Annotated in this window: 40 protein-coding genes and 2 other RNA genes; 29 read left to right on the top strand and 13 right to left on the bottom strand. The window is 67.9% G+C overall.

Going from position 1 to position 42,144, the window contains the following annotated elements:
• Positions 1-87: 87 nt before the first annotated feature.
• The 12 genes from BSZ14_RS13385 to BSZ14_RS13330 all read left to right on the top strand — a co-directional run bounded on the left by BSZ14_RS13385 (position 88) and on the right by BSZ14_RS13330 (position 15,664).
• Positions 88-1,578, top strand: coding sequence for an acyl-CoA ligase (AMP-forming), exosortase A system-associated (locus tag BSZ14_RS13385; protein WP_076711297.1), 1,491 nt, complete (start codon positions 88-90; stop codon positions 1,576-1,578).
• The gene (locus tag BSZ14_RS13380) at positions 1,575-2,795 is read left to right on the top strand and encodes a pyridoxal-dependent decarboxylase, exosortase A system-associated (protein ID WP_076711290.1); all 1,221 of its coding nucleotides are present in this window, start codon (positions 1,575-1,577) and stop codon (positions 2,793-2,795) included. The genes BSZ14_RS13385 and BSZ14_RS13380 overlap by 4 nt, the downstream gene beginning before the upstream one ends.
• 95 nt (positions 2,796-2,890) lie before the next feature.
• Positions 2,891-3,529, top strand: coding sequence for an XrtA/PEP-CTERM system exopolysaccharide export protein (locus tag BSZ14_RS13375; protein WP_089413650.1), 639 nt, complete (start codon positions 2,891-2,893; stop codon positions 3,527-3,529).
• Positions 3,530-3,541: 12 nt separating this feature from the next.
• On the top strand, positions 3,542-5,053 hold the full coding sequence (locus tag BSZ14_RS13370; RefSeq protein ID WP_076711289.1) for an XrtA system polysaccharide chain length determinant: 1,512 nt from the start codon (positions 3,542-3,544) through the stop codon (positions 5,051-5,053).
• Entirely contained in the window at positions 5,050-6,132 is a 1,083-nt protein-coding gene (locus tag BSZ14_RS13365; RefSeq protein WP_241823759.1) for an AAA family ATPase, read from the top strand. Before BSZ14_RS13370 ends, BSZ14_RS13365 begins: the two co-directional genes overlap by 4 nt.
• Positions 6,129-7,859: a hypothetical protein gene (locus tag BSZ14_RS13360; protein ID WP_198930518.1), complete on the top strand. Its 1,731-nt coding sequence runs from the start codon at positions 6,129-6,131 to the stop codon at positions 7,857-7,859. The genes BSZ14_RS13365 and BSZ14_RS13360 overlap by 4 nt, the downstream gene beginning before the upstream one ends.
• A 19-nt stretch (positions 7,860-7,878) precedes the next feature.
• Positions 7,879-9,201: an ExeA family protein gene (locus tag BSZ14_RS13355; protein ID WP_083748255.1), complete on the top strand. Its 1,323-nt coding sequence runs from the start codon at positions 7,879-7,881 to the stop codon at positions 9,199-9,201.
• The gene (locus tag BSZ14_RS13350) at positions 9,191-10,060 is read left to right on the top strand and encodes an XrtA system polysaccharide deacetylase (RefSeq protein WP_076711287.1); all 870 of its coding nucleotides are present in this window, start codon (positions 9,191-9,193) and stop codon (positions 10,058-10,060) included. The genes BSZ14_RS13355 and BSZ14_RS13350 overlap by 11 nt, the downstream gene beginning before the upstream one ends.
• The gene (locus BSZ14_RS13345; RefSeq protein ID WP_076711286.1) at positions 10,057-11,094 is read left to right on the top strand and encodes a FemAB family XrtA/PEP-CTERM system-associated protein; all 1,038 of its coding nucleotides are present in this window, start codon (positions 10,057-10,059) and stop codon (positions 11,092-11,094) included. Before BSZ14_RS13350 ends, BSZ14_RS13345 begins: the two co-directional genes overlap by 4 nt.
• On the top strand, positions 11,091-12,251 hold the full coding sequence (locus tag BSZ14_RS13340) for a TIGR03087 family PEP-CTERM/XrtA system glycosyltransferase (RefSeq protein ID WP_076711285.1): 1,161 nt from the start codon (positions 11,091-11,093) through the stop codon (positions 12,249-12,251). The genes BSZ14_RS13345 and BSZ14_RS13340 overlap by 4 nt, the downstream gene beginning before the upstream one ends.
• Positions 12,248-13,771 (top strand): exosortase A, encoded by a 1,524-nt coding sequence (gene xrtA / locus BSZ14_RS13335; protein ID WP_241823758.1) that lies wholly within the window; start codon positions 12,248-12,250, stop codon positions 13,769-13,771. The genes BSZ14_RS13340 and xrtA overlap by 4 nt, the downstream gene beginning before the upstream one ends.
• Positions 13,772-13,777: 6 nt before the next feature.
• Complete coding sequence (locus BSZ14_RS13330) at positions 13,778-15,664, top strand: XrtA/PEP-CTERM system amidotransferase (protein WP_076711284.1); 1,887 nt, start codon at positions 13,778-13,780, stop codon at positions 15,662-15,664.
• A gap of 128 nt (positions 15,665-15,792) precedes the next feature.
• Here BSZ14_RS13330 and BSZ14_RS19885 read toward each other — a convergent pair whose 3' ends face one another.
• Positions 15,793-15,957: a hypothetical protein gene (locus tag BSZ14_RS19885; protein ID WP_198930517.1), complete on the bottom strand. Its 165-nt coding sequence runs from the start codon at positions 15,955-15,957 to the stop codon at positions 15,793-15,795.
• Complete coding sequence (locus BSZ14_RS13325; protein WP_338012090.1) at positions 15,957-16,865, bottom strand: threonine ammonia-lyase; 909 nt, start codon at positions 16,863-16,865, stop codon at positions 15,957-15,959. Before BSZ14_RS13325 ends, BSZ14_RS19885 begins: the two co-directional genes overlap by 1 nt.
• Before the next feature lie 195 nt (positions 16,866-17,060).
• Between BSZ14_RS13325 and BSZ14_RS13320 the strand changes: the two genes are divergently transcribed.
• From BSZ14_RS13320 to BSZ14_RS13300, 6 genes are all read left to right on the top strand, one after another.
• Positions 17,061-18,296 (top strand): decarboxylase, encoded by a 1,236-nt coding sequence (locus tag BSZ14_RS13320; RefSeq protein WP_076711282.1) that lies wholly within the window; start codon positions 17,061-17,063, stop codon positions 18,294-18,296.
• A gap of 184 nt (positions 18,297-18,480) precedes the next feature.
• On the top strand, positions 18,481-19,530 hold the full coding sequence (locus tag BSZ14_RS13315) for a 1,9-bis(guanidino)-5-aza-nonane synthase (protein ID WP_042483586.1): 1,050 nt from the start codon (positions 18,481-18,483) through the stop codon (positions 19,528-19,530).
• The gene (locus BSZ14_RS19880) at positions 19,530-19,676 is read left to right on the top strand and encodes a hypothetical protein (protein WP_167334668.1); all 147 of its coding nucleotides are present in this window, start codon (positions 19,530-19,532) and stop codon (positions 19,674-19,676) included. Before BSZ14_RS13315 ends, BSZ14_RS19880 begins: the two co-directional genes overlap by 1 nt.
• Before the next feature lie 131 nt (positions 19,677-19,807).
• Positions 19,808-20,785, top strand: a complete 978-nt coding sequence (locus BSZ14_RS13310; RefSeq protein WP_076711281.1) for an alpha/beta hydrolase — start codon at positions 19,808-19,810, stop codon at positions 20,783-20,785.
• Positions 20,786-20,844: 59 nt separating this feature from the next.
• A complete protein-coding gene (gene mtgA, locus BSZ14_RS13305; RefSeq protein ID WP_076711280.1) occupies positions 20,845-21,519 on the top strand; it encodes a monofunctional biosynthetic peptidoglycan transglycosylase in 675 nt (224 codons plus the stop codon).
• Positions 21,520-21,768: 249 nt separating this feature from the next.
• Positions 21,769-22,179: a hypothetical protein gene (locus BSZ14_RS13300; RefSeq protein ID WP_076711279.1), complete on the top strand. Its 411-nt coding sequence runs from the start codon at positions 21,769-21,771 to the stop codon at positions 22,177-22,179.
• A 9-nt stretch (positions 22,180-22,188) separates the two neighbouring features.
• On the opposite strand, the gene BSZ14_RS13295 is transcribed toward BSZ14_RS13300, so the two are convergent.
• The 8 genes from BSZ14_RS13295 to BSZ14_RS13260 all read right to left on the bottom strand — a co-directional run bounded on the left by BSZ14_RS13295 (position 22,189) and on the right by BSZ14_RS13260 (position 28,155).
• A complete protein-coding gene (locus BSZ14_RS13295) occupies positions 22,189-22,437 on the bottom strand; it encodes a hypothetical protein (protein WP_076711278.1) in 249 nt (82 codons plus the stop codon).
• A gap of 70 nt (positions 22,438-22,507) precedes the next feature.
• The gene (locus BSZ14_RS13290) at positions 22,508-22,831 is read right to left on the bottom strand and encodes a YbaB/EbfC family nucleoid-associated protein (protein ID WP_042483574.1); all 324 of its coding nucleotides are present in this window, start codon (positions 22,829-22,831) and stop codon (positions 22,508-22,510) included.
• Position 22,832: 1 nt separating this feature from the next.
• On the bottom strand, positions 22,833-24,524 hold the full coding sequence (locus BSZ14_RS13285) for a DNA polymerase III subunit gamma/tau (protein ID WP_076711277.1): 1,692 nt from the start codon (positions 24,522-24,524) through the stop codon (positions 22,833-22,835).
• A gap of 246 nt (positions 24,525-24,770) precedes the next feature.
• Positions 24,771-24,868, bottom strand: an RNA gene (gene ffs / locus BSZ14_RS13280) — signal recognition particle sRNA small type.
• A gap of 264 nt (positions 24,869-25,132) precedes the next feature.
• Complete coding sequence (locus BSZ14_RS19355) at positions 25,133-25,453, bottom strand: hypothetical protein (protein WP_139330447.1); 321 nt, start codon at positions 25,451-25,453, stop codon at positions 25,133-25,135.
• Between the two features lie 97 nt (positions 25,454-25,550).
• Entirely contained in the window at positions 25,551-25,856 is a 306-nt protein-coding gene (locus BSZ14_RS13275; protein ID WP_076711276.1) for a 2Fe-2S iron-sulfur cluster-binding protein, read from the bottom strand.
• Positions 25,853-27,103 carry a cysteine desulfurase family protein gene (locus BSZ14_RS20075; protein WP_241823757.1) on the bottom strand — a complete coding sequence of 417 codons (1,251 nt, stop codon included), beginning with the start codon at positions 27,101-27,103 and terminating at the stop codon, positions 25,853-25,855. The genes BSZ14_RS13275 and BSZ14_RS20075 overlap by 4 nt, the downstream gene beginning before the upstream one ends.
• On the bottom strand, positions 27,100-28,155 hold the full coding sequence (locus tag BSZ14_RS13260; protein ID WP_076711293.1) for a cysteine desulfurase family protein: 1,056 nt from the start codon (positions 28,153-28,155) through the stop codon (positions 27,100-27,102). The genes BSZ14_RS20075 and BSZ14_RS13260 overlap by 4 nt, the downstream gene beginning before the upstream one ends.
• Before the next feature lie 106 nt (positions 28,156-28,261).
• Here BSZ14_RS13260 and BSZ14_RS13255 point away from each other — a divergent pair, with 106 nt between their 5' ends.
• A complete protein-coding gene (locus BSZ14_RS13255; protein WP_042483786.1) occupies positions 28,262-28,918 on the top strand; it encodes an alpha/beta hydrolase in 657 nt (218 codons plus the stop codon).
• A gap of 195 nt (positions 28,919-29,113) precedes the next feature.
• Here the strand turns inward: BSZ14_RS13255 and BSZ14_RS13250 are convergent, their stop codons facing one another.
• The 3 genes from BSZ14_RS13250 to BSZ14_RS13240 all read right to left on the bottom strand — a co-directional run bounded on the left by BSZ14_RS13250 (position 29,114) and on the right by BSZ14_RS13240 (position 32,258).
• Positions 29,114-30,334 (bottom strand): flavin monoamine oxidase family protein, encoded by a 1,221-nt coding sequence (locus BSZ14_RS13250; protein ID WP_076711275.1) that lies wholly within the window; start codon positions 30,332-30,334, stop codon positions 29,114-29,116.
• Positions 30,335-30,336: 2 nt separating this feature from the next.
• The gene (gene rpoH, locus BSZ14_RS13245; RefSeq protein ID WP_007404166.1) at positions 30,337-31,242 is read right to left on the bottom strand and encodes an RNA polymerase sigma factor RpoH; all 906 of its coding nucleotides are present in this window, start codon (positions 31,240-31,242) and stop codon (positions 30,337-30,339) included.
• Positions 31,243-31,310: 68 nt separating this feature from the next.
• Positions 31,311-32,258, bottom strand: a complete 948-nt coding sequence (locus tag BSZ14_RS13240) for an RluA family pseudouridine synthase (protein ID WP_076711274.1) — start codon at positions 32,256-32,258, stop codon at positions 31,311-31,313.
• Positions 32,259-32,275: 17 nt separating this feature from the next.
• Here BSZ14_RS13240 and BSZ14_RS13235 point away from each other — a divergent pair, with 17 nt between their 5' ends.
• The 10 genes from BSZ14_RS13235 to BSZ14_RS13190 all read left to right on the top strand — a co-directional run bounded on the left by BSZ14_RS13235 (position 32,276) and on the right by BSZ14_RS13190 (position 41,996).
• Positions 32,276-32,728 (top strand): M67 family metallopeptidase, encoded by a 453-nt coding sequence (locus BSZ14_RS13235; protein ID WP_076711292.1) that lies wholly within the window; start codon positions 32,276-32,278, stop codon positions 32,726-32,728.
• Positions 32,725-33,369 carry a histidine phosphotransferase family protein gene (locus BSZ14_RS13230; protein ID WP_042483773.1) on the top strand — a complete coding sequence of 215 codons (645 nt, stop codon included), beginning with the start codon at positions 32,725-32,727 and terminating at the stop codon, positions 33,367-33,369. The genes BSZ14_RS13235 and BSZ14_RS13230 overlap by 4 nt, the downstream gene beginning before the upstream one ends.
• A gap of 59 nt (positions 33,370-33,428) precedes the next feature.
• Positions 33,429-35,753, top strand: coding sequence for a chemotaxis protein CheA (locus BSZ14_RS13225; RefSeq protein ID WP_076711273.1), 2,325 nt, complete (start codon positions 33,429-33,431; stop codon positions 35,751-35,753).
• Complete coding sequence (locus BSZ14_RS13220; protein WP_042483767.1) at positions 35,753-36,181, top strand: chemotaxis protein CheW; 429 nt, start codon at positions 35,753-35,755, stop codon at positions 36,179-36,181. Before BSZ14_RS13225 ends, BSZ14_RS13220 begins: the two co-directional genes overlap by 1 nt.
• An 83-nt stretch (positions 36,182-36,264) precedes the next feature.
• Positions 36,265-36,630, top strand: a complete 366-nt coding sequence (locus BSZ14_RS13215; RefSeq protein WP_042483765.1) for a response regulator — start codon at positions 36,265-36,267, stop codon at positions 36,628-36,630.
• A gap of 33 nt (positions 36,631-36,663) precedes the next feature.
• Positions 36,664-37,767 carry a chemotaxis-specific protein-glutamate methyltransferase CheB gene (gene cheB / locus BSZ14_RS13210; RefSeq protein WP_083748254.1) on the top strand — a complete coding sequence of 368 codons (1,104 nt, stop codon included), beginning with the start codon at positions 36,664-36,666 and terminating at the stop codon, positions 37,765-37,767.
• Positions 37,768-37,817: 50 nt separating this feature from the next.
• Entirely contained in the window at positions 37,818-38,666 is an 849-nt protein-coding gene (locus BSZ14_RS13205) for a CheR family methyltransferase (RefSeq protein WP_076711291.1), read from the top strand.
• A gap of 67 nt (positions 38,667-38,733) precedes the next feature.
• Positions 38,734-39,423, top strand: coding sequence for an N-acetylmuramoyl-L-alanine amidase (locus BSZ14_RS13200; RefSeq protein WP_042483762.1), 690 nt, complete (start codon positions 38,734-38,736; stop codon positions 39,421-39,423).
• Between the two features lie 160 nt (positions 39,424-39,583).
• Positions 39,584-39,964: RNase P RNA component class A (gene rnpB / locus BSZ14_RS13195), an RNA gene on the top strand.
• Positions 39,965-40,019: 55 nt separating this feature from the next.
• Positions 40,020-41,996, top strand: a complete 1,977-nt coding sequence (locus BSZ14_RS13190) for an energy transducer TonB (RefSeq protein WP_139330445.1) — start codon at positions 40,020-40,022, stop codon at positions 41,994-41,996.
• Positions 41,997-42,144: the final 148 nt, after the last annotated feature.

The following is a 42,144-nucleotide window of genomic DNA, read 5'->3' as shown; positions in this document are numbered from 1 at the left end:
GCTCGGTCTCCATTCTCGGCGGCGGTCGCTTCTTTGGCCGCGGGGCGCATGCTCGACTTTGCCGCGTCCGCACTGGTAGATGGCGGGATGACCATCGATCCGCCCGCGTATCCGATCGACCATGCCTTGCGCGGGGCGGGCGATGCTTCTGCGCTGCTCGACCGCGAGGGAGGGCTGAGCTTTGCCGAGGCGGAGGAGGCGGTCGCGCGGCTGGCCGGATGGCTGGCGGCGCATGGTTTCGCGCCGGGTACGCGGGTGGCGACATGGTTGCCCAAGACGCGGCAATCCGCGTTGATGCCGCTGGCCGCACCGCGCGCGGGGCTGGTGCATGTGCCGATCAACCCGCTGCTCAAGCGCGCGCAGGTTGCCCATATCCTGGCCGATAGCGGCGCGGCGATGCTGCTGACCCATGGTCCGCGCGCCGCGACGCTGGAGGAGGGCGACGTGCCCGGGGGCGTGCGGGTGACGACCGAGGTCGGGCAGGGCGATGCGCTGCCCCGATCGATGGCGGATACCGATGCACTGGCGGCGATCCTCTATACTTCCGGTTCGACCGGGCGGCCCAAGGGGGTGATGCTGAGCCATGCCAATCTCTGGTACGGCGCGGTGTCGGTCGCGCAATATCTGAAGCTGACACCCGACGACCGGGTCTTGGGCGTGCTGCCGTTCAGCTTCGACTATGGCCAGAACCAGCTTTTCTCGACCTGGGTCGCGGGAGGCGCCGTTGCGCCGCTCGACTATCTGACCCCGCGCGACGTGGTGAAGGCGGTCGTGCGCCACGGCGCGACGACGCTGGCGGGGGTGCCGCCGCTCTGGACGCAGTTGCTGGGCATCGACTGGCCGGAAGAGGCGGTCGCCTCGATCCGGCGGCTGACCAATTCGGGTGGGGCACTGACCCCGCGACTGGTGCGGGGGCTGCGGGCGCTGTTTCCGGCGGCGGACCTTTATGCGATGTACGGCCTGACCGAGGCGTTTCGCTCGACCTATCTCGACCCCGCCCTGATCGATGCGCATCCCGATGCGATCGGCCGCGCCATTCCCTTTGCTGAGGTGATGGTGCTTCGCCCCGACGGCAGTCGCGCGGCACCGGGCGAGCCGGGCGAGCTGGTCCATGCCGGGCCGCTGGTCGCGCAGGGCTATTGGCGGGATGCCGAGCGGACGGCGCAGCGTTTCCGCCCGACACCGGACCATGCCCGCGCGGTGTGGTCGGGCGATACGGTGGTCGAGGGCGCGGACGGGCTGCTCCGCTTCGTCGGGCGCGATGACGAGATGATCAAGGTTGCTGGCAACCGGATCAGCCCGCAGGAGGTCGAGGAAGCCGCGCTGTCCGGTGGCGAGGCGCGCGAGGCCGTCGCCTTCGGCATCGCCGACGAAGCGCAGGGGCAGGCGATCGTGCTGGTCCTGGGCGGCGATCCGGCGCAGGAGGCGGCCCTGCGCGCGCGGTTGAAGCGCGACCTTCCCAATTTCATGCAGCCGTCGCACATCGCCTGGGCGCGCGCGCTGCCCCGCAACGCCAATGGCAAGCTCGACCGCGCCGCGCTGCGCCGGGAATGGGCCGAAAAGGATATGACGTCATGAAGCCGATGGGGCCGATCCCCCCCGAATTCGCCGCGCAGGCCGGGGCGCTGACCATCGCCGGGCGGAGCGCCGAGACATGGATGGCGGGACGCGACGGGCCGGTCTTCGTCTATGACCCGGCCATCGTCGCTGCTCGTGTCGCACGGTTTCGCGCTGCCTTTCCGTCGATCGATCTCCATTATGCGATCAAGGCCAATCCTTTCGGGCCGTTGCTGGAGGCGATGGCGGCGATGGTCGACGGGTTCGACGTCGCTTCGGCGGGTGAGCTGGCCAAGGTCGCGCCGCTGGGCAGGCCGGTCAGTTTTGCAGGTCCCGGCAAGCGCGATGCCGAGCTGACCGCTGCGATCCGTGCGGGCGTGACGATCAATCTGGAGTCGGAGGGTGAAGCACGGCGCGCGCTGGCGATCGCGGACGGGCTGGGCGTGTGTCCGCATCTGGCGGTCCGGGTAAACCCGGATGTCGAATTGCGGGGCTCGGGCATGAAGATGGGCGGGCGCCCTTCGCCCTTCGGCATCGATGCCGAGCGGGTGGCTGCGCTCGTCCGCGAACTGATCGCGGCGGGGGCCGACTGGCGCGGTTTCCATATCTATGCGGGCAGCCAGGCGCTCGATCCGCAGGCGATCATCGACACGCAAGGGGCGACCATCGCGCTGGCGGCGCGGTTGGCGGACGCAGCCGGGGCGACGCCGCCGCTGGTCAATCTGGGCGGCGGGTTCGGCGTGCCCTATTTCGCGGGGGACAAGCCGTTGCCGGTGGAGAGGGTCGGCGCGGCGCTGGAGCAGGCGCTGGCCGATCGGCCCGCCATCCTGGGCGACAGCCATTTTGCGATCGAACTCGGCCGCTGGCTGGTCGCCGAGGCGGGGGTCTATCTGGCGCGGGTCGTCGATCGCAAGGAAAGCGGGGGCGAGACTTTCCTGATCCTCGACGGCGGCCTGCATCACCAGCTGGCGGCCAGCGGCAATTTCGGCACCGTCGTCCGGCGCAACTATCCGCTGGCGCTGGCCCATGCGATGGGGGCCGAGGCCATGGAGACGGTGTCGGTCGTGGGGCCGCTCTGCACCCCGCTCGACCGGCTGGGCGACCGGGTCGCGCTGCCCGTGGCGCAGGTCGGCGATATCGTCGCGGTGTTTCTGGCCGGGGCTTACGGAGCCACCGCCAGCCCTTCGGCGTTTCTGGGCCATCCCCCCGCATCCGAGATGATCGGCGGACCGGCATAACGCTCTGTTCACCTCTTGGGTGGCATAGCGACATTGCGTAATTTGCCTTTCGTCTCCGTATCCTGGGAGAGGAGGGGTCCAGGAGTAGCATTCGCATGGCATCGTTCGCCCGCCCCTTCTTGATCGCAGGCCTTTGTGCCTCGACGCTGACCGCCTGTTCGACGGCGGGGACCAAAACCGAGCTGCCCTCGGCCGGATATGTCGCGCGCAAGGAGCAGCCGGGCGAGGAATATGTGATCGGCCCGCTCGACACCCTGAACATCTTCGTCTGGCGCAATCCCGACCTGTCGACCAAGGTGCAGGTGCGCCCCGACGGCCGCATCACCACGCCGCTGGTCAACGACATGCCCGCCGTCGGCAAGACGCCCGCGATGTTGCAGGACGACCTGAAAAAGGCGCTGTCCGAATATGTCTCCAACCCGATCGTGTCGGTGATCGTCGAGAATTTCTCGGGCACCTACAGCCAGCAGGTACGGATCGTCGGCGCGACCGAGCGGCCCGCCTCCATCCCCTATCGCGCGAACATGACGCTGCTCGACGCGATGATCGCGGTGGGCGGGCTGAACCAGTTCGCGGCGGGCAACAAGGCCAAGCTGGTGCGCACCGATCGCGAGACCGGCAAGCAGCGCGAATATGCGCTCCAGATCAACGATCTGCTCCGCAAGGGGGATTCGAAGGCGAATGTCCGGCTGGAGCCGGGCGACGTGATCATCATTCCCGAATCGATGTTCTGAGGCAGCGCGCGCGTGTCGAGTATTCAGGACGAGATCCGCATCGCCCTCCATGCGATATGGATACGCCGCTGGCTGGCGCTGGCGGTGGCATGGGCGGTGTGCATATTGGGGTGGCTGTTCGTCGCCCAGATCCCCAGCAAATATGAATCCCGCGCGCGCATCGCGGTGCAGAATTCGCAGATCCTGCCCGATGGCATGACCACGGGGCCGAACAGCCAGATGGATTCGGTCGACCGGGTACGCCAGACGCTGATCTCGGCGATCAACCTGCAAAAGGTCGTGCGCGGCACCGACCTGGCTGCCACGGTGTCGAGCGACGCCGATGTCGCGGCGCGGGTCGCGCAGCTGGCGCAGTCGATCAAGATCGAGAACCAGCAGGACACCATCTTCCAGCTGACCGTCACCCAGTCCAGCCCCAAGCTGGCGCAGCAGGTCGCGCAGAAGCTGATCGACATCTTCGTCGAATCCAACCTGCTCGGCGATCGCAATACCACCAACCAGAGCCTCACCTTCCTCGACAAGCAGTTGAGCGAGCGCCAGAAACAGCTCCAGATCGCCGAGGCCAAGCGCGCCCAGTATCTGAACCAGTTCGCCGGTGGCCTGCCGGGCACCGGGTCGGTCGCCGACCGGATCGGCCTGGCCCGGTCGCAAATGGCGCAGGTCGACAGCGATCTGGCGGCGGCGCAGTCCAGCGTCGCGGCTGTGCAGGGCCAGCTGGCGGGCACCCCGCGCACGGTCAGCGAGGGCGGCGGCGCGGCGGTCAGCCCGGCGCGGGCGCGACTGGCGACGATCCAGGGCCAGCTCGCCGACGCCCGCACGCGCGGCTATACCGAAAACCACCCGGACGTGATCGCGCTGCGCAACCAGCTGGCCGCCGCACAGGCCGCCGCGAAGGCCGAGCCCGCCGGGGGCGTGGCGGGGGGACAGCCCAATCCGCTCTACATGTCGCTCCAGTCGATGGCGGCGGAGAAACAGTCGCAGCTCGCCAGCCTGAAGATCCGCAAGAGCCAGTTGCAGAACGACCTCGACCGGCTGAACGCCAGCCTGGCCACCGATCCCGAGGCGGCTGCCGCCCAAGGTGCGATCGACCGGGATTATCAGGTGCTGAAAGACAGTTACGACCAGTTGTTGCGTCAGCGCGAGCAGGTGGCGCTGCGCGGCCAGGCGCAGAACCAGACCGATTCGATGCGGTTCAGCGTGATCGATCCGCCGACCTATCCGCGCGCGCCCAGCTCTCCCAACCGCCTGCTGCTGCTGACCGGCGTCTTCGCCGCAGGGCTGGGGTTGGGTGTCGGTTCGGCCTTTGCCCTGTCGAAGCTGCGCCAGACCTTCACCACCCCGCAATCGCTTCAGCGCACGATGGGGATGCCGGTGATCGGTGCGATCGGCGAAGTCGTGACGCGCGGGCAGGCGACGGCGCGGGCGCGGCGGTTGAAACTGTTCCTCGGCGGGACGGCGGCCTTGGGCGCGGCCTATGGGCTGGTCCTGGTTGTCGAGCTATTACAGCGGGGAATGGCTGCGTGACCGAAAATGTGAAACCCACCAGACCCCGCCGGGAACCGTCGCTGCTAGAGCGGGCGGCGAATGTGTATGATTTCCAGTCCTATGTGCGCGTGCCCGAGGTGCGTGACGCGCCCGACGCGCCAGCGCCGCGGCCATCGGACGAGGAGGCCGGACGGACGCCGCCCGTCCCGCCGGTCGAGGCAGGGCCGCCGGGCCTCGTGGCGTATGACGAGCCTGCGCCGTCCTCTGTCGATCACCCGCCTTTCGATCCCTCGCTCAGCGGCATTCCGGCGGAGTTCCTGGCGCAACCGGGCGACGATGAGTTTCTGGCGACCGAATATAGCCCGGTCTTTTCCGATGTCGCGATGGTCGACCGCGCGATGCTGGCGGAAAACGGGATGATCGTGCCCGGCGCGCCGATCGGGCCGCTGGCCGAGGAGTTCCGGCTGGTCAAGCGCCAGCTGATCATCACCAGCCAGCGGCTGGTCGAGGGCGGTGACGAGGATAAGGCCCGGGTCGTCCTGGTGTGCTCGGCACGGCCGCAGGATGGCAAGACCTTCTGCTCGGTCAATCTCGCTTTGTCGCTGGCGGCGGAGCGTGACACCGAGGTGCTGTTGGTCGATGCCGATGTCGCCAAGCCCGATGTGCTGGGGCGGCTCGGCCTGAACGAGGGGCCGGGGCTGCTCGACGCGCTGATCGACGGCAGCATCGATGTCGAGTCGCTGGTGATGCGTACCGATGTGCCGCATCTGGCGGTGCTGCCCTGCGGCACGCGGACCGCCAATGACACCGAACTGCTTGCCTCGGCCCGCACCCGCGCGGTCGTGCAGCGGCTGTTGTCGGCCAATCCGCGCCGTCTGCTGATCTTCGACTCGCCGCCTGCGCTGGCGGCGTCGCCCGCCTCGGTGCTGGCGATGCTGGCCGGGCAGGTGATGATGGTGGTCCGCGCCGACCGTACGCCCGAAAGCGAAGTCGGCGCCGCGATCGCGCTGCTCGATGCGTGCGATCATATCCAGCTGGTGCTGAACAGCGTCGCCTTCGTGCCGGGCAGCCGCCGGTTCGGCTATTATGGCAAATATGGCAAGGACGGCGCGCCGTGACGCTCGTGCGGCCTGCCCTTGTCGGTCTGGTCGGGGCGCTGGCCGCATGGCCGTGCGCGCTCGCCGCCCAGGCTCAAGCTGTGCCGGTCGCGGGTGGAGCCGCATCCAACGCACCGGGTGATGGCTCGGCCGAGCCGTCCGCCGCCGATCGGCGCGACACCGGGCGCGGGTCGCGTGCCAATGTGCAGCAGCGTCGCCGCGCGCAGCTGGCCCCCTATGTCGAGGTCGGGCAGGGGCTGGTCGCCGATCTGACGCGCGGCGATGCCGTCACCTATACGACGCTGGCGGCGGGCGTGAATGCCGAGGTCCAGACCGCCCGGGCGCAGGGACAGGTCAGCTATCGCTACGAACACCGCATCGGCTGGGGCGACCGGGCCGCGGGTGGGGATATCCATAGCGGGCTGGCGAGGGGCGCCTACGCCGTCACGCCCAATCTGCGGCTGGAGGCCGGGGCGCTGGCGACGCGGACGCGCGCCGATATTCGCGGCGAGGCGCCCGGCGTGCTGGTCGGCAATGTCGCCAATGTCTCGCAAATATATTCGGTCTTCGCCGGGCCGTCGCTGGCCACGCGGGCAGGGCCGGTGCAGATCGGCGCGAATTACCGGCTGGGCTATACCCGTGCCGAGACCCCGGGCCTGGGCGGCGTGGCGGCCGGTCAGCCCCGGCTCGATTATTTCCGCGACAGCTGGAACCACGTCGCCAGCGTCAGCGCCACCGCGCGGCCGGGATCGATCGCGCCGGTCGGCCTGTCGGCCAATGCCGCCTATGAGCGTGACGATGCCGGACAACTCTCGCAGCGTTACGAGGGCTGGTTCCTGCGTGGCGACGTGCTGAAGCCGATTTCGCCCTATGTCGCGCTGACCGCCGGGGTCGGTTACGAACGGATTGAGTCGAGCCAGCGCGATCCCAAGGTCGATGCCGCCGGACGCCCGCTGGTCGACAGCCAGGGCCGCTTCATCACCAACCCCACCGGGCCGCGCCGGATCGCCTATCGCACGGACGGCGTCTATTACGATGCGGGCGTGATCTGGCGCCCCGATCGCCGCACCTCCGTCGAGGGGCATGTCGGCGAGCGTTACGGCTCGCTCAGCATCACCGGGATGGCGCGTTACCAGGCGGCGCGCGACATCGTGTTCCAGGCGGCGGTCCATGACGGCATCCAGACCTTTGGCCGCCAGCTGCGCAACGGGCTGTCCAACCTGCCGACCAATTTCGTCGAGACGCGCGATGCCTTTGCGCAGCAGTTCAACGGCTGCACCTTTTCGGCGGGCGGCACGTCGCCCGGCGGGTGCCTGAACGATGCGCTGCAATCGGTTCAGACCGCCGTCTACCGGGCGCGCGGGCTGGACATGGCGGTATCCTATCAGCGCGGGCGCTCCACGCTGGGGGTGGGGATGGGCTATACCAGCCGCCGCCTGTTCGCGCCGGACGGCGCGCCGGGCCTGATCGTCTCGGGCGTGCAGGATGACAGCTATTACGGCCAGATTTTCCTCGGCCGCGCCTTTGGCCCCAATTCGGGGCTTAACGTGAATGGCTTCGTTAACTATTACGTCTCTAGGTTGGCGGGGGCCGAGGACGTGGTATCGCTGGGGTCGACCGCCAGCTATTACCGCAACTTCGGTCGGCTCGGAACAACCGCGTCGGTTGGATTGTACCACTTCCAGGTCGGCGACCTGTCCAGTGCCCTGTCGGCACAGGCCCTGATCGCCGCACGGTATCAATTCTGACCGGCCGAAAGGCACGATGATGTACGAGACCCATTTCGGTCTGGGCGAACGCCCGTTTCAACTGACGCCGGACCCGCGTTTCTGGTTCCAGACGGCGACCCATGGCAAGGCGATGGCCTATCTGGGCTATGGCCTGGCGCAGGGGGAGGGCTTCATCGTCATCACCGGCGATGTCGGTGCGGGCAAGACCACGCTGGTCGGCCATCTGGTCGAGACGCTGGATACCAAGCGGCTGCGTGTCCTGCATATCGTGTCCACGGCGGTCGAGCCGCAGGACCTGTTGCGCGTCCTGGCCGGGCAGCTGGGCGTCGATGCGCAGGGGCTGACCAAGGCCGCGCTGCTCGCCGCGATCGAGCGCGCGCTGAACGGCGTCGCGCGCGAGGGGCGCCGCATCCTGCTGATCGTCGACGAGGCGCAGGCACTGCCGCTCGCCTCGCTCGAAGAACTCCGCATGTTGTCCAATTTCCAGGCGGGCGGCCATGCGCTGCTCCAGATCCTGCTGGTCGGACAGCCCGAATTTCGCGAGCGCCTGCTGGGTTCGGCCGCCGTCGAGCAGCTGCGCCAGCGCGTCATCGCCATCCATCACCTCGACCCGATGGAGCCCGAGGAAGTCCCCGATTATATCGCGCATCGCCTGGCGGTCGCGGGCTGGACAGGGCGTCCCGATTTTGCCGCCGATGCCTTCGACGCGCTGTACGATGCGTCGGGCGGGGTGCCGCGCCGGTTGAACGTGCTGGCGGGCCGCGTCCTGCTGCAGGCCGCGATCGAGGGTGTCGAGCTGATCGGTCGCCAGACGGTCGAAAGCGTCGCCGCCGACATGGCCGCCGATATGAGCGCGGGTCGCGAGGCCCCGATGCCGATCGCGGTCGAGCCCGAGCCGGTCGCGCCGATCTTCAACAGCGCGGGGCGGTTGGGCGATCCCTTGTTCTCGGAGGGTACGCTGCGCAACGGGCTGGGCCTGAACGGTCAGGCGACGGTCGCCCCGACGCAGCCTGATCCCATCACCCGCGTGACGCCCGAGAGCCAGTCCGTCCCGCGCAGCACGCACCGCGTCGTCGCCCCGCCGCCCGCACCCGAGCCGGTCTCGCTGCGTCCGATGCCAACACCCGCCGCGCCCCCGCCCGTTGCGGCGGAAGAGCCGGTCCCCGCCGCCCCGCCTTCGGCCAACGTCGCGCTGGAAAGCCGCATCGCGCAGCTCGAAGCGCGGCTGGAGCAGCAGGAGGCGGCGTTGCGCCGCGTCCTGACCCTGTTGGTCGACTGGTCAGAGATCGACAATCGTGGTGAGGAGCGTCGTGAAGCCGGCGCCACGATCCGACCGGGAGCCTGGGGTCATGCCGCCTGAGATCACGGCAAAGACATTGCCGCTCAACGGCATGTCGGTCGATGTCGAGGAATGGTTTCAGGTCGGCGCGTTCGAGCGCACGATCGACAAGAGCGACTGGGACCGGCTGGACAGCCGGGTCGAGGCCAATACCGATGCCGTCCTCTCCCTCTTCGCCGAGACGGGCACGCGCGCGACCTTCTTCACGCTCGGCTGGGTGGCGCATCGCCATCCGGGGCTGATCCGCCGCATCGTGGCGGCGGGGCATGAGATGGCCAGCCATGGCTGGGACCATCAGCGCGTCTTCACCATGACCGCCGACCAGTTCCGCGCCGATCTGGCCCGTGCCAAGGCGGCGATCGAGGATGCGGGCGGGCAGGCCGTGACCGGATACCGCGCGCCAAGCTTCTCGATCGACACGCGCACCCCCTGGGCGCATCCCGTGCTGGCCGAGACGGGCTATCGTTATTCCTCCAGCGTCGCGCCGCTGCGCCACGACCATTATGGCTGGGCGGAATCGCCGCGCTATGCCTGGCGGCCGCTGGCGGACTCCGACATGATCGAGCTGCCGGTGACGGTGGCGCAGTGGGGTCGGCGGCGGCTGGCGACCGGCGGCGGTTTCTTTCGGATGCTGCCTGCCAAGCTGACCGACATCGCGGTGGGGCAGGTCAATCGCGACCGCCACGGCGCGATCTTCTATTTCCACCCCTGGGAGGTCGATCCCGACCAGCCGCGCGTCGCCCATGCGCCGCTGCGTTCGCGTATCCGCCATTACAGCCGCCTCAGCGCGATGGCGGGCAAGCTGCGCGGTCTGCTCGGCCGTCATGACTGGGGGCGGGTCGATCAGGTCGCGGCCGAGGAAGCGGCGCGGCTGGCATGAGCGCGCTCGCGCCGACGATCCGTATCGCCGATCTGGCGAGCGAAGCCGAATGCGCGCGCATTGATGCCTTTGTCGCGGCGCAGACGGAGGGCACGCCTTTCCACCTGACCGGCTGGTTGAAGGCGGGAGCAAAAGGATGCGGCCAGACGGCGCATTACCTGCTGGCCGAAGGGGCGCACAGCGCGATCGTCGGCGTGCTGCCGCTCAGCGAGATCCGCTCGCCCTTGTTCGGTGCGGCGATGGTGTCGACCGGCTTCGGCGTCGATGGCGGCGTGCTGGGCAAGGGTGTCGACGCGCTGGCCGAGGCGGCCTGGGGCCTGGCGGGCGATAAGGGTATCGAGTCGGTCGAACTGCGCGGCGGCCTCGTGCCGGACGGCTGGACGGCGGATGCGGGCAGCTATCTGGGTTTCGTCCGGCCGATTGCGGGTGATGACGAGGCCGAGATGAAGGCCATTCCCCGCAAGCAGCGCGCCGAACTTCGCAAGGCGCTGGCCCAGGATCTGGAGGTCGTCACCGGCCGCGATCCCCGGATGCTCGCCGAGCATTACCGCGTCTATGCCGAGTCGGTCCGCAATCTCGGCACGCCCGTCTTTCCGGCCAAGCTGTTCCGTGAGGCGGTGGCGCGGCTCGACGCCGACGTCCTGACCGTGCGCCATGGCGGGCGGGCGGTGGCGAGCGTGCTCAACCTCTATCATGGCGGCACCGTCTATCCCTATTGGGGCGGCGGCACGCAGGCGGCACGGGGGCTGCGTGCCAACGACCTGATGTATTTCGCGCTGATGCGCCACGCCCGGCAGCGCGGATGCCACAGCTTCGATTTCGGCCGGTCGAAGGTCGGGACGGGGGCGGCGGCCTTCAAGAAGAATTGGGGGTTCGAAGGGCGGCCTTTGGTCTATGCCAGCCGCAGCGTCCACGGCCCGCGCGCGATCAACCCGCTCAACCCCAAATATGCGCTGATGATCGCGGTGTGGAAGCGCCTGCCGGTCCCTGTCGCGAAGATCGTCGGGCCGCCGATCGCGCGGGGTCTGGGTTGAAGGACCTGCTGTTCCTCGCGCACCGCGCGCCCTTTCCGCCCGATCGCGGTGACAAGATCCGCAGCTATCATGTGCTGCGCCATCTGGCGCGCGACTGGCGCGTCCATCTCTGTGCCTTTGCCGAGCGGGCGGGGGAAGAGGAATTGCCGTCCGAACTGCGCGCCGAACTCGCCAGCTATCATATCCTGCGCCGGACCAGGCCGATGCCGGTGGCGGCGGTGCAGGCGCTGGCGACGGGCAAGCCCATCTCGCTGACCGCCTTCGCCCATCCCGGCATGGCGCGCGCGGTCGCAGACGTGCGAGCACGGCACCCGATCGCTGCGACCTATATCTTCTCCGGCCAGATGGCCCAGTATCGCGGGGCCGAGCCGACGATCATGGACATGGTCGACGTCGACTCCGCCAAATTCGCCAGCCTGTCGCAGACCGCCGGACCGGGGATGCGGTCGGTCCTGAAGCGCGAGGCCCGTCTGCTCGGCCGCTATGAGCGACAGGTGTCCGGGTCGGTCGCGGCGACCCTGTTCGTCAGCGAGGCGGAGGCGGCCCTGTTTCGCTCCGGCGGGGGGCAGGGGAATGTGTTCGCAATCGAGAACGGCATCGATGCCGCCCGCTATGATCCCGCAACGATCGATCCCGGCATCTCAGATGGCCCCCTGATCGTCTTTACCGGGCAAATGGACTACCGCCCCAATATCGATGCGGTGACGCGCTTTGCCGGGCATATCCTGCCGCTGGTCCGCAAGGCCTGCCCGGCGGCGCGTTTCGCCATTGTCGGTCGTGCGCCGACCCCGGCGGTGCGGCGGCTGGCGAGCGAGGCGGTGATCGTGACCGGCGAAGTGCCCGACACCCGCCTCTGGCTGGCCCGCGCCGCCGTCTGCGTCGCCCCGCTCGATCTGGCGCGCGGCATCCAGAACAAGCTGCTGGAGGCGATGGCCATGGCCCGGCCGATCGTGGCGTCCACGGCGGCGGCGGAGGGGATCGACCATGGCGGCACCATCGCGGTGGCGGGCGACGATCGCGACTTTGCCGAGAGGGTCATCGACGCGCTGAACGGCCCGACGGACCATCCGGCGGCACGGGCGCGGGTTCTGGCGCGCTATGACTGGACGGCGCGGCTGGCACCGCTCGACCGATTGCTGGGGGACATGGCCGCGTGACCGCTGGGGATATCGTCAAAGCGGGGGAACGGGCGAGGGCAGGGCGCTGGGCCTATCCCCTCGCGCTGCTGGCCGGGGTGGCGCTGATCCTGTTGCTGCTGTTCCGTACCGATGTCGCGCATCTGGTCGATATCTGGTGGACCAGCACGACCTATGGCCATTGCCTGTTCATCGGGCCGGTCGTGGGCTGGCTGATCTGGCAGCGGCGCACCGAGCTGGCGCAGTTGACCCCGACCGCCTGGTGGCCGGGGCTGTTCGTGGTGGCGGGCGGCGGACTGTTGTGGCTGCTGGGTGAGTCGGCGACCGTCGCGCTGGTCCGTCAACTGGGGCTGGTCGCAATGCTGGAGGGCGCGGTTCTGACCCTGCTCGGCCCGATGGTCGCACGGGGCATGTTGTTCCCGCTCGCCTATGCGTGGTTCCTGGTGCCGTTCGGCGCGGAACTGGAAAAGCCGCTCCAGCAGATCACCGTGTCGATCGTGGTGCCGCTGCTCGACTGGAGCGGCATCCCCGCCTCGGCCGATGGGGTGCTGATCCATGCCGGGCGCTATTGGTTCGAGGTGGCGGAGGCCTGTTCGGGGTCGAAGTTCGTCCTGGCGATGGTCGCCTTCGCGGCACTGGTCGCCAATCTCTGCTTCCGCTCGCCGTGGCGGCGGGCGATCTTCATGGTCGTGTCGCTGATCGTGCCGGTGCTGGCCAATGGCGTGCGTGCCTGGGGGACGATCTTCGCCGCCGACAAGACCTCGATCGAGGTGGCGGGCGGGGTCGACCACATTATTTTCGGCTGGGTGTTCTTCGCGATCGTCATGGCGGCGGTGCTGGCGATCGGCTGGCAGTTCTTTGACCGTTCGCCGGACGATCCCGCCTTCGATCCCGCAGGGCTGTCCGCCATGCCGCGACGCCGGATCGACCCGCTGCTCGCCGCGCTGCTGGCGGTGGCGATCGCGGCGGTCTTCCCGAGCTGGAGCGCCTTTGCCGGATCGCGCGCGGCGGAGCTGCCCGCCCAAATGGCGCTGCCCGACGTGCCCGGCTGGAGCCCGGCGCGGCAGGTGACACCGTGGAGCCCCAACTATCCGGGCGCCGATGCGGTGCTGTTGCGCAGCTATGTCGATGGCGAGGGGCATCAGGTCGATCTCGCGGTCGGCGTCTTTGCCCGCCAGCGCGAAGGCGGCAAGCTCGGTGCGTTCGGGACGGGCGTGCTGCACGAGGATGATCGCTGGATCCGCGTCGCCGATCTGGGCCGGATCGCGGGCGGCGACGCGATGCGGCTGACCACGACGGGGCCGACCGGCCAGCCTGTCCAGCGCGACGTTGCGACATGGTATCGGATCGGCGATACGCTGACCCCGGATATGCGGCGCGTGAAACTGGAAACGATGAAGGCCCGGCTGCTGGGGCAGCGTCAGACGGCGGTGGCGGTGCATGTGTCGAGCGAGGGCGACGACCCGCGCGCGATCGAGGCGTTCGTCCGCGCGCTGGGGCCGGTCGATGGCTTTGCCGACCGCCTGACGGGGCGGCGCTGACCCCCCATGTGCGGTATCGCCGGTCTTTTCCATCCCGCCACGCCCAAGCCGGTCGACCCCGCCCGATTGCGGGCGATGATCGGCGCGCAGGCGCATCGCGGACCCGACGGGCAGGGGATATGGACCGCGCCCGGCGTCGGCTTCGCCCATGCCCGGCTTTCGATCATCGACGTGGCGGGCTCGCCCCAGCCGATGGTGGATGGCGAGGTCGCGGTCTGCTTCAACGGCGAAATCTATAATTACCGCGAGTTGCGAGAGGAATTGCGCGCCAGGGGTGCGGTGTTCCAGACCGATGGCGACACCGAGGTGTTGTTGCATGGCTGGCGGCACTGGGGGCCGTCGATGCTCCACCGGCTGGTCGGCATGTTCGCCTTCGCCGTACACGACGCGAAGGCGGGGACGCTGTTCCTGGCGCGCGACCGGCTGGGGGTGAAGCCGCTCCACTGGGCCGAGTTGCCCGATGGCGCGGTCGCCTTCGCCTCGGAGATGAAGGGGGTGCTGGCGCATCCGCTGTTCCGCAGGCGGCCCGATATACGCGCGGTCGAGGATTATCTGGCCTTTGGCTATGTGCCCGACGATGCCAGCATCGTGGCGGGCGTCCACAAGCTGCCTGCCGGGCATTTCCTGCTGATCGAGCGGGGGCGCGCCGTTCCCGCTCCACGTCAATGGTGGGATGTCGACTTCTCGAACCGCGAAAACGGATCAGCCGCGCAACTGGGCGAAGGGCTGCTGGCCCGGATGCGCGAGGGCGTTATCAGCCGGATGGTCGCCGATGTGCCGCTGGGCGCCTTCCTGTCGGGCGGGGTCGACAGTTCGGGCGTGGTCGCGCTGATGGCGGAGGCGTCCCCCCGTGCGGTGCGCACCTGCACCATCGGCTTCGACGAAGCGGGCCTGGACGAACGCAGTCATGCCCGTCTCGTCGCGCAGCGCTTCGCCACCGATCATGCCGAGCGGGTGGTCCAGCCGGACGACTTCGCGCTGATCGATACGCTGGTCGCGCAGTTCGACGAGCCCTTTGCCGATGCCTCGGCGCTGGCCACCTATCGGCTGTGCCAGATGGCGCGCGAGCATGTCACGGTGGCGCTGGCGGGGGACGGCGCGGACGAGATGCTGATGGGCTATCGCCGCCACATCTTCCATGCGGGCGAGGAGCGGGTGCGTGGCCTGTTCCCGGCGGAGTTTCGGCGCAGCGTGTTCGGGACGCTGGGCCGCTTCTATCCCAAGGCCGATTGGGCGCCGCGTCCATTACGCGCCAAGACGACGTTGCAGGCGCTGGGGATGGACGGCGCGGAGGCCTATGCCCGTGCGGTCGGCGTGACGGGACCGGAGGCGCGCGCGCGACTGTTCTCGGCCGAGGCCAGGGCGGCGCTGGGCGGCCACCGCGCGGAGGATCGCTATATCGCCGCGATGCGCGACGCGCCCGCGCGCGATGCGATGGACCGGGTACAATATGCCGATATGAAGATCTGGCTACCCGGCGACATCCTGACCAAGACCGACCGCATGTCGATGGCGGTCGGGCTGGAGGCGCGCGAGCCGCTGCTCGACCATAGGCTGGTCGAATATGCCGCGCGCCTGCCCCTCTCGATGCGATTGCGGGGCGGGCAGGGCAAGTGGCTGATGAAGAAGGTGCTGGAGCCCTATCTGCCGCGCGATATCCTCTACCGGCCGAAAATGGGCTTCGTGACGCCGATCAGCGCGTGGTTCCGGGGGGCGCTGGCGGATGAGGCAGCGCGTTTGGAAGAGTCCGGGCTGCTGCGCGAAACCGGTTGGTTCGACCTGACAGAACTGGGGCGGCTGGCAGCGGATCACCGCAGCGGACGCGCGGAGCATGGCCGGACGCTGTGGCAGATGCTGATGCTGGAGCGGAGCCTGGCGCGGCTGTTCGTTTAATCCTCCCCGGCACGGGGAGGGGGACCATCCGAAGGATGGTGGAGGGGGGATCGACACAAGGGGCATCCGATGAGGAAGCCCCCCTCCGTCAGCGCTACGCGCTGCCACCTCCCCGTGCCGGGGAGGAGCTACATCGTCCAGATCAGCACATTTCCGACCAGCACCACCGCCATCACCAGCATCAGCACGCCTTTACGCCGATCCCCGCGCCGGATGGTGACGACACCCCCCGCCACACAGGCGAAGGCCGCCAGCATCGCCAACCCCGGCGCGGCGTTCGCGATGCCCTGCATCAGCCCGCCAGCACCCGTGCATAGGCCGCGCGGTCGACATTGCCGCCCGACAGCAGGACCAGCATTCCGTCCGCCGCCGTGACCTTGCCCGACAACAGCGCGGCCAGCGCCACCGCGCCGCCGGGTTCGACCACCAGCCGCAGCCGCTCCGCCGCGAAACGTTGTGCCGCCGCCACCTCGGCCTCGCTGACCGCGACGCCTTCCGCCCCGCGCCGCGCCAGCACCTCGAAGGTCAGCGGCGATACGCGCGTCGTCTGGAGCGAGTCGCAGGCGGTCGGCGGCGGGTTGTCCCCGACCGGCTCGATCCACCCGGCCTCCAGCGAGCGGCGCATATCGTCCCAGCCCTCGGGCTCCACGACCGTGATCCGCGCCTCGGGCAGGGCCAGCGTCAGCCCCGCCGCCAGCCCGCCACCGCCGCAGGGCGTCACGACATGCGTGGGCGCGGGCAGGCCGAGCGCCGCCATCTGCGCCGCCGCCTCGATACCCGCCGATCCCTGTCCCTCGATCACCCAGGGATCGTCGAAGCTGGGCACCAGCGTGGCGCCCCGCGCTTCGGCAAGGCGGCGCGCGATCAGCTCGCGGCTTTCGGTCGCGCGGTCGTAATCGACGATCTCCGCGCCCAGCGCCAACGTGCCTTCCCGCTTCGATGCGGGCGCGTCGGCGGGCATCACGATCGTCGCCGCGATCCCCAGCCGTCGCGCGGCCCAGGCGATTCCCTGCGCATGGTTGCCGGACGAGAAAGCGACCACGCCGCGTGCCCGCGAAACCTCGTCCAACGCGGTTAATCGATGCCACGCGCCGCGCAATTTAAACGCGCCGACAGGTTGCAGATTTTCCGCTTTGAAAGTCACCGTCTTCCCATTGATATTCAACGGAAATATGGGTGACGGCGGCAGGATGCGGGCGATCTTTTCGGCGGCGTCGCGGACCCCCGCTTTTGTCGGCTGTCTTAAGATTGTCACTTTTTATCTCCGACGGGCTTTCTACCGCTTTACATTCGAAAAAGCGGACCCTATTTCGCGCCTCCGCTGCCCCATGGGACTTCCAACCGCAAGGCAGCTTTTTGTCACCGTATGCCGTCCGGCAATTGGAGGTCCCTTGAGTTGCACCAGAATCATCGCGCGCTGGGGCTAGCTGCCCACTCGACCGCCGTCCCCTCCAACCTGGAGCGCGGCATCGACATCGCCAAGCGTCGTCCGGCTGATCCGGTCACGCTGCTTCGCCCGCACGCAGCTGCGCGCGCCGCCCGATTCTTCGTCGAGAAGTTTCCGGGTCGGCCGATGTATGCGGTGAAGGCGAATCCGTCTGCGGATCTGATCCAGATCCTGTGGGACAATGGCATCACCCATTTCGACACCGCCTCGATCGCGGAAGTTCGTCTGGTGAAGTCGGTCGCCCCGCAGGCTGTCTGCTGCTTCATGCATCCGGTGAAGTCGGAAGAGGCGATTGCCGAGGCCTATTTCACGCACGGCGTCCGCACCTATTCGCTCGACAGCATGGAAGAGCTGGAGAAGATCGTCCGCGCCACGAACGGCGCGACCGATCTGACCCTGTGCGTCCGCATGCGCGTGTCGTCCGAATATGCCAAGCTCAGCCTGGGGTCGAAGTTCGGCGTCAGCCTGGAAGAGTCGAAGGACCTGCTGATCGCGACCCGCCAGGTCGCCGATGCGCTGGGCATCTGCTTCCATGTCGGCAGCCAGACGATGACCCCCGACGCCTATTCGGCGGCGATGGAGCGGGTGCGTGCGGCGATCGTCGCGGCGGCCGTTACGGTCGACGTGATCGATGTCGGCGGCGGCTTCCCCTCGGCCTATCCGGGCATGACACCGCCGCCGCTGGAGCGTTTCTTCGAGACGATCCACCGCGCGTTCGAGAGCCTGCCGGTGTCCTATTCGGCCGAACTCTGGGCCGAGCCGGGCCGGGCGCTGTGCGCGGAATATTCGTCCGTCGTGGTGCGCGTCGAGCGTCGCCGTGGCAACGAGCTGTACATCAACGACGGCGCGTACGGCGCGCTGTTCGATGCGGCGCATATCGGGTGGAAATATCCGGTCCAGCTGCTGCGCGAGCCAGCTTCCGACGCGCGTGATATGGACTTCAGCTTCTGGGGGCCGACCTGCGACGATCTCGACTTCATGCAGGGGCCGTTCCCGCTGCCCGCGGATACGAACACCGGCGATTATTTCGAGATCGGGATGCTGGGCGCGTATGGCCAGGCCATGCGGACCCAGTTCAACGGCTTCACCTGTCACGAGTTCGTCGTGACCGACGATGAGCCGATGTTCTCGGTCTATCGCGACGAGGTCGAGCAGGCCCGTCCGGCGAACGTCGTCAAGCTGTAACCCGGCGACTTTAGCACCTCCTTTATCCCCTTCCGCTTCGGCGGGAGGGGAATGGGGTGGTATTGCGGTTTCGACCGCGATAAGGCCCCTTCGCATACCGGCACTGCCCCCGCGCAGGACCGGGCCAGCCGGGTTACCGCGTCCCCAATAACGACGACGGCTTCTCGATGATGATGGAACCATCATGACCGACACGATCAACGACAACCGTAAGGCCGAGCTGCTCTCCAGCGTGGTCGAGCATATCGACATCACCTCGTTCGACGCCCGCCCCATCATCGATTCGATGGGCAAGATGAGCTTCACCAGCCGCGACCTGGCGCGCGCGACCGGCATCTACAACCAGATGCTGGCCGACAAGGACTGCTCGATCTTCCTGGTGATCGCGGGTTCGACCTCGGCGGGCGGCTGCATGGACCTGTATGCCGAGCTGCTGCGCTCGAACATGATCGACGGCATCGTCGCGACCGGCGCGTCGATCGTCGACATGGATTTCTTCGAGGGCCTGGGCCACAAGCATTACCAGGCGCTGGAAATCCCCGACGATAACACGCTGCGTTCGCTGTATATCGACCGCATCTACGACACCTATATCGACGAAGAGCAGCTGCAGGACTGCGACCACACGATCGGCAAGATCGCGGACTCGCTGGAGCCGAAGCCCTATTCGAGCCGCGCCTTCATCCGCGAGATGGGCAAGTATCTGGTCGAGCATGGCAAGAAGGACAACAGCCTCGTCAAGCTCGCCTATGAGCATGACGTGCCGATCTTCTGCCCGGCCTTCGTCGACTCGTCGGCGGGCTTCGGTCTGGTCAAGCATCAGGTCGAGCGCGCCAAGGAAGGCAAGCCCTACATGGTGCTCGACGCCATTGCCGACTTCCGCGAACTGACCGACATCAAGATCAAGGCGGGCACCACCGGCCTGCTGATGATCGGCGGCGGCGTGCCGAAGAATTTCATCCAGGATACGGTTGTCTGCGCCGAGATCCTGGGCCATGACGACGTCGAAATGCACAAATATGCCGTGCAGATCACGGTGGCCGATGTTCGTGACGGTGCCTGCTCGTCCTCGACGCTCAAGGAAGCGGCGAGCTGGGGCAAGGTCGACACCGCGCTCGAGCAGATGGTGTTCGCGGAAGCGGGTTCGGTCATGCCGCTGCTCGCCTCGGACGCCTATCATCGCGGTCACTGGCGTGAGCGTGTGAAGCGTCGTTGGGGAGCGATTTTCGACTAATGCTGGATTTTCTTGAACGCGAACAGCTGGCCTATGTAATCATCGGCGTGGTTCTGATTGCCGGGTTGGCTTTCGCGATCCCGTACAGCCGTCGACGCAAGCGCGAGAAGCTGCGCCGACGCGGGATCAAGACATACGGCCATTGAGACGAGGGGGCGGGACCGAAAGGGTTCCGCCCCTTTTCCTTATGCGGCCTTTTTACTTGATCGGCGCGCGCCGCATCGGCACCCTCGTTTCGGAATAGCGCTATCAGGCGCGGAAGGATGAGGGGATGCCAATGATCGACCGACGCTCTCTGATCGGGGCCATGGCCACCGTGCCGCTGGCGGGTCGCGCGGCCGCGCAGGCCGCTTCCGCCGCAGCGATGACGCCCTGGCCGCCCGCCGAGCATTTTTCGCTCTGGCCCGGTCGCCCGCCCGGCGCGCGCGCGACCCTGCCCAAGCCCAATCCGTCGATGAACGGCCCCGCCGGTCGGCAGGAATTGTGGCTGCGCGGCACCGCCGATCCAATCGTCGCGGTCTTTCGCCCCGAACGCCCCGATGGGCGTGCGGTGCTGACCATTCCGGGTGGCGGCTATGGTTTTGTGTCGATCCAGAACGAGGGGATCGACGTCGCCAAGACGCTGAATCCGCATGGCATCACCGTCTTCGCGCTGTCCTATCGCCTGCCGTCGGAAGGGTGGGACGATCAGGCGAATGTGCCGCTTCAGGATGCGCAGCGCGCGATGCGTCTGATCCGCGCCAATGCGAGCCGCTACGGCATCGATCCGGCCAAGCTGGGCATCGTCGGCTTTTCGGCGGGCGGGCATCTCGCCGCGTCGTTGACCGTGGGCTATGACGACAAGGTGTATATGCCGGTCGACGCCGCCGACCGGCAATCGGCCCGCCCGCGCTTCTCGGGCCTGGTCTATCCGGTGGCGAGCCTGTCGACGCCGAACACCCATCCGGGCTCGCGCGACAATCTGCTCGGCCCCAATCCCGATCCCGCGACCAAGGCGCGTTACGACACGCCGCGCCGGATCAATGCCAGCACGCCGCCGCTGTTTCTGGTCCACGCCGTCAATGACGGGCTGGTGCCGCTGGACCAGTCGATCGATGTGTTGACGCAGGCGCGGGCGGCCAAGGTGCCGGTCGAGGCGCATTTCTTTGAGAAGGGCGGGCATGGCTTCGGCGCGATGAGCGCGCCCGAAGGCTCGCCGAACCGGCTCTGGCCCGACCTGTTCGACCGCTGGATCGCACAGACGCTGAAGTCCTGAACCGGCGTGGGGCGCGGAGTGAGTGACGTCCGCTCCAAACCCCGCTAAGGACCCCGCCCATGTTGCGCATCGCTCGCTGGGCCATGAAGGCCGTGCTCGCCTTTGTGATCGTCAGTGTCGTCTGGGTCGGCGTCTATCGCTTCGTGCCACCGCCGATCACCTTCACCATGTTGGGGGACGTGATCGGCGGGCATGGCGTGACGAAGGACTGGATGCCGCTGTCCGAGATGGACCCGGACATGGCGCGCGCCGCGATCGCGGGCGAGGATGCGCGCTTCTGTTCGCATAACGGCTTCGACTTCAAGGCGATGGCGAGCGCGGCCGCGCGCAACGCCAAGGGCGGCCGCATCCGCGGCGGCTCCACGATCAGTCAGCAGACCGCCAAGAACGCCTTTCTGTTCCAGAATGGCGGCTATGTCCGCAAGGGCTTCGAGGCGTGGTTCACCTTCCTGATCGAGCATCTTTGGGGCAAGCGGCGGATCATGGAGGTGTATCTCAACATCGCCGAGACGGGCATCGGGACGTACGGCGCCAATGCCGGGGCGATGCGTTATTTCGGGCATGACGCCTCGCATCTCTCACCGACCGAGGCCGCGCGGATCGCCGCCGTCCTGCCGCTGCCCAAGAAGCGCGCGGCGGTGGCACCGACAGGATTTGTCCGCAAGCATGGCAACGTGATCGCGCGCTATGTCGGCGTGGTGCGGCGGCAGGGGCTGGATAGCTGTCTCCGGTGAGGAGGTGGGGGCTCTGTGAGACCCCTTTTCCTCCCCCATCCCCTCCCGCCTGCGGGAGGGGCGTGCCTTGGGCTGGCAGCTGGTTCCAACCGCGGCGGGTAGCGCACACCGCCTGAACAGAACACGCCCCTCCCGCAGGCGGGAGGGGATGGGGAGGGCCGTCGCCACGGGTGAACCTTCTCGAAACCATCGCCCCGCAAAAGCCACGATCCTGCAACACCCTACCTCCATTCTCGTGGGGGCGCATGGATGAGCACAGCCATCGGCCTGATCTTGATGCTGCAGGCAGCGACGCCGGTCCTGCCGTTGCGGCGCATCACGCCGCGGGCGGATTGCTTGCCCGGCCCGGATGAGGTGGTCGTATGCGGACGCGCTTCCGATCGGTATCGCATCCCACCGTCGGTTCGCAGCACAGGCATGGAGGCGGACGGCACAGGATCGGGACTGAGCGGCACTCAGATATTGGGAGGCACAGGTCCATGCGGGATATTCGCAGGTCAACGCCGCTGTTCACCGACCGAGGCGCAAGAGGCTGGCTATGGCGGCGGGCGCGATCCGCTGACCTTCGGCACGAAAATCCTCATGCGGCTGACCGATCCTGATGCCGAGATCGATTCGCCGCCACAGCTACCGGCCGAACGGAAACCGCCCGGCCGGTAGGGGATCATCTCACTTCGCGTCGCCAGAAATCGCGTCACCGGCCTTCTTGGCGGTATCGCCGACGCTTTTGGCCGCCGAGGTCACGGCCGCGTCACGCCGATTCTCCGCGCCGCCCCGGCTGAACAGATAGAAGCCGCCGACCAGCACCGCGATCAGCAGGACGATGGCGATCGCCATGCCGCCGCCGCTGCGGCGCTCGATGACAGTGGTATGCGGCTGCTGCGTGCCATAGGTTTCGGTAACACGTTCATCGGCCATGACATTCCCTCCTGTTTTAATGGAGGAAGCAACGCCATGGCCGACATACCGTTCCCGAAACGATGACAGATCAGAAGGGCAGCTTGAAGCCCGGGGGCAGCGGCAGGCCGCTCGTCATCTTGGACATTTCGCTGCCCGAGGCGGCATCCGCCTTGGTCCGTGCATCGTTGATCGCGGCGGCCAGCAGGTCTTCCAGCATGCCCTTTTCCGACGGCTGCATCAGCGAGTCGTCGATGGCGATGCCGATGATCCGGCCCTTGGCCGAGGCCTTCACCTTGACCAGACCGCCGCCCGAGACGCCTTCCACCTCGATATTGTCGAGATTGGCCTGCGCCTTTTCCAGTTCGTTCTGGACGTTCTGGGCCATTGCCAGGATTTCGTCGAGATTCTTCACATCATGCTCCGTTCACACTGCGTTTGCCGGGCCATTCCATCAATTCGGCCTCGGGGAAAGCCTCTCGCGCGGCGCGGACCATGTCCGATTCCCACGCGGCGGTCTTGATCGCTTCCTCGGCCGCGACCTGCTGCTCGTGCAGGGTCGGCTGGCCGGGGACATCCTCCAGCGTGACGCGCCAGTTCTGGCCCGTCGCCGTTTTCAGCGCCGCGATCAGTTCGCTCAGCGTATCGGCCGCAATCGGGCGCGATCCGCTGAACACCATCTCCGGTGGAGTGTAACGCACGAGACGTGCCCCGTGGCGCATTCGGGCCGCGAGCGCGAGTTGCCCCATATCGTCCAGTCGGTCGATCATCGCGACGAAGCTGTTGGGCAGCCTGGGCGGTTCGGGTTCGGCGGGCGGTGGGGGCGGGGCGAGGGCGACGGGCGCGGCGGCCGGTGCCGCCTGATGCGTCACAGCAGGCGTGGGTGACGCCGCTACGCTGCCATCGCGGATCTGCCGCGCCAGTTCGCCCGGATCGGGGAGCGTCGAGGCATGGATCGCCCGAAGCAGCGCCATTTCGGCCGCCTCGATGGGCAAGGCGGCGCGCGCGACCTCGTCATGCCCCTTCAGGAACAGCTGCCAGAGACGATGCAACGCCGGGAAGCTGAGCGCGCCCGCCCATTCCTCGCGCGCGGCGCGTTCCTCCAGCGGCTGGGCGGCATCGGGCGGCGTGCCGACCTTGGTCAGGGTAATGCCGTGTACCGTCTCCAGCAGCGAGCGGAGCACCGATTGCGGATCGACGCCATAATCATATTGCCGCCGCAGCGATGCCAGCGCGCCCGCGCCATCGCCGTTCAGAACCAGCCCCAGCAGGTCACGCACCGCGCCGCGATCCGACAGGCCCAGCATCTCGCGCACCGCCGCCGCAGTGACGCCGCTGCCCTCCAGATCGGCGTGCGCGATCGCCTGGTCCAGGATCGACAGCCCATCGCGTGCCGAGCCCTCCGCCGCGCGGGCGACCAGCATCAGCGCCTCGTCCTCGGCGGTGACGCCTTCCTTGGCGCAGATATCGGCGAAATGGGCGGCCAGCTTGTCCGCCGTGATCCGCCGCAGGTCGAAACGCTGGCAGCGCGACAGGACGGTGATCGGGACCTTGTTCACCTCGGTCGTGGCGAACAGGAATTTCACATGGGCGGGTGGCTCCTCCAGCGTCTTCAACAGCGCGTTGAAGGCGTTCTTGGAAAGCATGTGGACTTCGTCGACGATGTAGATCTTGAAGCGTGCCGAGACCGCGGCGTAGCGCGACGCCTCGATGATCTCACGCACGTCGTCGACGCCGGTATGGCTGGCGGCGTCCATCTCGATCACGTCGATATGGCGGCCTTCCGCAATGGCGCGGCAGGGCTCGCACTGGCCGCAGGGGCTGATGGTCGGGCCGCCATTGCCGTCGGGGCCGACACAGTTCATCGCCTTGGCGATCAGCCGCGCGGTCGAGGTCTTGCCGACCCCGCGCACGCCGGTCATCAGGAATGCATGAGCCAGCCGGTCGCGCTTGATCGCGTTGCCCAGCGTCTGGACCATCGCGTCCTGCCCGATCAGCGCGTCGAAGGTCTGCGGCCGGTATTTGCGCGCGAGGACGCGATAGGCTTCCGCCTTCGCGGGCGGCTGGACAGGCTGGGTCGGTTCGCCCAGGTCGAACGAATCAGCCATGACGGGCCGGACAGGTCGGGGTGAGGGAAATCATCGCCAGCCAACATAGGCGTTCGGGCGCGCGCCGTCAGGTATAATCGTGAAGCGATCCGTCCTCACCCGCACCACCCCGGCGAAGGCCGGGGTCCCGTCAGGCGGCGCTTTGAGATTGCACGAACCGCCATCGCATCCGCCACGGCAACTGGACCCCGGCCTTCGCCGGGGTGGGCGGAAAACGAGGTGCCAGACCAAAACCAACAATGTGCGGAGGGTGGGAGCCGGAACGACCCGCAGCGAAATCGTTACGGCTGCTTCCGTCAGGACCTGACCGGGTTGGCGACGACTACGTCCGCCCGACTCCCGCTGCGCATATGGCGAAACGGGGCCGGGGGATCAAGTCCTTATCCCACCGGCCCCGTCCGTGACGAACTTTTAGGGCGGATCGACATTTATTTGTTTCCTCCCCTGGAAGGGGAGGTGGCAGGCCGCAGGCCTGACGGAGGGGTGTCCCGGTCTGAGAGGTCGGTCAGACATCGCAAGCGGTGATACCCCTCCACCATGCTGCACATGATCCCACTCCCCTTGCAGGGGAGGAATTGGGGGGGGACTGAATGTCGATCCGGCCTAGCTCAACGATAGGTATTGAAGCACTGACGCTGCGGTCCGTTCCAGGTGCGCACCCAGCGGCAGGTCACGCGCGGTCGGCCATAGCCATAGGCGTAACGTGGGCCGCGTGGACCGCGCCAGCCGGGGCCGCGATCCCAACGGGGACCGCCGCGATGCCAGCCGGGACCACGATCCCAGCCCGGGCCACGGTGGTGCCAGCCCGGCCCGCGATCCCAGCCCGGACCCCGGCCCCAGCGATCATGCGGAGCGGCTTCGGCAGGGGCGGCCGCAGCGATACCCGATACGGCGATCAGACCGGCACCCAAGACAGCAAGAAGTTTCATAACGCTTTACTCCCGGTAATCCCGCCTGTCGGCGAGCATGGGAGAAGAATGGCGAATCGCCGATGATCGATCCCTGAACCCCTTTGTTATCAACGGTTCAGGGAAGACGGACGAGCATGTCGCGCAGGTGCTCGGTCATGATGATCTGGCAGGCGAGGCGGCTGGAACGGGTCGCGTCGGAAACGAGGTCGAGCATGTCTTCTTCCTCCGCCGACGGGGCGGGAAGATAGTCGAGATATCGCGGGTCGATCAGGACATGACAGGTCGCGCACGCCATCTGCCCGCCGCATGTCCCCTCCATGGGTTGGCCGGCGCGTTGCCCGACGCGGAGCAGGGTTTCGCCCGGCTGGGCCTCGGCATCGGTCGTCTTGCCGTCGCGCGCCTGGAAGGTCAGCGCGATCATCGGCCCTGTGCTCTGGCTGCGCTGTTGATCCGGTCGATCGCCTGGATCAGCTCGGCCTCGGTGGTGTAGCGGCCGAAGCCGATGCGGATCGAGGCTTTCGCCTCGCGGTCGCTCAGCCCGAGTGCGGTCAGGACATGGCTGGGCCGCCCCGATCCGCTGGCGCAGGCGCTCCCGGCCGAAAAGGCGATGTCACGACAGTCGGACATCAGCCGCGCGACGTCCAGCCCGTCGCGACGGACGTTGAGATTGCCGTGATAGCGATGTTCGGTCGAGCCGTTGATCGTCCAGGCGCCGCCCAGCCGTTCCACCGCGAGCGACCAGAGCCGCTCGACATGCGCGCTGTCCTCTTCGGCCCGCACAGCCATCAACCGCGCCGCCGCGCCGAACCCCGCGCACAGGGCCGGACTGAGCGTGCCCGAACGCCCGCCCTCCTGATCGCCGCCATGGAGCAGCGGGGGCAGGGTGATGCCGTCACGAATCCACAGCGCACCCACGCCCTTGGGTCCGTGGATCTTGTGGGCCGAAACGGCGACCAGATCGACCGTATCGGGAATGGCGATCCGGCCATAGCCCTGTACGGCGTCGCATAGCATCAGGGCACCCGCGCCATGGGCCTGTTCGGCCAGCGCGGCGACCGGCTGCACGGTGCCGATCTCGTTGTTGACCAGCATCGCGGCGATCAGCCCCGCTGCTTCGACATGGTCACCCCTCCCCTTCAGGAGTGGCAGGTCGGTCATGCCCCCGGCATGACCTAAACGATGCGGGGCATCGTTCACCTGCCACTGGGCAGGGGGTGGGGCGTTTCCACCGACGTGCGGTCTGTGGTGAGGCCCCACCCCAACCCCTCCCCTGAAGGGGAGGGGCTCGCCCTGATTTCCGTCAACGCGATCGCCGCCCACGGTCACCAGGCCTCCGCCATCGACCGGCATCACGGTCAGCGGCCGCCCCGTCGCGGCGGCGGTGTCGAGCACGGCGGCATGTTCGATCGCGGTCGTGACGATCCCGCCGCCCGCGCCCTTGATCGCCCAGTTCAGTGCCTCGGTCGCGCCGCTGGTGAAGACCACTCGCCCGCCGGAGGGGAGCAGCGCCGCCACCTGATCGCGCGCGACCTCGACGGCGGCACGCGCCTGTCGCCCGGCGCGGTGAGGGGAATGGGGGTTGGCATGGCCCTGCTCCAGCCAGGGGAGCATCGCCTTCAGCGCCTCGGGTGCGAGCGGGGTCGTCGCCTGATAGTCGAGATAGATCATGCCGCTTCCACCCGCCGCCCCCGCGCGATGGCACGCCAGGCGGTGACGAAGCGGTCGACATCCTCACGCGTCGTGCGGCGGCCGAAGCTGACCCGAACCACCTCGCGCCCCGCCTCGACGCTCCAGCCAAGCGCGGCCAGCACATGGCTGGGCTTCAGGCTGCCGCTGGCGCAGGCGCTGCCCGCCGAGACCGAAATCCGTGCGAGGTCGAACTGGATCAGCTGCGCCGCCGATGGCTTGCCGGGCATGTGATAGCTGGCGATGGCCGGATGGCGGCGGCTGTCGTCCGCGACCACGATCCCGCCCGAGCGGCGGATCGCATCGTCCAGATGCGCGCGAAGCTCGGCATGGTCGGGTTCCGGTTCGGCCAGCGCGGCGGCATAGGCCAGCACGCCCGGCATATTCTCGGTGCCGGGGCGATAGCCGCGCTCCTGCCCGCCGGTCGGCGCCAGCAGTGCGAGATCGCGGACGAGCAGTGCGCCGATCCCCGGCGGACCACCGCGCTTGTGTGCCGACAATGCGACCAGGTCGGCATGGGCGATCACCTCCGGGTCGGCTCCGGCGGGCATCTGGGCGGCATCGACCAGCAGGATATGTCCGGCGGCGTGGATTGCCTCCGCCAGTTCGCCAATGGGCTGGCGCACGCCGGTTTCGCTGTTCGCCCATTGCACCGTGACCACCGCGCGCGGGCCGTCTAGGTCGGGCAGGCGCAGCACGCCGTCCGGCCCGACCGGCATGACGATCGCATCGGGGGCGGCGCGCAGCACCGCGTCATGGTCGATGGCCCCGACGAAGTGCCGCCCGGCCATCGACCGGCCGAGCGCGATGGACAGGGATTCGCTCGCCCCGCTGGTGAATAATATCTCGTGTCTCCAGCCCAGCGACCGGGCGATGGCGGCACGCGCATCCTCCAGCGCGCGCCGGGCGGCGCGCCCTTCGGCATGGGGGGAGGAGGGGTTGGCCCATATCGCGCAACCCTGCGCCAGTGCGGCACGCGCCGCATCGGTCATCGGGGTGGTGGCGGCATGATCGAGGTAAAGACGGGACAGGATTCGTTCCCTCGCTGGAATGATCGAACAATTGCGAAAAGGGGCTTGCCGCCTATATAGCGCAAGGTTCCCGGCGCTCCACCAGCGCGATCCAGATCGGCGAGTTTTGATGCCCGAAGTCATTTTTCCTGGCCCCGAAGGCCGCCTCGAAGGCCGTTTCGCTCCCGCTCCGCGTCCACGCGCGCCCGTCGCCATGATCCTGCATCCGCATCCCAATGCGGGCGGCACGATGAACAACCGCATCGTGCAGGAACTCTACAAGACCTTCCAGCGGCGCGGTTTCGCCACGCTGCGCTTCAACTTCCGTGGCGTGGGCAAGAGCCAGGGCGTGTTCGACAACGGCATCGGCGAACTGTCCGACGCGGCCTCGGCGCTTGACTGGGTGCAGAGCTTCCACCCCGAAGCCTCGACCACCTGGATCGCGGGTGTCAGCTTCGGCGCGTGGATCGGGATGCAGTTGCTGATGCGCCGCCCGGAAATCCGCGGCTTCATCTCGGTCGCGCCGCCCGCCAATATGTATGACTTCACCTTCCTGGCACCGTGCCCCTCCTCGGGCATCATCATCCAGGGCGAGGCCGACGAGGTCGCCACCCCGGCCGCGACCCAGAAGCTGGTCGACAAGCTGCGCACGCAGAAGCACATCACCATCCACCACGACACCATCCCCAAGGCCAACCATTTCTTCGAGCACGAAATGCCCGAGCTGATGGGGTCGGTGGACCGCTATCTGGACATGCGGCTGGACCCGAACTCGCCGATCCGGTGAGCCGTTTCGACCGCTGATATGTCAAAGGGCCTCGGCGAAAGCCGGGGCCTTTTTTGTTGGCGCAAATCGGCGGAGATGGTTCCTCCGGCTTTGAGCCACCCTCACCCTTCCTGCGCTTCGCGCCTCCCTCCCTCTCCCGATGGGAGAGGGAAGGGGCCCGCGCCGAAGGCGTGGGAAGGGTGAGGGTGGCGCAGTTCAGCGTGACCCCAGGATCGCCCGCGCCGCCTTCACTCCGGTTTCATACGCTCCATGCGCGGTCGAGAAATCCTCGCGCGAGCAAGCCTCGCCCGCAAAGAACAGGCGGCCGTCGACCGGCTCGGCCAGCGTCCGGCGCGCTTCGGCATGGCCGACCCTGGCGTGGCTGTAACTGCCGCCGATCAGCGGCACATGCCGCCAGCGCGTCGCGTCGAGTGGCGTGAAGCGTCGTCGCCAGTCGCTGCCCAGCAACGCCACCAGTTCGTCGATCGCGAAGGCCGCCGCCGCGCCGTCTTCCTCCAGCGCCTCGGCACAGGGGCCGCCGAAGAAGCTCTCCACGATCGGCCAGCCGAAGGGCGAGAGGCGGTGGCTGGCGGTGCATATGGCGTGCGGATTGCCGGTCAAATGCGCATGGGCGGGCCAGGGCAGGGGGCCTTCGACCGACAGGAAGACCTTGTCGGCGATCCCCAGCGGCAGCGCGGCGGCGGCCTCCTGTTTGGCGGGGAGCGGCGGGTCGAAGGTCAGCTTGCCCTCCGCCAGCACGGTGGTCGGAACGGCGACGATGACGCGATCCGTCTCCAGCGTGCCGTGCGACGTGTCGATGCGGATGGTCTGGCCGCGATGGTCGATGCGCGTCGCGGTCACGCCAAGGCGGACCGGCACCTGGGCGGCATGGTGCGCGACGACGGTGCCATAGCCCTCGACCACCGCCCAGTTGTCGTCGGTCGCGGCCTGCTCATAGGCGGCCCAGTCATGGAGCGATACCGAAGCGAGCGATGCGCCATTGGCATAGCCGGAAATCGCGTCGATCATCGGCCGCCACGGATCGTCCGTCGCCACGAAGTCGGACAAGGGCCGGTCCGGGCCGTCGAGCGCGGCCATCGCCGCCTCTTCGAACCGGGCATAGGCGTCACCCGAGGCGCGTTTCTCGTCAGGGGGGAAGCCCAGGTCGTTCCACTGGACCTGCCAGTTTGGAGAGCGGCGATCAACGGTGAAGCCCGCCTGTTCGGCGATGGCCGTCCAGAGATTGCGCTGCGCCGAATGAAGCCAGCCGCAACCATGGTCGACAACATGCCCGGTCGGCAAGCGGACGCTCCGGGCGCGCCCGCCCAGCCGGTCCGCCGCCTCGATCAGCAGGACCTCTCGTCCCGCATCGTACAGCGTACGCGCTGCGGCGATTCCGGCCGCGCCGCCGCCGATGACGACGGTGCGGCCGGTCATGCTCAGGCCGCCGCCAGCAGCCGCTTCTCACCGGCGATGCGCATCATCGCCTTTTGCAGCTTCTCGAACGCGCGCACCTCGATCTGGCGGACGCGCTCGCGGCTGACGCCATAGACCTGGCTGAGTTCTTCCAGCGTCTTCGGGTCATCGGTCAGGCGACGCTCGGTCAGGATGTGCTTTTCGCGGTCGTTCAGGTCGTCCATCGCGCTGACCAGCATGTCGTGGCGGACATCCGCCTCCTGCTGCTCGGCGACGACCGAGTCCTGGAGCGGCGCGTCATCGGCCAGCCAATCCTGCCACTGCCCCTCGCCATCCTCGCGCATCGAGACGTTGAGCGAGGTATCGCCCCCCATCGCCATGCGGCGGTTCATGCTGATGACCTCGTCCTCGTTGACGCCCAGATCGGTGGCGATCTTGGTCACGTCCTCGGGCCGCAGGTCGCCGTCCTCGAACGCGTCGAGCTTCGACTTCATCCGGCGCAGGTTGAAGAACAGCTTCTTCTGCGCCGCCGTGGTGCCCATCTTCACCAGGCTCCACGACCGCAGGATATATTCCTGGATCGAGGCGCGAATCCACCACATCGCGTAGGTGGCGAGGCGGAAGCCGCGATCGGGCTCGAACTTCTTCACGCCCTGCATCAGGCCGATATTGCCCTCCGAGATCAGCTCGGAGGTGGGCAGGCCATAGCCGCGATAACCCATCGCGATCTTCGCCACGAGACGCAGGTGCGAGGTGACGAGCTGGGCCGCCGCCTCCGGGTCGCCATGCTCCTGAAAGCGCTTGGCGAGCATATATTCCTGCTCCGGGGCAAGGATCGGGAATTTCTTGATCTCGGCCAGATAGCGGTTGAGCGACTGCTCCCCGCCCAGTGCAGGAATCGTCGCCGGGACGTTGCTGCCTTTTGCCATGATCCTTATCTCCCTTTCTGGAGCGTCATTCCGTTTCGCCCCGTCGTCGGGCGCGAGGCGGTCTTCTGCTATACGTGAAGCCGACTGAACAGTTCCTGCATGTCGGGCGGCATCGGGCTCTCAAACGCCAAAGCGTGGCCGCTTATGGGATGAATGAATCCCAGATGCGCCGCATGCAGCGCCTGGCGCCGGAATTCGAGTTCATCGAGCAGGGCTTTTTGAGCACCCTTTGTTCTACCATAGACGGGATCGCCCAGCAAGGCGTGACCCAGCGATTGCATATGGACCCGCACCTGATGCGTGCGGCCCGTCTCCAGGCGGCATTCGACCAAAGCGGCGTTGTTCAGCTTTTCGATGGTGCGGTAATGGGTGACGGCGCGCTTGCCGCCCTGCACGATCGCCACCTTCTTGCGGTTCTGCGGGCTGCGCGCGAGCGGCGCGTCGACCGTGCCGTCGGCCGGGCGGGGAATGCCGCCGGTGATCGCGCGGTAGCGGCGGTCGATCGAGTGCGCGGCGAATTGCTTGGCCAGCCCCTCATGCGTGCGGTCGGTCTTGGCCGCGACCATCAGGCCCGACGTGTCCTTGTCGATCCGGTGGACGATGCCCGGCCGCGCGACGCCGCCGATGCCCGATAGAGACCCGCCGCAATGATGGAGCAGGGCGTTGACCAAAGTGCCGTCGAAATTGCCCGCCGCCGGATGCACGACCAGCCCGGCGGGCTTGTCGAGGACGATCAGATGTTCGTCCTCATAGGCGATGACGAGCGGGATATCCTGCGGCTCGTTATGCGCGGGCAGGGGAGCGGGCACCGCAACCTGGAACAGGTCGCCGCCCGCCGCCCGCTTGGCGGGGTCGCGGGCCATCACACCGTCGCGTGTCACCGCGCCGCTGGCGATCAACACCTTCAGCCGTTCGCGCGACAGAGTCGGCACCGCATCGGCCAGCGCGCGGTCCAACCGCCAGCCATCCGCTGTGGGCGCGATCCGCGCATCGATGATGGAAACCCCCCGGTCCATAGCCTAATAAATTGGGCATGACCGTAACGATTTCAAGCGATGCGCTGGACCTGATTTGCAAAAGCGCGGCCGCTTCACCCGATTATGAGGTGTGCGGGTTGTTGCTGGGGGAGGGCGATCACGTGGCACGAGCGGTCCCCTGCGACAATGTGTCACCCGAACCGGGCCGTCGTTTCGAGATCGATCCCGCCGCGCTGATCGCCGCGCACCGGGCCGCGCGGCGCGGTGGCCCGGCGGTGATCGGCCATTATCATTCGCATCCTACGGGGCTGACCGAGCCTTCGCCGCGCGACGCCGCCGACGCCGCGCCCGACGGCAGCATCTGGCTGATCGCCGGGGGCGGAGCGGTCACCGCCTGGCGCGCGGTGGCGGCGGGTGAGCGCCATGGGCGCTTCGATCCGCTTGCCCTTGCTTGCACAGAACGCACGCCCGCGTCAGAAAGGGCTAGTTTGTCGAGGGATTTTTCATGACCATCAGCCCGGTGGATTTCGCGAGCCTGTTGTGTTCGCGATTGTGCCACGATCTCCTGTCGCCGGTGGGGGCGCTCAATAACGGGCTGGAGCTGCTGGCCGATGAAACCGATCCGGCGATGCGTGAGCGGTGCATGGAATTGCTGGCGGACAGCGCGCGCGCCTCGGCCAACAAACTGAAATTCTTTCGCCTGGCGTTCGGCGCGGGCGGCGGCTTTGCCGACCGGGTCGACATGGGCGAGGCCAAGGCCGCGATCGAGGGGCTGCTGGTCGACAATCGCCGCACCACGCTGGGCTGGCTGGTCGAATCGCCAGCGCTGCCCAAGCCCGCGGTGCGCATCCTGATGAACCTGGCGCTGATCGCGACCGAGGCGCTGGCGCGCGGCGGCACGATCGACATCGGGGCCGAAGCAGGCCGGGAGGCGATCGAGATCGCGATCCGGATCGAGGGGCCGCGCATCCTGCTCGATCCCGAAATCCGGCGCACTCTGATGGAGGGGCAGGGCACCGAGCCGCTGGCGTCGCGCACCGCGCCCGCCTTCCTGATCCATACCCTGACCACCGAACTGGGCGGCATGACGCTGGTGACGGAGCCCATGCCCAACACCATGATCCTGGGCGCGGCGATCCGGGCGGGGTAAACACCCTTTTAATCTTGTGGCGGCAAGAGGGTGGCGAAAGGACGCGCCCTCGGGGACTTATGGACGACCTGCTGCAGGAATTCATTGCCGAGACACGCGAAACGCTGGAGGCTTTGTCCAGCGAGATCGTCGCGTGGGAGGCGGCGCCCGGCGACCGTGCGCGGCTGGATGCGATTTTCCGCTTCGTCCACACCGTCAAGGGAAGCTGCGGCTTTCTGGACCTGCCGCGCCTCGCCAGGCTGAGCCATGCCGCCGAGGATGTGCTGGCCGATGCACGCGACGGCAAGCGGATGCCCGACACGGCGCTCGTCGATGCGGTACTGGCCATCGTCGACCGGATCGGCGCGGTGGTCGAGGGGATTGCCGCGGACATCGCGCTCGATGACTCGGATGACGACGCGCTGATCGCGGCGCTGACCCGGGTGGAAGAGGTGGTCGTGCCCGCCCCGGCGGTCCGCGTAGCCGTCGCCCCGCGTGCCGCGCCGCGGAGCATCCGGCTGAACGTCGATCTGCTCGACCGGATGATGAGCGGCATGTCCGACATGGTGCTGGCCCGCAACGAACTGGCCCGGCGGCTGCGCGACGACGTGCTGGACCCGCGTGTCGAAGCCGCGCTGGACCAGCTGTCGCTGACGGTTGCCGATATGCGCGATACCGTGACGCGGACGCGGATGCAGAAGATCGACGGGCTGTTCTCCGCGCTACCCCGGATGGTTCGCGACACGGCGGCCGAACTGGGCAAGGCGGTCACCCTGCGTATCGAGGGATCGGACGTGGACCTCGACCGCGAGATGATCGAGATGATGCGCGACCCGCTGGTCCATATCATCCGCAACGCGATCGACCACGGCATCGAACCACCCGCCCGGCGGCGCAGCCTGGGCAAGCCGCCGACCGGCCAGATCGGCGTCACCGCGCGTCAGTCGGGCAACCAGATCCTGATCGAGATCGAGGATGACGGCGCGGGCATCGATGTCGCGCGCATCGCGGCCAAGGCGATCGAGAACGACGTCCGCTCCGCCGCCGAGGTCGCGGGCATGAGCCCCGCCGAAAAGCTGAAGCTGGTGTTCGAGCCCGGCTTGTCGAGCCGCGACACGGTATCGGCGGTGTCGGGGCGCGGCGTCGGCATGGACGTGGTGCGCGCCAATATCGAGCATGTCGGCGGCCGCATCGCGTTGGACAACCGTCCGGGCCGGGGCCTGACCATCACCATCCGGATTCCGCTGACCCTGTCGATCATGTCGACCCTGATCGTCGCGGTCGCCGACCAGCGTTTCGCCATCGCCCGCCAGGCGATCGAGGAGATCGTCAAGGTGCGCGGCGAACAGGTGCGCGTCGACCCGGTCGGCGACATCCGGGTCGCGACGGTGCGGGGCCGCCGCCTGCCGATGCTGTCGCTTGGGTCCTTTCTGGGGATCGGGCAGGGCGATCCGTCGACACTGGTGATCGTGTCCACGCGCGACGGGGATTATGCCCTGGGCGTCGACGACGTGCTCGATACAGAGGAAGTGGTGGTCAAGCCCGCCGCCCCGGCGGTGATGGGCTCCGGCCTCTATGCCGGGCAGACCCTGCCGGACAGCGGCCTGCCGATGTTGCTGCTCGACAGCGGGGGGCTGGCGCAGGCGGCGGGGCTTCGTTTCCAGCGGAATATCATCGCCGCCGACGAAACCGCCGCACAGGAAACCGCCAACCCCGCGCTGTTGTTCGACGATCTGGACGGCGCGCGCCGCGCCATCCCGCTGGGCGCGATTGACCGCGTCGAGAAGGCGACCGCCGAGGCCGTCCACCGCTCCGGCGGCCGAACGCGCCTGATCGTCGAAGGGGCGACCATGCCGCTTCATCATGTCGATCCGGCCGCGCTCGACGAAGCGCTGGCGCATGGCGAGGTCGAGCTGCTGCGCCTGACCGATGGCGAGACCGAATGCGCCTATGCGATCGGCGGCGCGCTGGAGATCATCCACCTGCCCGCCGAGATCGCGCCCGCCACCGGCGGCCCGGTGCTGGGCATTGCCGTATGGGAAGGCCGGGCGCTGGAAATTCTCGATCCGCTGGCCTTCTTCCTCGACTCCGGCGTCGTGGATACCGGTCCGGTCGCACCGCTCTGTCTGCTCGACGGCGCGGGCGCGGCGTGGATGGACCGGTTCCTGCGGCCCGTGCTGGAGGCGCATGGCTATCGCTGCACGCTCAGCGCCGATGGCGGGGAGGCGCCGTCCGTCCGCCTGATGATGGAGGAGGATGCCGTCGTTGCTTCGACGTCGGACGCCCCCGTGGTGCGCCTGCGCCGCGACCGGGAGGGGGTGGCGGATCCCGACAGCATCTATCGTTACGACCGCTCCGCCCTGATCGCGGCGCTGGCGGGCCATGCGCGCCGGGGAGGGCGCTGATGGCGTTGTTCCTGATCGCCTGTATCGCCGGGCAGGGCGTGGTCTTCGACGCCGACCAGGTCGATTCGGTCGTCGATATCGGCGAGGTGGTGGCGGTGCCGCGCGCCGAGCCATCGGTGCGCGGGCTGACCGCGCTGCGCAGCCGGGTCATCACCGTCGTCGACACCCGCCGTGCGCTGGGGTTGGAGCCGACCGCCTCGCATGTCCGCCGCGCCGTCATCACCCGGCAGGACGGGCATTACTACGCCATGCTGGTCGACGCGCTGGAGGATATCGAGACGTTCGATATGCGTCCGATGCCGCACGTGGCACCGAAGGACGGCCGCTGGTCGCGCGCCGCCAACGGCATGGTCTTTCGCGATGGCGAGCCCCTGCTGGTGCTCGATCTGGCCAAGCTCGTGCCGCAGCCGGCGGCGCTGGTTGCCTGACCAATTAACCCGGCCGTTACCTATCGCAGCTATTTCGGACGTCAGATCCTGCCGGGACCTCCGGCGGGAATAGGGCATGCCGCATGAAAACCTGTCTCGTCGTTGATGACTCCAAGGTGATCCGCAAGGTCGCGCGCCACATATTGGAAACGCTCGACCTGCAGGTCCGGGAGGCGGGGGACGGTCGCGAGGCGCTGGAAGCGTGTCTGGAAGAGATCCCCGACGTCATCCTGCTCGACTGGAACATGCCGGTGATGAGCGGCATGGATTTCCTGCGCGCGCTGCGCGACGCCAATCTGGCGCGGCGGCCGCGGATCGTCTTCTGCACCACCGAAAACGGCATGGCCCATATCCGCGCGGCGATCGATGCCGGGGCCGACGAATATATCATGAAGCCGTTCGACCGCGACACGCTGGAAAGCAAGCTCCAGCTCGTCGGCATGATCTGATCCGGCAGGACCTGCCACCCGGAGCGCCGCGCCATGAGCCCGAGCCCCTCGACCGCCCTTCAGGCCGCATTGTCCGTCCATGGGCAGTTCGAGGCCACGCGGGTCTTGATCGTCGACGATTCGGCGGTCGCGCGGGCGCTGATCGCACGCCAGATCGAACCGCATGAGCGGTTCCGCGTGGTCGGCGCCGTCACCCATGTCGAGGCGGCACTTGCCTTCCTGAACGACCAGGCGGCCGATATCATCCTGCTCGACGTCGAGATGCCCGGGGTCGACGGTATCACCGCGCTTCCCCGGCTGATCGCGGCGGGGCGGGGCGCCCGTATCATCATCGTCTCGGCTTCCACCCCGGCGGGGGGCGCGGCGGCGGTGCAGGCGCTGGCGCACGGCGCGGCGGACACGCTCGACAAGCCCCGGCCGCAGGGACTGGCCGAGTTCGGCGACATCCTGTTGCAGAAGCTCGACGGGCTGGCCCACTCGACGGACCGCCCCGCCCAGGCCGCCCCTGCGCCGGTGAACAGGATGCGAGCCGCCGTTGTCCGACGGGCGCTGCCGGATATCATCGGCATCGGGGCCTCGACCGGTGGCATCCACGCACTGGCCAAGCTGCTGGCGCCCATTCCGGCGACGATGACGGTCCCGATCGTGGTGACGCAGCATCTGCCCGCGACCTTCATACCCTTTTTCGCAACCCAGCTGGCTGCCGTCGTGCGCCGCCCATGCGTCATGGCGCACGACCGGATGCGCGTCCGGCCCGGCGAGATCGTCGTCGCCCCCGGCGATGCTCATGTCACCTTCGTCCGGCTGACCGATGGCAGCGCGGCGATCCGGCTGAAGCATGAGCGCGCGCGCAGCGGCTGCCTGCCTTCGGTCGATCCGATGTTCGCCTCGATGGCCGAGCTATGGGGCGAGCGGGCCTGGGGTATCGTGTTGACGGGCATGGGGCGTGACGGACTGGAGGGAGCCAGGATGTTGAAGGCCGCAGGGGGGACTATCATTGCGCAGGATCGGGAGAGCGCCGTCGTCTGGGGCATGCCGGGTGCGGTCGTCACCGACGGTCTGGCCGACCTGGTGATGACCCCCGACGCGATCGGCGCGATGTTGGCGGGTGGGGTCGCGGCGGGAGGGGTCTGCTGATGGTCCTGGCCTCTAGCTGGACGCCCGCGCCCCGCGTCCGCCCCGGGAGCATGGCGCCGGCGCAGTCCCCCTTGTCGGGTCAGTCGCTCGCCGTCCTCAGCGCGCTGTTGGAGGCGCGGACCGGCCAGCAGATCGCCAGCCATCGTTCGACCCGTGTCGACACGGTGCTGTTGCCGCTGATGCGCGAGCGTCGGATGGAGACTCTGGACCAGCTGGTCTATGCCCTTCTCGACGGGCGCGATCCGCAGCTGGCGGGCCGCGTCATCGACGCGCTGGTCAATGGCGAAACCTCGTTCTTCCGTGACCCGCATGTGTTCGACCATATCGTCGAAACGGTTGCCGAGGTGGAACGCGAAGGGCGCCGCGCCCGCATCTGGAGCGCGGGCTGCTCGACCGGCCAGGAACCCCTGTCGCTGGCGATGATGTTCGCCGAGCGGCAACAGGTACATGGCACGCCGATGCCCGAGATCATCGCGACCGACGTGTCCGAAGCCGCCATCGCCCGCGCCCGAAGCGGCTGCTACACCCAGTTCGAGGTACAGCGCGGCCTGCCCATCCGCCAGATGGTTCGCTGGTTCGACGGGCGACCCAACAGTGAATGGGTGGCCCGGCCCGAACTGCTGCGCCACATTTCCTTCCGCCATATGAACCTGACCGTCGATCCGGCGCCCGGCGGATCGTTCGACCTGGTGCTGTGCCGCAACGTCATGCTGTATTTCGCGGCCGAGCCGAAGAAGCGCGCCTTTCGCACCATCGCGTCGGCGATGCGGCCGACCGGCCTGCTGGTCCTGGGCGCGGGCGAGACGGTGATCGGGCAGACGGACCTGTTCCAGCTCGCCTCGGTCGGGCGCGGCGTGTACGAGAAAAGCGACGTGGCCGATCTGCCGATCGGTGCATGAAGCCATATCCTTGCGCCAGGCTTCCCGCTAACAGGGGCGGACGAACCGGGATCGTTCAGGAGGTTGCATGACGATCGTCGACACGCCGTCACCCAATTTCGACGCGCGTAGCCTGCCCATCACGATGATCGTATTGCACTATACGGGGATGCAGGACGCGGAGTCGGCCATTGCCCGACTGCGCGATCCGGAGGCCAAGGTGTCATGCCATTATCTCGTCGCCGAGGACGGCACCGTGCTGCGCATGGTCGACGAGGCGGAGCGGGCCTGGCATGCGGGACGATCGCACTGGCGCTCGATCGAGGATGTGAACTCGGCGAGCATCGGGATCGAGATCGTCAATCCCGGTCATGACTGGGGTTATCGCCCGTTCCCCGACGAACAGATCGCGGCGGTGATGGAGCTGGTCGCCGATATCCAGAAACGCCACGGCATCACGCGCGGCAACATCGTCGGCCATTCCGACATCGCGCCCGCCCGCAAGCGCGATCCGGGCGAGCTGTTCCCCTGGGGCGCGCTGGCCCGGCGGCGCCTCGCCCTGCCGCGCCCGACCAGGAACCTGATGGACCCGATGTGGACCGAGGCGGGCTTCTGCCTGGCGCTGGAGCGGTTCGGCTATGACGTGACCGACCGGATGGCGGCGATCATGGCGTTCCAGCGGCGCTTCCGCCCCGAGCTGATCGATGGCGAGATCGATGCGGAGTGCCGGATGATCCTGCTGGCGTTGTTGCTGCCCAGGCCGCAGGGGGATGACTGAGGGGGAGGGGCGTGGGCTTCGACTTCGCTCAGCCTGAACGGAGCAGGGGAAAGGGGCTTTACCTCAACCCCCGTTCCGCCTGAGCGAAGTCGAAGGCCACGCGATACCCCAACCACAAACCCCTTGCCCTCCGCCGCATTCCCGCTACAGCCGCCAGCAGTCAGAGGGCCGGGCGGCCGCGGCCTCGGGTAACCGGGGGCGAGGAAAGTCCGGGCTCCACGGAATAACGGTGCCGGGTAACGCCCGGCGGGGGCGACTCCAGGGACAGTGCCACAGAGAGCAGACGGCCACGGCTTCGGCCAGGTCAGGGTGAAAGGGTGCGGTAAAAGCGCACCGCGGGTCCGGTAACGGAAACGGCATGGCAAACCCCACCGGGAGCAAGACCGAATAGGGATGGCATGGCGCGAAAGCGTCGGGGCGCGTTCCCGCCCGCTATCCGGGTTGGTTGCTTGAGGCGATGTGCAAGCATCGTCCTAGAAGAATGGTCGCCCATCCGGCTTTGGCCGGTGGACAGAACCCGGCTTACAGGCCCTCTGGCTTTCCTGCGCAAATTCGGGCAGCGTTCCGCCAAACTCGGCTTGGGAGGGTGCGGGGACGTGAAAACCAACAGAAATTTCGTACGCGTGACGTTGGCGGGACTGATCGTCGCGACAGGTGCGGCGGCGATGGCGCAGCAGGCGGCTCCGGCCCAGACCATGCAGCAGCAATATGACGCCGCGACCGCGCTGGACGCGGGCCAGGACCCGGCGGCGGCGCTGGTCGCGTGGAACCGCATCATCGCACAGGTAAAGCCGGGCAGCCGGACCTGGGCGATCGCGATGGTCCGCAAGGGCGGCGCGCAGTTTCGTCTGGGTCAGATTGACGATGCCGCGGCGGCGATTCGCGCAGGCCTGGCCGTGCTGCCCGCCCAAGACCCGTCGCTGGCCGAGGACCGATTTGCCGCGCATATGAAGCTGGGCGGCATTGCGACGGCGTCGCTCGACTATGCCGATGCCACCGCAGAATATCGCAAGGCGGCGGCGGAGTCCCCCGACGATATCGGGCGGATGGCCGCGCTGCTGGCGACCGTGCGGACCCAGACCTTCACCGATCCGGGCGAGGCCCAGGCCTCACTGGCCCAGGCGGACGCGCTGGCGCAGAAGCTGACGTTGAGCAAGGGGGACCAGGCGGCGCTGGAGCAGGCACGCATGCGTCTGGCGTTGAATACCGGGCGGCTGGACGACGCCAACCGGATGGCGCCCAAGGTGGTGACGCTGCTCGGCGGCATGACGCTGAACAAGGTCGATCTTCGCGACGTCGCCGCCCGCTCGGATGCGGCCATCGCCGGGCTGCTGACCCATCACGAGGACAGCGCGCGCGAATATATGGCCTATACGGGCGCGGGCCGTTCGACCAAGGGCAGCTTCAGCGCCGCCAGCATGATGGCCCCGCCCGAATGCGGCGGCGAGGCCGATCTGAAGCCGGAAGACGTCGCCGTGATCCAGTTCAGCGTCGGCGACGACGGAACGGTCTTCGGCGTCGAACCCATTTATTCCTCCGGCGGCGGGGCGAAGGGACTGGCCTTTGGCCGCGCGGTCCGGGAATGGGTTTGGTCGCCCGAGGAACTCAAGGAATTGCCGCCCTTCTTCCGGTACAATGTCCGGTTGGAGATGCGCTGTTCGACCGCCTATAGCCGTCCCTCGATCGGTGAGGCGATCAATGCCAGCTTTGCCGAATGGCTGGAGAAGAAGGGCGTGGCGGCATCCGCCAGGACGGGTTCGGCCGGTGCCGATGCACTGACCCGCCAGCGCGCCGCGCTCGCCGCGGCCGAGGCCAAGGGGCAGACGCCTGCGATCCTCGCCGCCGCCGCGCAGATGCTCGAAAATCCGACGCTGGGCAGTGACGATCGCGCCGCCCTGATCGCGAAGGCCCAGCCGCTGGCGGCGGCATCGGACATGCCCGCCATGGCGCAACTGGTCTTTGCGATTCCGGCCCAGGAAGGGCGCAACCGCGACTGGCGCGGGGCGGGGCGCTATGCCGCCGTCATGAGTCCGATGCTGGCGCAAAAGCCCTTTGCCGACGATCCGCAGGCGCGCGCCGCGCTGCGCCTGTGGATCGCGGATCGAACCGGCGAGAAATATGCCGGCCCCTATCTTCAACAGGTCGCCGACGACAAGGGACTGGAGCCGCGCGATCCGTTGCGCGTCGGGGCGCTGATCCGGCTGGCCTCGGCAGCCAAGCGGCAGGGCGATCTGGCCCTGGCGCGCCAGACCTTCGAGAAGAGCGGGCTGGCGGCCTCGCAATGCGCGACACTGGATGCCACCCCCAAGGTCGTGACCTATCCCGGCAGCAGTGCCTTCCCGCAGGAGGCGCAGCGCTGGGGCTTTGAGGGCTGGGTGCGCAACCAGTTCGATATCAGCGCCGATGGCCGGGTCGCCAACGCCCGGACGCTGGTCAGCTATCCGCCCTTCATCTTCTCGCAGGCGGCGGAAAAGGCCTTCACGTCCATGCGCTATGAAAAGACCTACCGCCCCGATGGCGGCGTCGGATGCGGCGGCAGCTTGAACGGAATCCGGTTCCAGCTGCCGAAGTGATCGACTTGTTAAGGGGGATCGGAACCGGTGTTCCTCCTCCACCCCTCTCAAAGGCAGCGGGATGGCGTAGAGACAATCCCAATAGAGCCCCTCCCCCTTCAGGGGAGGGGTTGGGGTGGGGCCTCCCCACAGGCTTTATGCTTGCCGA

Source organism: Sphingomonas sp. Sph1(2015) (assembly GCF_001970915.1).
In the GTDB taxonomy this organism is placed as follows: domain Bacteria; phylum Pseudomonadota; class Alphaproteobacteria; order Sphingomonadales; family Sphingomonadaceae; genus Sphingomonas; species Sphingomonas parapaucimobilis.
This window is presented reverse-complemented; position numbering and strand designations above follow the sequence as displayed.

Bases quoted from the DNA above. Each gene is read 5' to 3' on its own strand.
- BSZ14_RS19355 (WP_139330447.1), bottom strand. From the start codon at position 25,453: ATGAAACTTCTTGCTGTCTTGGGTGCCGGTCTGATCGCCGTATCGGGT.
- BSZ14_RS13275 (WP_076711276.1), bottom strand. From the start codon at position 25,856: ATGATCGCGCTGACCTTCCAGGCGCGCGACGGCAAGACGACCGATGCC.
- cheB (WP_083748254.1), top strand. From the start codon at position 36,664: ATGAGCCCGAGCCCCTCGACCGCCCTTCAGGCCGCATTGTCCGTCCAT.
- BSZ14_RS13250 (WP_076711275.1), bottom strand. From the start codon at position 30,334: ATGACCGGCCGCACCGTCGTCATCGGCGGCGGCGCGGCCGGAATCGCC.
- BSZ14_RS20075 (WP_241823757.1), bottom strand. From the start codon at position 27,103: ATGATCTATCTCGACTATCAGGCGACGACCCCGCTCGCACCCGAGGCG.
- BSZ14_RS13375 (WP_089413650.1), top strand. From the start codon at position 2,891: ATGGCATCGTTCGCCCGCCCCTTCTTGATCGCAGGCCTTTGTGCCTCG.
- BSZ14_RS13255 (WP_042483786.1), top strand. From the start codon at position 28,262: ATGCCCGAAGTCATTTTTCCTGGCCCCGAAGGCCGCCTCGAAGGCCGT.
- BSZ14_RS13295 (WP_076711278.1), bottom strand. From the start codon at position 22,437: ATGGCCGATGAACGTGTTACCGAAACCTATGGCACGCAGCAGCCGCAT.
- mtgA (WP_076711280.1), top strand. From the start codon at position 20,845: ATGTTGCGCATCGCTCGCTGGGCCATGAAGGCCGTGCTCGCCTTTGTG.
- BSZ14_RS13215 (WP_042483765.1), top strand. From the start codon at position 36,265: ATGAAAACCTGTCTCGTCGTTGATGACTCCAAGGTGATCCGCAAGGTC.
- BSZ14_RS13225 (WP_076711273.1), top strand. From the start codon at position 33,429: ATGGACGACCTGCTGCAGGAATTCATTGCCGAGACACGCGAAACGCTG.
- BSZ14_RS13300 (WP_076711279.1), top strand. From the start codon at position 21,769: ATGAGCACAGCCATCGGCCTGATCTTGATGCTGCAGGCAGCGACGCCG.
- BSZ14_RS13350 (WP_076711287.1), top strand. From the start codon at position 9,191: ATGCCGCCTGAGATCACGGCAAAGACATTGCCGCTCAACGGCATGTCG.
- BSZ14_RS13355 (WP_083748255.1), top strand. From the start codon at position 7,879: ATGTACGAGACCCATTTCGGTCTGGGCGAACGCCCGTTTCAACTGACG.
- BSZ14_RS19880 (WP_167334668.1), top strand. From the start codon at position 19,530: ATGCTGGATTTTCTTGAACGCGAACAGCTGGCCTATGTAATCATCGGC.
- BSZ14_RS13330 (WP_076711284.1), top strand. From the start codon at position 13,778: ATGTGCGGTATCGCCGGTCTTTTCCATCCCGCCACGCCCAAGCCGGTC.
- BSZ14_RS13385 (WP_076711297.1), top strand. From the start codon at position 88: ATGACCATCGATCCGCCCGCGTATCCGATCGACCATGCCTTGCGCGGG.
- BSZ14_RS13200 (WP_042483762.1), top strand. From the start codon at position 38,734: ATGACGATCGTCGACACGCCGTCACCCAATTTCGACGCGCGTAGCCTG.
- rpoH (WP_007404166.1), bottom strand. From the start codon at position 31,242: ATGGCAAAAGGCAGCAACGTCCCGGCGACGATTCCTGCACTGGGCGGG.
- BSZ14_RS13285 (WP_076711277.1), bottom strand. From the start codon at position 24,524: ATGGCTGATTCGTTCGACCTGGGCGAACCGACCCAGCCTGTCCAGCCG.
- BSZ14_RS13315 (WP_042483586.1), top strand. From the start codon at position 18,481: ATGACCGACACGATCAACGACAACCGTAAGGCCGAGCTGCTCTCCAGC.
- BSZ14_RS13310 (WP_076711281.1), top strand. From the start codon at position 19,808: ATGATCGACCGACGCTCTCTGATCGGGGCCATGGCCACCGTGCCGCTG.
- BSZ14_RS13205 (WP_076711291.1), top strand. From the start codon at position 37,818: ATGGCGCCGGCGCAGTCCCCCTTGTCGGGTCAGTCGCTCGCCGTCCTC.
- BSZ14_RS13230 (WP_042483773.1), top strand. From the start codon at position 32,725: ATGACCATCAGCCCGGTGGATTTCGCGAGCCTGTTGTGTTCGCGATTG.
- BSZ14_RS19885 (WP_198930517.1), bottom strand. From the start codon at position 15,957: ATGCAGGGCATCGCGAACGCCGCGCCGGGGTTGGCGATGCTGGCGGCC.
- BSZ14_RS13240 (WP_076711274.1), bottom strand. From the start codon at position 32,258: ATGGACCGGGGGGTTTCCATCATCGATGCGCGGATCGCGCCCACAGCG.
- BSZ14_RS13220 (WP_042483767.1), top strand. From the start codon at position 35,753: ATGGCGTTGTTCCTGATCGCCTGTATCGCCGGGCAGGGCGTGGTCTTC.
- BSZ14_RS13235 (WP_076711292.1), top strand. From the start codon at position 32,276: ATGACCGTAACGATTTCAAGCGATGCGCTGGACCTGATTTGCAAAAGC.
- BSZ14_RS13345 (WP_076711286.1), top strand. From the start codon at position 10,057: ATGAGCGCGCTCGCGCCGACGATCCGTATCGCCGATCTGGCGAGCGAA.
- BSZ14_RS13380 (WP_076711290.1), top strand. From the start codon at position 1,575: ATGAAGCCGATGGGGCCGATCCCCCCCGAATTCGCCGCGCAGGCCGGG.